This is a genomic window from Paenibacillus sp. FSL F4-0122 (assembly GCF_038002845.1).
Lineage (GTDB): Bacteria > Bacillota > Bacilli > Paenibacillales > Paenibacillaceae > Paenibacillus_AQ > Paenibacillus_AQ odorifer.
The window spans coordinates 5,651,323-5,708,993 of record NZ_JBBODI010000001.1 but is presented as its reverse complement, the minus strand read 5'-3'; the positions used below and the strand labels follow the sequence as shown (position 1 = coordinate 5,708,993).

The window sequence follows — 57,671 nt, the reverse complement described above, 5'->3', positions numbered from 1 at the left end:
CCGACTCAAGCTGGTAGTGGCAAGCGAACTGCTTTTATTCCCGATACGCGGATTTTAAGTTATATGGCCGCGAACTATGGTCTTCCCGGGTTTACTTTTCAACACCTGAAGTACGTATCCAGTCATGCATATTCGGAAGCGGAAATCTCTACGGCAAAGACTTCATACCCACTGATCCTTGGGAATCCCGGCAACGGCTCTTCTAGGTTCCTCCACACGTCGCAAGCCGAATATCTCGCGAGTCACGGATATATCGTGGCAATGATCGACCACACCTACAACACATCTGCAACCGAGTTTCCGGACGGTCGAATCACGACCAGCACAACCAACGACTTATTCTCGCCTGACCATGATTATCGGACGGAAAGCGGAAATCGCGACAAGTTAGGCAAAGTTTTAACCGACGATGTGGTGTTTGTGCTGGACCAATTCGAACTTATCCAATCGGGGCAGATTCCAAGTCATCTAAAAGGCTGGATTGATCTCGACCATGTCGGGGTGTTCGGTCATTCTATCGGTGGAGCAACGGCTTATGACGCTTCTTACGATCCGCGAATCGCGGTTGGCATAGACCTAGATGGAGGGCTTTATCGTTTGCGTGAAAGAGAGGGACTGCAAAAACCGTTTTTATTCCTCAACTCGGAAAGCTATTTTGAAAAATTAAAAATGGTGATGGATAACCGGGTCTACACGGATGCAGAAATTAACCGTATAGGCTCAACCAGAGAGTGGGAGGATCAAGTAACGGAAGATAAAAAGTTAGAGCTAGAACGGATGCGCAAAGCGGTCGACGAAGGGGGACAAGTCCTCTATATCGAAAATACGGAGCATTTGAATTTTACCGACGTACAGTTCATTTCTCCGATTTTCAAAATGCTGGGCATTACAGGAAAGATTGAGCCCGATAGAGCGGACTCCGTTACCAATACCTATATGCTGAATTTCTTCGATATGTATCTGAAAAATCAAGACGGAATCTTAATGAAAGGACCGGATAGCCGTTTTCCGGAGGTGAAGTTCGTAACCTCGCTATAAATTACGGAGCAGGTTAATATGATTGCAGTTATTTTAGACTGAAGCAACATCATTACGCTTACGGGGAATGATCGATCAATCCATACACGATAGCAGCCGTCTAGATGATCGGCTGTCTTTTTATTAAGCTAACGGCCACCCGTTAACTTTACCCTTTTAAGTACCGTAGCCGAAGTAGAATATTGTTACGCCATCCCGATCATACGATCGAGGAAGAAAGTGCTCCAATTTCAGTCATTCTGAAAGAAACCAAAAGAATGAGCAACATGGTAGACGGCCTACTTCTTCTGGCAAGAGGCGATTCACATGAGGAAGTTATCTCATGCACACCTGTTCGTATTGACGGGATCATTAAAGAGATCGCCAAAAAAATGGAGCCAATAATGGATTACAGGCAGTTGCGGGTACAGCTTCATGTCGAAGGCTCGGAATTGCTCATGAATGGAGATGAGAATCGTCTCATACAGTTGTTCATGATTTTGTTGGACAATGTCATTAAATTTACGCAGGCGGATGGGCAAATCGATCTTGAGTGAGGCAGGGGAAATCAGTTCTTGTAACCGTCAAGGATAACGGAGTGGGTATTTCGGAACATGAATTACCACTCGTATTTAATCGCTTTTATAAGGGAGATTCCTCTAGAAGTAGAGGGGATCATGGAGCAGGTCTAGGGCTATCGATCGCACGTTGGATCGTCGATCAACATCAAGGTACTGTCCACATTAGCAGCGGGGTAGGGTGTGGTACGACAGTTATGATTCGTTTTCCGGTGATTAGTTAAATAATAATAGTACTCTTCAAAAGAGACTTACAATTGTTGTCGGGACTTTTGGGGATATCTATAGAACGCAGCAAAGTTCTTTATTATCTAATCTTTTCAAAAAAGAAGAAATTAGTACATACTGTGTGCAATAAGTGAAGAAGATTATCTGGCTTCGCTACCGGTTATTAGCGCATATAAACAAAGGGTGATTATCGCTCAATGTTTAACTTGGATGTGATGCCTTGTAGGAATTTCAAAAAAACCGTTGAACCAGCTCAACGGTTTTTTTGAATGCATTTGTGTGCCGTCCTATAAGTGGTTGATGAAACTCTGAGCAATTGATATGGCCAGTCGAAATCGCAAGGCTCTAATTAATGATGTGGTTATTGCTCGGAACTCAAAAGAGGAAGTGATAAATAGATCAAATAATATAAACCCCTAGATTGTGACACAATCCATATAGATCTATGTATAATCTAAGTAGAATGCATCTTAGTGACATATGTACAAAATACGGGTTTTGTGAGGAAGTAGTATATAAATTAAAGGAACCAACCAATTTGATGCAAATTATTGCCAATTTACTGTCTATTAATGATTATCTAATCAATGTTCAAACCTGTTCAAAATAACTGCCCTTTCATAAGCAATTGATTCTTATTTAGTAATCGATTTATCTTAAACGAGTATTAAGCTTTAAAGCTCATCAAGTCTCGCATAAAACTTTAAGTGCTGATAATGTTTTTATTGTTGCATTAGATTACATAACTCTTGATTATATAAATTGACTATTACCATTATTTAACTTTTATAATCATCCTCATACATGTTCATCTTTAAAGCTTTAATTTCAAAGCAACTCTTCAGCTATCCTTAATTGTCTTTCCCGTTCTTTAGTAGCTGCCTCTGCAACTGAAGAATGATCTGATATGTAATTCACCAGTTTTACTGCATAGTCACTGCAAACCATAGCGTGTCCTCGCATATGTCCAGTTGCTATGGCTTGTGCAAAAGAACGGGCAGCATACTTACTAGCCTCGGTTGTGGACTCTTTGGCCAATTCATTGACTATGAATCCAACTTTTCTTAAATCAAAGGCTCTAATCTCACCAGTTATACGCTTTTCTAGCGTTTCTATACCTAAATCAATCCGCGGGTCATTTACAAGCTGCTGGTCCAGATGATCCAGGTGCTCAGCTGCTACTTTCAAAGCCCATTTGGCCAGAAACTTCTGCGGCAGCTCTTCAAGCGTTTCTTCAAGCCGATTTCTTAATTCATGGTTATCTATAATCTTTATCTTTGGACTAGTATAAGTAAACATGTTAGTTTCTCTTAATTGCTGTTCATGTTTATTCCATGCATATTCCTCAATATTCAACGAATCACTCCCCCATTACAATACGGCACTATTTAATTGCTTCAGATCTTCTTTTATAAAAAGAGTGTACCATACTGAAAAAATGTAAATTAGCCATATTCTACGCGAATAGTCGCCTTTATTACTCCGATGCTGGGTAAACATCTCTTCGATGATATTCATATTGAATATTTCTTCAATGCCACTATATCGTATTTGTTCGAACATTATATCTGAAATTGGAGTTTTGAGCCAATCACGAATGGGGACGGGAAATCCTAGTTTCGGGCGATTCACAATAGCTTCCGGAACGATTCCTTCCATAGCTTTACGCAAAGCAAGTTTTGTTGTTTTTTGCCCAATCCGATTGGATACAGGTATTTTACTAGCCGTTTCGAAAACCTCTTTATCTAAAAATGGGACTCTTAATTCTAATGAATGTGCCATGGATAGCTTATCTGCTTTTGATAAAATATCTCCAGGTAACCAAAAATTCATATCAATAAACTGCATTCTTGTCGTAGGGTCTAGGTGAGCTGTCTTATCATAAAAAGGCTTAACGATATCCGCGGGATGTAAAAAGCTATGCTGAGCGTGTACCGATTCGTGGAGCAAATTCATCTTACCGGTTTTGTTGAAGATGTTCGCATTACCGAAAAAACGTTCTTCTAAAGGTGTCAGACCCCGAAGCAAATAATTTTTTCCATAAAAATGATAGGGATATACGGATAATGATTTTCGTAACGAATCCTTTATAAAGTTAGGCATCCAGGTTATCGGTCTTAAAGCATTTGGCTCTCTATAGATTCTGTATCCTCCGAATAATTCGTCAGCACCTTCCCCTGATAAGACAACCGTAACATGTTCTTTGGCAAGCTGGTTTAGATGATAGAGTGCAATGGCAGAAGGATCCGCTACAGGTTCATCTAGATGCCAGACCGTTTTCGGGATACTTTCAAAAAAGTCTTTTTGCGATAAGATGTGAAAATAATGATCTGTCCCCAGTTTGGCTGCTGTTTGATTTGCAATGATTGTTTCATTGTTCAACCCTTCAAATCCAATTGAAAAGGTTTTGGTGGATTCTTCTGTTCTCATCATTGCAGCTATAGCTGTAGAGTCAATTCCACTGGACAAAAAACATCCTCTATTCACATCACTTTGTAAATGAAGGTTTACAGACTCTTTCAATTTCCACTGAATTTCTTCTGCGTAGTCTGCTAAAGATCGTACTACCGGTTGAAAATGGGGTTCCCAATATTTCTCGATCTTCATTTCACCTTCCGAGTTAACAAATACTCGCTCTGCAGGTCCTAATTTATGAATGTGTTCAAACATCGTATCAGGATGCGGGACATACTGAAAAGTTAAGTAGCTGAATAAACTTTGATACTGAAGCTTTCTGGGTACCCCTTGCACTGCAAGTATGCTTTTAATTTCCGAAGCAAATAAAAGATTATTTTCGTCTTTGTAATAATAAAAAGGCTTGATCCCGAAATGATCTCTAGCAGCAAAAAGAGATTGTTCCTTAAGATCCCAAATCGCAAAACTAAACATTCCACGTAAATGATGGACACAGTCCTTGCCGTATTCCTCAAATAAATGCACAATGACCTCTGTATCTGATTGCGTCTGAAAGTGATGTCCCTTTAGCTTAAGTTGATCTCGTAGTGTTTTATAATTATAGATTTCACCATTAAAAATAATCCAAAGAGTACGATCTTCATTCGTCATCGGTTGATTGCCATCACGTAAATCAATTACAGACAATCTGCGAAAACCAAGTCCAATGCGAGAATCGAGCCATACTCCCTCATGATTGGGACCTCGGTGATTCATAACCCCTGTCATTTGTTTTAAGGTTTCTTCATGTGGTGGCTGTCCATTATATTTTAATATTCCTGCTATTCCGCACATACTCTGGCAGTCCTTCCTATTATAAAGATTAGGATATAGAGTGCCCATAATTGCTTTGATAAATTTATCATTTTTTTCTAAAGGATTCACTTATTTGAAAATATAAAAAAAGAAAAGCCTGTATTAGCAGGCTTTTCTCATTCATTTTTACTTTATCTCTCCCAGAAAGCTTCTAAAGTTCTCGACAATGTCTTTAGATCGGGTATGGTGCAAATAATGCTCCCCATCAAGCAACATCAATTTCCCGTGTAAGGAGTCTTTAATCTGTTCTTTATGCAGGGATTCCCAGCCTGGAACATCCGTATTGTCTTTCACTAGGAAGAAAATAACAGGAAGATCTTTAGGGAAATTTAATGTTTCCGTGGCTTTGAAATTGCTTTTAAAATGCTCTGCTTCGCTGATGATATTAGGATTCATCATGTTTTTAAGTGAAATCATTCTATTTTGTTCTTTAGTTTCCTCATCATCACTTGGTGTAACGATTTGATCCGGGTTGAGTTTTACTAGCAATCGCATAAATCCTGATTTTTTAAGCAGCTTATAGGTTCCTGATGGAAATTCTTCATCGTTGCCCCCTTGTGTGGGTACGCTGCTGTCGATGCCTACGAATGCACTAACTTCGTTTTCGTATTTGTTCACATAGTCCAGTCCGTAAATTCCTGCTATAGAGTGTCCCATCAGAATATAACGATCTATCTTTAATTCTTGTAAAGCTTCATGAAGCTCACTCACTATATTGTCGACCGTTCGTTCTTTTGTGGTGACATCACTTAGTCCATAACCAAACGGCTCAACTACTACAACTTTATAGAAAGGAGTCAGTTCATCTACAAGTGGTTTGAAATCAATTACGGGTGATGCGGTTCCAAACCCTGGGAGTAACACGACCGTTTCCTTGCCTTGCCCTTGTATGGTTACATTCATCTTTTTCCCGTCGACAGGTACAAGCTGACCATAGGGTTCTATTTTTCCTTTCTCCACTTTATTGCTGATCACATTGACTGTAAAAACGATGACCAGAAAAAGTGCTAGGAGGAGGACTATAGCGACTATTACTTTAAGTAAAATTAATAATGTTTTCTTCATACTTTCATTTCCTTCCTTGATGTTTCTTTTAGTTTCTCCAACTTCTGCACCCCTTCTTGTTATCCCTTATCTTTTGTCTATTCCATTCTATCAATCCAGTCTTAGATCCTGTGTAACGCAAGTTTAATTGATTCTTAACTTTCAACAGCCCCTAATGATAACGATTTAAGCTTCTGTTAAGATTGGAATAACAAAAAAACACCTTTAGTTATCCGTCGATTAACCATAGGCTAATCTAACGTTATCTAAAGGTGTAGTTTCCACTTATTAGTTCATTGATTATTTACGCGCTGCACGAAGCTTCTCAGGGGTTACATCGTTTCCATCCGGATCTAAAATTGTCACTCCAGAAAGACTATTACGAACTTGTCCACGAATTTCACGCAGGTAGTCTTCACGCAAAGCGATCTGTTCAACCCATTCGCCTTGTGTCAGACCTACTTCACGTTCTTTCTTAGCTAATTCATTGATGCGAGTCAAACTTGTAATCATCTATGTTCCTCTTTTCTTAGTTTTAATTAGCTTACTAACGGTTATGGCGATTAGTTCCAGATTCAAGCTAAATTATCAGCCATTTGTTTCATAAGTCTTCTTAATAATAAACGTTCTTCAGGTATAATTCCGGCTAGTAATTTATTCAGCTGTTTGTTCCAGATCTGTTCCACAGGTTCGCAGAGATTACGTCCGGCTGGGGTTAGATACACTCGGCTAACTCTGCCATCTTCAGGATCTCTTTTTCGAACAACAAACCCATGATTTTCAAGAGATTTCACCATATTCGTTATGGTTGGAGGCTCACAATTCAAGCGTTCACTTAGCTGTATCTGTGTCATTCCATCTGTTCTCCATAACCGGCATAATAACTGTTCTTGACCCACATGAAGATTAAGTTCTCTAAGCAGCTCTGCATAATCTCTACGCATTTCCGCTGATATTCTATCCAGTAGTTCCCTTATCTCATCTTCTATCACAGATATTTCCTCCGTACTGCCATACAAATTACTTAGCAAGCTAATAATATCACGATTTATTAAAAATTTCAAATAAATGTCCGGTAACGTTCATCCTGTCTGCTGACCAAACCATTAAAAAAGGAGTAAAACCACAAGATCACGTAGATCTTGTTTTTTTACTCCTGCCCAGTCAACACTTGACTTCGTTCTCAATTATTTTGTGGAAGCCGCACTTCAAACATCGTCCGCACTACACTGCTTTGTGCAGAAACTGTTCCAGCATGTTGTTCCACAATGTTTTTAGTGATAAATAAGCCCAGTCCCGTACTCCCTGTGGGATGCGTTCGCGCTCGATCCCCGGTGTAGAACATATCAAAAATACGCGGCAGCTCTTCCGGATCAATACAATCTCCATAGTTAATAATCTCAATAACGACTTCGTTTTCTTCTAAATACCCATGAATATCAATAAATTGACCGTCGCTTCCGTATCGCGCTGCGTTAGTGAGAAGATTCTCAAATACACGTGCCAGCAGCTCACCGTCACCCTCTATCTTCAGAGGTTGGGTTACATCCAAGCGGGAAGTAAGACCATTTTTCTCAAAAACGGGATATAACTCTTCATTTAATTGTAAAAGAAGCTCACTAAGGTCGATCGAGGTTTTCTCAAGCGTAAGCTTACCGTAGTTCATTCTTGTAATTTCAAATAGCTCATCAATTAATTTTTCCAAACGTTGAGATTTAGTATAAGCAATCGTTGTGTAATGTCTGGTCTGTTCTGGCGTTAATTCATTGTCCTTAAGGATAAAATCCAAATAACCTATAACTGAGGTAAGTGGAGTACGCAGATCATGTGCCAGATTTAACACAAGTTGATCTTTACTGCTCTCCGCAAAGTCTCCCCGCTCAATAGCTTCCTGAAGATGATCAATAGCCAGATTGATATCATGGCCAATAAGGCCGAATTCATCTTTAGAAGGGATATCCACCCGCTCCGAGAAATCACCCGACGCCAGCTGATGGATCCCTTTCGAGATTTCCTTGAAATAATTTGCATATGGTTTAGTAAATATAAAAAAGAATAAGATGGCCAAAGGAATGAAGATAATCAAAAACGCATTAACATCACCGATATCCCGCATCAAGTAGCGAACTTTAGTCAATGGATTTTCTAATAAGACCTCTGATCGATAATATCTCTGCAGAATTTTATAGATTGAAAAGGTAATTCCACCGGATACAAGCATACTGGCCATCAGCAGCATAATCATTTTTGTACGAAAGCTATAAATCATTTTAGGCATTGGTTGTATACCCTTCCCCTACTATTTATCTTTGTAGTGACAATGGTATATGAATTCATTCAAAATCTCAAATCCTTCGAATTAAAGATCTTTCCGCACAAAAATCCGCAGAGAAATGATATATGAACAGCTAAGCAAGAATATATAAGCCAGCCCTAGGATTATAAAGGGAATGACCGTACCTTTCACTCCAAAACTTAGCCATCTGTTCACATCAGGTATCCACTGGATCAAAAAGCTAAACACGTTCGGGCCAAACATAACAATCATCATAAATACAAGATTAACCACTTGTGCCCCCTTTGCCCCTAACCAGTAATGAATCGGTAAATAAAGCATCGCAAGGAGAGGGAAAATGGATATCGTAATACCAACCTCTTGCCAAAAATGAGGGGTTACGGCTTTACCTGTCACAACAATCAGGAGATAGGTAAAGGCCGTTGCTGCCAGCCCGACAAGAGCAAACGGAAGGATCGAAAAATATTTGGCACGGACAAGCTCTTGTCTCCGTACAGGGAGATTAACGAGAAACCGTTGCGTCATCTGCTGAGTATCCATTGAACAGGAGCTTATCAATAACAGCATAGGTGGCATTACCGTAAATAAACTGAAGCTATGATAGTTTGAGTATGCTATGAAAATAAAGAAAGGGATTAGCAGCATCAGAAATTTACGCAAAAGAATGAAGTCTTTTTGAATTAAAAAAAATGATTTATACACTTTACGTCCTCCTTAGCTTATAACTCTTCCTTGCTAAACAATCGTAGTGAAATCCTATAAGAGCAGTACAATATGAATAGATAAACAATCCCTGTCAAACCAATCGGCACCAGATGATCCTGCAGCTTTAAATGGGTAATTGTTAAGAAAAAGGATGAATTTGAGAGTGAAGATCCAGTGTTTAGGGTGGTAATCGTTATTACTACATTAAAAAGGATATTGAAGTAATAGTTTTTGGAACCAAGCCAATAATGAATCGGCAGATAAATAGACGCAGTCAAAGGAATCATCAGTAATGTTAAAGATACCCCTATCCAATAAAACGGGCTAATGGAATATCCAAATGAAAAGGAAATTAGTAACAAAGCTAAAGAGCAAACCAAACCGATGAAACAATAAGGAACAAGTGATAAGTATTTAGCCAAGATAATCTCTTGCCGTCTTACTGGCAACCCTATAACAAACTTTGTGTTGTTATTCTGTGCATCCATAGAACAGGAGTATACGAGCAACAGTAAAGATTGAAATGTAGCAAACATGCTGGAGTTATCCAGTTGAACATATGCGATAAACAAGATACTCAAGAGAAATATAGGGATAAAATTCCGCAGGAGAATAAAGTCTTTTCGAATCAGCAAAAAGAGATTAAACATACAAAGTGTTTCCCTTTACCGTAAAATACATGATTTCTTCCAGAGTAGGTGTTTCGCATATGGCATGACCCCTAAAGAAGTGTTCCCCCTCAGAGCGATTGTTCAGAAGACCCTCGAAACCAACTTCCGTCTCTCTAAGCCCGATGAACCATTTTCGTACATCCCGATCAAGCAACTCTTTATTGCCTTTTACCAGCATGTATTTGTTGGCTAGAGATTCTTTCATTTCATTAAATACTAGGCGCCCTTCATTCACAAAAACAATATAGTCTGCGATCCGGTCCAAATCAGTCGTATTATGCGTTGAAAAAAGAATAGACTTCTTCTCATCCTGGATATGCTCACTAAGCAAATCAAGCAACTCTCTTCGGAATATAGGATCAAGTCCTGCAGTAGGTTCATCCATAATGAGCAGATCTGCACCATGTGATAAGGCAATAGCGAGCGAATACTTCATTTTCATTCCTTTGGAGAGCTCCTTAATCTTTTTCCGCGGGGAAAGCTTGAACATCTCTATGTATTTCCTATACGTTTCTTGATCCCAACGACTATAAAAAGGAGCAATAATCTTACTCATCTGATCGATGGTTAATTGATCGTAAAAGTAATTCTCATCGGAGACATAGCCAATCCGATCCTTATTCTCTGCTTCATGGATAGACATCTCTTGATCAAAAATCTTGACGCTGCCGTGATCAGGAAACACCATCCCCATCATCATTTTAATTAATGTTGTTTTCCCTGCCCCATTCGGTCCAATTAGCCCCGTGATATACCCTTCTTTGATTCCGAACGTAAGTTCGCATAGGCTAAAATGGCCATATTTTTTAGAAATTTGGTCCAATTGAATGACTTCTTTCATTCTGTCTCCTCCTCATAAAGCAATTTCAACATCTCACTAAACTCAGCAAAATCAATCCCCAGCATTTTACTCTCGTCGATAATCCCCTTCATTTTGTTCTCCATAATCCGTAGCCGTTGTTCCCGAATAAACTCCTGATCTGCACCAGAAACAAAGGAACCTTTCCCCACAATTGAATTGATAAGCCCTTCTCTCTCCAGTTCTTCATAGGCTCGTTTCGTTGTAATTACGCTAATCTGCAGCTCTTTGGCTAATAGCCGGATAGAAGGTAATGGGGTGCCAGACACTAACTCTCCTTGCAGAATCATCTGGCGGATCTGGCTGACAATCTGTGCATAGATGGGTTCACCGGAAGTGTTGGATATCAATATGTTCATGGAATTGTGCCCTCACTCCTAGTTTATGTGTTATCATTGTATATATGTAATATATACACTATACTCAATGTTGTCAATTACCTTTCTTGTATCGGCAAAAAAGCTGATTCCTAGGATCTAAGAACCAGCTTACATAGTTATCAGATATTTTCTTCATCACAATAATCCAGCACTTTTTAAAAAACGGCTAACAATATCTATCTGATAGCGAATCCGTAGGTCACGATCAAGGCTCCAGCAGGTTTCCACAGTAAATGCTTTAGCTCCTAATATACGGGTAACGGCTGCCCTTGAGGAGCCGGGGCGCTCCCGTAAACGGATATTAAAATGATAAGCGGTTTTGGGAATCGTTCGATTAATGCCTTTGATGACACGTTTTGCTGTACCTATTCCTCGGCTTCCCGGAGTGACGATGATCGACTGGCCAAGTCGCTTCGGATTTTTTTGTGACAACCCATTTGCTTCATGAAGGTCCAGAAACCAGGTGGGACGATATCTTAGTACTAGCTGTAGCAAAGCTGAAGCTAATGGATGTTTTGCCGCTGTTTTGCTAGAACGTGGAAAGGTGCGATTTAAATCAGGTACACCTCTGATCCGTTTGCGGTAAGCTTTTTGATTCAATAGAGGAACTACAATGATCGTGCCCCGGTGTATATACAACCTTCTCTGGTTAAAACGTTCTACAATGATCTGTGCGGCACGAATACTTCCTGTCTCATTCCCATGTATCCCCGACACCACCATAAAGACAGGACCAGGAAGCTCACCTCTAATCACATAATAAGGGGTAGCAAAAGCTGTGGACGATGCTAAGGTATAGCTTTCAACGATCATAAAGGATCACCTCCACATTTAGATAATCCATATATGTGTATTCCGATATACCCCAGTTGTCCTAGACAGATAAGCAAGAAGAAACGACGTTGTCTTTTTTTAAAGATAACAATCGTTTCTCGTAGAAATATATTCAAAAAAAGCCTGATTTCTCAGGCTTCCTTAGTCCTAACTAGTTAATTTATTTATACGCCGGGAGCCAGTCTCCATGGGCTGTGATCAGCTCGTCGCACATATTTGTAATGTCATCCATCGACAATTCAGCTGCTGTATGTGGATCAAGCATTGCGGCGTGATAGATATGCTCTTTCTTATGGGTAATGGCCGCTTCGATCGTTAACAGTTGTGTATTGATGTTTGTACGATTTAGTGCGGCGCACTGCGGAGGCAGATCTCCCACGTAGGTCGGAGTTACTCCGCTTCTATCTACTATACAAGGGACCTCTACACATGCTTCTTTTGGCAAATTGGTGATAAGACCTGTATTCATAACATTGCCACCTATTTTGAAAGGCACATTAGTTTCGATGGCTTCCATGATATAAGACGCATATTCATGCGAACGTTCATGTTTAAGTTCTTTGTTATTAACCAATTCTTCCCGCATTTGTTGCCAACGTTCAATTTGATCTACACAGCGGCGTGGATACTCGTCGAGTGGAATTTGAAACCGTTCGATAAGCTCAGGGTAATTACGTTTGATAAAATAAGGATGGTATTCTGCGTTATGTTCCGAAGATTCCGTAATGTAGTAACCAAATTTAAGCATCATTTCATAACGGACCATGTCTCCGTGATGTTCTTGTTGCTTCTCAGCGGCACGGCGTTTAATTTCCGGATACAAATCCTCGCCGTCTTTAGTAACCTCCAATAACCAAGCCATATGGTTAATCCCAGCGATCTTAGCCTGAACACCTGTCTGATCCATACCCAGATGCTCGAACAAGCCCGGAATACAATGCTGCACACTATGGCATAATCCAACCGTCTTTACACCGCCATAGGTATTCATCACATTGGTCAGAACTGCCATAGGATTAGTATAATTCATAAAGAGTGCGTCCGGACAAACCTCCCGTACATCCGCAGCAAAGTCCAGCATCACTGGAATAGTACGCAGGTTACGGAAAATCCCGCCTATGCCAACCGTATCCGCAATCGTTTGCCGCAAGCCATATTTCTTCGGAATTTCAAAATCTGTGATGGTGCAAGGATCGTAACCTCCCACTTGGATTGCATTAATGACATATTTAGCTCCACGCAAAGCTTCTTTACGATCCGTATAGGATTTCACAACACAAGTGCTGCCGCTGCTCTCTTTTATATTATTTAGCATATTCTCGGAGTCTTTAAGGCGTTGTAGATCAATATCATACAGGGCAAGTTCAAACCCTTGCAGGGCTGGCGTTCTCATACAATCTCCCAACACGTTTTTGGCAAATACGGTACTGCCCGCTCCGATAAATGTAATTTTAGACATGTGAAATATTCCTCCTTATAGGTGAGGTGAACGGTGTCGACATCGCAGTTTTATGGAGAGGAGTAAACTATAATTCCCTTATAAACACTAGGATGTCAGATCATAACCGTCTGCTCTCTTCACTAATCACTATAAATGAGAGCGGTCCCAATGAGTATGGAGAAATACAAGAGATATATGGATGTTTGTTGCATTCGTGTATTCAATCCTATAATCTAAATGTATTATAAAGGCAATCTTAGGGAGGTTCTAAGTGAATGGCTTCAGAGCATTATCATTTTACAGCAGGATTTAATCTGGCTCCCGATGATCATGACCTATCTGTATTATTCAGCGGAGAAGGCAAACCCGTTCCTGGACATAAAATGGGTCCCTCTGTTCATGATTACTATCTCATTCATACAGTAATTGATGGTGAAGGTGTTTTTCAAAGTGGTAGTAATTCGCAGGGATGTGGTAAGGGGGATACCTTTGTTATTTTTCCGGGGGCGTTATTTAGCTATCAGGCAGACATGGAACATCCGTGGACATATGTATGGGTGGCCTTACAAGGGGAAGCGGTTGAACAGCTACTACAGGAAGTTGGAATTACAAGGGACAATCCAATAGTCCACTTAGATAACTTAATAGAGATACATAAGATTTATGAACATATTCGTTTATCCTTTCAGCAATCTGCTTATCCTCGACTGGAGAGCTTAGAAGCTTCTGGTTGGCTGCGGCTGCTAGTGCACAAATTCGGCGTTGCAAACATAAGTTCGCTTCCCTCTCAATCGATAGAATTACCGGATGTTATCGACCGTCAGATCGATCAAGCGATCCGTTGGATTTCTCTGCAGTTTCATCAACAGATCAGTATCGACCATATGGCATCGTCTCTAGGCTATCATAGAGCGCACCTCTCTAAAGTCTTTAAACAAAAGATCGGCATGTCTCCCAAACAATATTTATTAAAGGTTCGTATGGATAACGCAAAAAAACTGCTAGGAGGAACGCTGACCATCGACCAGATCTCTTCCTCGGTCGGTTTCAATGACGCGTTATACTTCTCCAAGCAGTTTCGTAAGTGGAGCGGCATGTCTCCAAGTGAATTTCGAAATCATCTTCGAACGGGCAAATGATTGATCTTTCTTACGTTTCTTTCATGGCTTTAGATAAAATAGAGGTAACAAACGTTGTCTTTCCTTCACAATAAGCATCAATGTCATAACGATGTTGTTCTGCCAGGCGCTGTTTGACCTCTGCATACGCTTGACGCGCTGCTGTATTCGATCGCAGATAGTCTCTGAAAGCGATATGCTCCAAGTAGCCTTTTCCATCCTTAGGGCAAACATACAGATGATATTTCATAAACCCGTCATCCTGAAGTCTTTGAAAAGCTTCTCTGCCCTCTATTCCCAAGTTCCCTTGGTGTTTATAACCACGCTGTTGTAAACGTTCGATGATTTGTGGGAGTACATCGTAGCTTTCCATCACAAGATCTAGGTCGATGATAGGTTTAGCAGCCAGCCCTTCAATGGAAGTACTGCCCACATGCTCGATAGAAATAATAAGATCTCCGACATAAGATAAGAGCTGTTCTTTTAATCTATTGAATTCTGCCTTCCACTCTGGGTTATACGGGACAACCTCTATAACTTTCGTCTTCTCAGCGATGATCAAACACCTCCCGGGTATAATAAAAGGTAATATAATACGTTTCTAGCTAATCTCCGGTATATCCTCTTTCTCGATCACTCTATAGACTATCCATATACATAGAGCGGTTACAACAAGCGTTCCCCCCATTAAGCAGACGCCACTCCAGCCCCAATGCTGCCATGCAAAACTTCCCAGCGTGGATCCAATCGCTCCACCTGTAAAAGTGCTGACCATAAAAACAGTATTTATACGACTTCGAGCCGCTGGTTCAAGTGCGTATATCCGTGTTTGGTTACTGACCTGTGATCCCTGTACCCCAAGATCCAGAATAATAACTCCTGCAATCAAACTCCAGATTGTAAATCCGGCTAAACCAAAAAATCCGTAAGCAATCAATGTAATTAACAGTAGGATTCCTACAATCTTTTTGGGAGCAATTCTGTCTGCTAACCTCCCGATAAATGGAGCACCAGCAGCACCTGCTACACCAATAAGACCAAACAATCCTGTGATTGAGCTACTGTAGTGATAAGGTTCTCCTTCCAGAAAGAAAGCTAGAGAAGTCCAGAACACACTGAAGCCGCCAAACATGCAAGCCCCAATTAAAGATGACTCACGAAGCGTCGAATATCTGCGAATCAGTTGCCCCATTGATTTCAGCAGATCGGAGTACGAAGAATTATTGTCTGGTTTCGTTGCCGGGATTAGCCGATAAAGAATAAGGGATAGCAATAACATAACTACTGCGGCAATCCAGTACATCGCCCTCCAGCCAAACATATCCCCTATAATTCCGGATATTGTTCTTGCTAGCAGAATACCAAAAAACAATCCGCTCATTACTGTACCTATAACCTTCCCCCGCTCCTCCGGTAAAGCTAACTCAGCCGAGAGAGGAATGATGACCTGCGGCACCACCGTAGTTATGCCGATAGCAAAGCTCGCGATATACATCCAAGTGAGGTTTTGTGCGGTAGCGAAACCAATTAGGGACAGTGATACAGCAATAAGAAGTCCGGATATCAGTGTTCTGCGTTCACGAATGTCACCTAGTGGAACAAAAAATAACATTCCCAGCGCGTAGCCGATTTGAGTAAGCATCGATACATATCCCACTGCGTTAGAGGAAGCATTAAATGTGCGTCCTATCTCAGCTAGGAGCGGCTGATTATAATACATATTTGCCACGCTTAGTCCTGATGCAATGGCTAGAATTAGGATGAATTGCTTAGATAGACCTTCTCCTACACGAACAGCAGCGCCTGTGATAGATTGTGTCATGAAATTATGTGCCTCCGTTCACGTATGCTGCTTCAAACAGCGAGCTTTATTTTCCCTAATATATTATATCAGTCACTGTCAACCTTCTTTTTTCAATAGATTAATGATTAGTAAAAGCAAAAATATAAATATCTGCATAAGTACAATTTATAGTAAAATATATAAATCTGAGCTAGGAGTGGATGGGTGTGCACCAGAACGAACAAATCATAAACAAACTACAAAAGAACCCCTTAAAGAATGTAAGCTTGTTAAAAATGTTAACCTCCTTCTACGAAGTCATGGAAACACATCTAGTTGAGCATGGTGATCAGTGGGGTATTGTATTACTTCTTCCAGCCACAGCATACGCATATGATCATAGGGTATATCCTCAAGCGGATTACATCGTATTTTTGGATTACAGTTGCCCCGATATATTTCCAGCATTACTAACGCTGCTCCCCACAGAGGCGAAGCTTGTTTTTAAACTGCAGGATGTGAAGTACCAAGAGGCACTGTCTGCGCATTTTTCTTTAGAAAAAGTTCGGGGGTTTTTCTCTTACAGCACAACTGAGGGGTTAAGGTATGTTAAGGACAAAGAGGTAACAATCAATCATTCATTTGACGACAGACTACTTCCACTTTGGGCTGCTAACCATTACAATAAGGAAGAAATTGAGGAATATTTCCAAAAAGGAGCGTTTTCCGTTTCAATCTTTCAGGGCGACAATCCGGTTAGTACCTGCCTAGCGTTCCGCAATGAAGAGCAGATTTGGGAAATCGGCGCTGTACATACTTTAGAAGCATTTCAAAGATACGGATACGCGAAAATGGTAGTTCGCACAGCCATACAAGAAACGTTAGAACGAGGCTTTATTCCACGCTATCACGTCCTTGAAAGAAATCAAGCGTCCATTCGTCTAGCTGAATCTATTGGACTTGTCCCTTGTGTGCAGCTAGAGCACTGGATTAACTACATTCAATAACAATTTCTATTGGAGGTGATTTTAATGAGCTATCCACCAAACGACAATTTGAACTATTATCAGCCTCCACCCCCTCCGGCACCAACGAATGGCAAATCAATCGCTGGTTTTGTCTTGGGAATCCTCTCCATTGTTGTGCCTTATATTGGTTTTCTGTTAGGAATTATTGCGATTATTCTATCCGCCTTATCGCTGAAGGAAATCCGTAATCGTTATGAACAAGGCAAAGGCTTAGCGATTGCAGGTCTGGTATGTGGAATTGTGGGCACGCTGATGTACGCAATTATTATATTATTCGTCGTTGTGTTTGTTTTTGCAGCTTCTACTTACTAACCACGAAAAGGATCTCAATAGCCATCATCGGCTGCTGAGATCCTTTTTGAGTTAACACGTTTATCAAGTGAACCCTTCATTCAGTCGTGGAACCAAAATCGGTGATTTTAAGCTTTACATCAAAGGTTAATGGCATCCGAATAAATTCCTCGTCCCAATGATCCTTGACCTTTTTCCAAACCTGCGGTTTTTCTATGCTGAACCAATTTCCGAACCCTGCCACATCTACTTTATAGGTGGAATGCATTTTGTGAATAAGAGCATTAATTTTTTCGGTCAATCTCTCCTCGAATATCTTCTCCAATTCTTTGAAATAGGCAACTTCCGCGGAATGTTCATTATCATCCCAATGCTCAATAAGACGTCCATCAGACTCAATCGCAACATGAAAGGAAAACTTCTCATCAGCAGTCTCCTTCAGTGTAATCTTGCTCTTGACTGATTTAATCTCATAAGTAATTGCTTCGTTTGACTGATCATATGTTTTGATGCTCCCGCCTTTAACATCGCCTTTGATCCAGGCAATACTCTCCACATCCTGTTGGTTCAGATTGCCGATCCAATATCCTGTGTCTCCCTTGATAATACCGGCGCCGGAAAACTCCACCTCACCATTTGCCTCAATAACGTTCTGCAAAACAAAGCTTTGCTTCGAATACATCAATGCATCTAGATTCGACAATGTTATGCCCTTCATAACTTTACTAGTCCTGAAGTGGTTATGGACCATGTCCTCCAGACGAAAAGAAGGAACCTCCTCTGCTGTCGTGTTTAGCGTATCAGACGCACGTCCTTGGCTAAGAAAGATGAGGCAGCTAGGGCGAATATCGTTATCACGCAACAGAAAGTCCATTAGCCGTCGGATTTTCTCCTGTTGTATCAATTTCTCGGATATGACAACAACCTTGAGGTGATGGCCTATAATCGGACGGTTCTTGCGGATCGAAATCTGGCGGAATACTTCAAGCAGGGAATCTCCAGACTCTGAAATATTATGGAAATGAGTTTTGGGTGTTTCACCTTCTTTGCCGGAGTTTCCAATTACATTTTCAGGCACAATTTGTACCGTAGCCGTCAATTTATTATGCTTAAGGTAACTTCCTCCGAGTTCCTCAAATTTCTTTTCGACTGTTTGGGGTTCCCCCTTGTCAAGCGCCAATCCCGTATAAACACTCAAGTCTTCAATTTCCTTACTGCTCCAGCAGCCGGACTGCGTAAGCAGAATCATAAATACCAATAGTAAGCGAATAACCTGCTGTCTAAACATTCTGCTTGAGTCCTTTCTTCCTAATGATTAATACAATCGACAATAACAGTGGCAGCAATATAAAGATCAGCACACCCATATAGCCAATCGCATCACCAAGACTGAAGACATCATTGATGCGTTGAGGGATCATCGTACAGATGAAGATGATGGGCATTAAAGCGAACATAACCGGATGGATCTTTAGGTGAAACACCTGGGAGATTCCGAGTGACGCATTAAAGAAAAAGCTGCAAAAATTGCAGAACATCTGCATCAGCCAGATAACCAGCAACGGAAATTCAAATCGTTCAAAAAAGAACCCTGAAATTTCAAAGCTCCGCACCAAATCTATCGTCGGCCAGGTGCTGGAGATTACAGAATTAATAGATAAGCCGCCGATAACCATTACAACAGTAACCAAATATAATACAAATGGTATGCTTAAACCAACCAACATTCCCTTGACTGCTTGCTGTGGATGCTCCATAAAGGCCGTCATTGTCATCACAACCTCACAACCGGTAAAGATCAGGATGCTCGACTTCATGCCTCGGATCACCGGGATCATACCTTCACTCAGAAAAGGACGCAAATGCTGGATATCAAATATTCTGGTACTTAAGATATAACAAATTATCAGGATAAAAATACTGATCGGAAATACAATCTGAAACACGCGGGCCATGGAATTAATCCCACCATACACCAAATAAGTGCCCACCCAGATGAACGGCATCACAATCGCCCAGATCGGTGTCCCTTCCAGAAGAAAAAACAATGTTACTTCCGCCAAAACGCGGATTTCGAAACCCGCTATCACAATAAAGTACAGAATCAATATTGTACTCATTACACTGCCTGGAAGATTCCCAACAATTCTTTTAGAATACTGAAAGACAGTCTTCCCTGGAAATTGCTGGCTAAGCTTCACCATAACCAATATCACCAAAGATACGGTGATACCTCCCAGCACTACTGAAATCCAGGCATCGGGAGTCTGTACAGCCTTAACAACATTTCTGGGCAAAGTCAAAATTCCCGCACCTAGCATTGAATTGGTCAAGATTATGGAAGCCTGCGAGGTTGTGATCTTGTCATCAGTTCGTTTGAACACTGTGGTCTCCCCTCTGCTCCTGCTAAGAATACATTCTCTAGGACCTGCGCTTTTTCTTCTGGGTCTTCAGCATCTCCGGTCTTCGCTTCATGATCGATAACGGTGCACGAACGAACAAATCCTTCCAGTCACTTAACCGGAAAGGGGAAATAGGGGTGACGTAAGGAACTCCAAAGCTTGAAAGCCGAGTCAGATGACTGCAAATAAGCAGGAAGAAAAGGATGGTTCCGAACATGCCCAGGACCGCCGCAAATAACATGCCTGCGAATCGTAAGATCCGGAGAGTAATCCCCGCACTGTACATCGGTATGGAAAACGAAGAGATCGCTGTCACGGCTACAACAATTACCAGAAACGGACTCACAATACCAGCCTGTACCGCGGCATCTCCAATGATCAGACCTCCGACAATCCCCATTGCCGGACCTATGGGCTTCGGCAGCCGGATTCCAGCTTCACGCAAGATTTCAATGGAAATTTCCAGAATCAACACTTCAATTAATGCAGGAAAGGGTACACCTTGGCGTGTTTCGATAATGGAGATCGCCAGTTGTGTAGGAATCAGTCCCGGATGAAAGGAGATAAAGGAAATATACAGCGCCGGAGCCAACAGAGCCAGAAATGATGCGCAAAACCGGAGTATCCGCAAAAGTGTACCCGGAATCCAGCGCTCATAATAATCCTCAGGAGACTGCAAAAGCATACTGAACGTCACTGGAACAACGAGTGCAAACGGTGTGCCATCCAGCAAAATAGCGACTCTTCCCTCTAACAAGGAAGCAATTACCCGATCGGGTCTTTCCGTATTCTGTGTCTGCTGAAACGGGCTTAAATAATCATCCTCGATCAACTGTTCCACATAGCCGGATTCCAGAATAAAGTCCATATCAATTTTGGAGATACGTTCCTTCACTTCCTGGAGCAGATCAGGATTTACAATGGTTTTCATATAAGCGATAACCAGGTTCTTCTTGATTTCGCTGCCTACTTCAACCATTTTCATTTCCAGATTCTTATTAAGCCCTTGGCGCCGCAGCATAGAGGTATTCTCACTGAGCACCTCGGTAAAGCCAATCCGAGGCCCCCGCAGCAAAGCCTCTGAGGTCGGCTCAGTAATCGAGCGCACTGCTCCATGCGGAGAACCCACCAGCAACATCTCACACATGCCTTCGACAATCAGCGCAGTGTATCCGAATAGGACAAACTCCTGCAGCTGGTCTAAATCCTTGGCTTCACTGAGCTGAGCTAGCGGGAGCATATTCTGTTTCAAGTAGTTGTATATTCCTTCTGAAGCCTGCGTTTCGCCGGCAAACATCAAATTCTGCAGCACCTGCTGATTGATCAGTTCTTCGTGCTGCATCCCCTCTACATAGACCAATGCGGCACGTGCCTGAATACCTTTAACTGAGAATTCACGAAAATGTACATCACTGTTCTCCCCCAATGCCGTTTTTATCGCTGTCAGATCGGCATCATAGTCCTGAGTAAAAGCAGTAGACACAGGAGGCTGCGGATTTACTTCCCGATTGTCATTCTTCTTCAGTTCCGCATCCTGTGATTTGGCCTCTGTTTCCTTAGAGCGTCCGCTTCCAACATAAAAATACAAATGCCTGTAAAGATAAAAAATCCCTACGGGAAAGAGCAGCGTAATCGCCGCCTGCATAAAAATTGTCCAGTCCGGAATATAAGAGACTATTTTAGGCCACATCGCAATCATCCTCTATAGGAATCTGTTAGTACTATTCTCCTTCCACCCTATTCTTATGCAACATTTGAAACTTAAGGAAAGTTCATATATCACCATGGATCCGGACATAACAAAACGCCCGCTTATGCGGGCGTCTGCAATTTAGAGTATTTTCGGTGTTTACTGCCCAAGGTTAATTAGGTTACTGCCACTGCTTTAAAACTTCAATCAGACCCGGGACATCTAATCCATCCAAGGAAAAAGCTTTGCGCAGCAGCTCATGCGGGATGAACTCATCGTATTTTCCGAGGTAGGGTGCTTCATCTGGTGATAACAATGATAATGGATCTGTGGCAGCCATACTTTCGGCAATGATCTCTGCTTCCAGCGTTTCTGCATCAGTTTTACCCGCAACAACCATATAATAAGGTTCCATCGGAACGATAGAACGCAGTCCCAGAGGGCTCTTCAGATTGTTCTTCAGAAGGCGCTCCAGCGTGCGGAATTGCCGACTGCCCGCCCAGGGCAGAATGAACATAGAATCTCCACCCGCCGGCATAACGGATCGCACAAGCATTCCGCTTTCCTTCGCTAAACGACGAGCTCGTTCGAGCCGCGCAGCCGCACTCGGAGCTAAATACGGATACAATGAAGTGGCTCCTAAGATTTCACGGATCTTGTTCATGATGCGTGTATGTACATCCCCACCCGCACCAAGCCACAACGTATCTACTTTGCCGCGTGAGGTTTTCACATAAACGGCTTTATGGCGATTATCCACCTCTTCTACCTTCCAAAGCTTACCTGCCAGAGTAAAACAGTAGCCTGGTGGTGGAACCGTTGTGATCGATCCGATTTCCTCAGTTCCGTTATAGACCACATGCTCTTCATCATCTTTGAAGACCGCGTAGAAGCGGAAGTTATTCACGATCTTCTCTCCCGCCATCCCGATGATCAAGCTGCCTTCGTCCATCTTCTCAATTTGTCCCATGCCTAACATATAGGTCATGAAAATATCATAATCAGTAGGATCTATGGTTTTAAACGAAGGCAAACTCAGAACCGCTTCTTTTAAATCATCCGGTTCGGCCTCACCCATACTTTTCAAAATGCTCATCGTCTGATGGTATAGCAGTCCAACTGGCAGCTGACGCACGACCAGGGGTTCAACCCATTTCTCGCGCACATATAGCTCAATAACCGCTATCGCTCGAAGCAGTGTCCACGGCATCCGCGCCGGAAGCTGAGCTTCCTCGTCCTCTTCCTCGGGCGTGACAAAGATCATCTCGGATGCAGCGTCTCCACGCCTGCCCGAGCGGCCTAACCGCTGCACAAAGCTAGCACAGCTATAGGGAGCGCCAACCTGTAGCACTCGCTCCAGCTCGCCCAGATCAATACCCAGCTCCAACGTCAATGTCGCTGCGGCAACAGCCGGTCCGGTGCCTTGCCGCAGCGCGGCTTCCGTCTCTTCACGCAGCATCGCGGAGATGCTGCCATGGTGAACGTGAAACACATCCCGTTCACCACGCTTCGCGGCCGTTCTCCGCATCTCTAGGGTCGCCGTCTCCGCATCTGAGCGGCTGTTGGTGAAGATCAACGCCTTCTTCAGATGCGTATGATCATAAATAAAATCGTAATAAGACTGCTTCGCACGTTCTAAATGCTCCGCCTGCACCTCATCCCGTGCATCCGGGAAAGAGAAATGCTCCACACTTAACCTGAGCTTACGCCCGCCTTGTGGAGCGGACACTTCAACGCTCTCCCGTGTGCCTGCCGCTAGCCACTCCGTGACAGATGCGTAGTCGCTCAGCGTAGCAGATAGACCGATTCTGCGAGGATGGCATCCCGCCATTCGTGAAATTCTCGCCAGCTGGCTTAACACCTGGATCCCCCGGTCAGCTCCCATAAAGGCATGCACCTCGTCAATGACAATAAAACGCAGATCATGGAACAACGCTGGAATAGCATTCGGGCGGTTCATCAACAATCCTTCAAGCGATTCAGGGGTGATTTGCAGCACGCCTGAAGGATTCTGCACCAGTTTTGTTTTATCGGCTTGTGGTACATCTCCATGCCAGTGCCACACCGGAATGTTGCCTTCGCGAAGCAAATCATTCAAACGTGTAAATTGATCGTTGATCAAAGCTTTCAAAGGGGCGATATACAAAATGCCAACCGAACCGGAAGGACGTTCATACAGCTCAGTAAGCGCAGGGAAAAAAGCTGCCTCTGTCTTACCTGAAGCGGTACCTGAGGCAATCAGCAGATGATGCGGGGTATCAAAAAGCACACGGCAGGCATCCACCTGTGCCTCACGCAAAGTCTCCCAGCGGTTCTTATAAATAAACTCTTTAATGAAGGGTGCCAGCCTATAGAACGGATTATCACTCATAATTCAAACTCCGCTAAGAACCCATCCAGTTCATTTTGCTCGGTCTCAGCTGGCTTAGCTGTTTTTTCGCCCACTAGCTGTTCAAAAGTAATCTCCGGATGCTGGTGGAGCGTATGCAGCAGATCCATGAAATCACGAACTACCTCCCGTGGAGTCAAGAGTTCCTCAGCCCCTAATCTTCCAACCGCTTCCTCCATAAAATGAACCAATTGTTCCTGTGATAAACGCGCTTCATAACCATAATGTAGGGCGTGAATCCCTTTAAGCTTTTGCAGCAGTACCAGAATTTCCTCGTGTGATAACATGTCCAGTGCAATGATAGGTCCAGTATAATTGTTCAGACCCGCCGCCCCGTACCGGCCTGCAACCAATCTCGATCGCAGTGCCTCATAACTAAATAATCCACGCCGTCCATCTTCCACAAATTGCGGAGTTCCCCCTATAAAAATCCCAAGGTTCTCTGCCTTCCCCTGCATCGTATCATTGAACATAGTAAGCAGCTTTTCATAGTTGCTCTGGCGGGAAATACTGTTCGTAATTTTATAGAGATTGACACCTTCATCAATAAACAGCAGCAGACCTTTATAGCCAATAGCCGCGGTAAATTCCGCCCAAAGCTTCATATAGTCATACCAATTATCATCATCAATAATCACGCCAACTCCAAGCGCTTTGCGGGCTTCTGTCCGAGTTGCAAATTCTCCACGCAACCAGCGAAGCGAATCCTGTTTCTGGTCATCATCAGCCAGCTTGTGTGCATTCCAATAAGAGGCGAGTACTTTGGCAAAATCAAAACCATGTACCAAACCACGCATTTCAGAGGCTACAGCGTAAATTCGCTTCTCTACTTCTTCACCAAGCTGAGGGTGATCAGGTCCATATTCCTTCTCCTGCATCACGGACTGCTGTAGCGTAATAATCCATTTTTGCAGTATGATCTCCAACGCTCCACCATCTGGACGTGTGCGGGTCGATAAATGGCTCATTAGCTCCCGGTAAGTCGCTAGGCCTTGTCCTTTGGTTCCCACTAATCTGCGCTCAGGGGAGAGGTCAGCATCTGCTACTACAAAATCACGATCCATCGCGTAATTACGGATCATCTGAAGCAGAAAGCTTTTGCCGCTGCCGAATTTGCCTGTAATCAGCTTAAAAGCTGCCCCACCCTCTGCAATGTTCTCCATATCTCTTAATATGGCTTCAATCTCCGGCCGGCGGCCAACGGCTATATGCTCTAGTCCGATACGCGGAACAACACCAGCCGTCAACGAATTGACTAGCGCAGTTGTCATTCGTTTAGGTATTTTTAATTCACTCATCCAAAGTTCACCTCATTAAATATTGCGCAGCATAGAGATATATTCCTCAACAATGTCTTCCCCCTCAATGATCAGATCACCGAGAATATCCATTGCGATTTCATTAATCTCATCAATTAAAAGCTCTGACATCGTGCCATTGGCAGCAGCCAGCTTCAGCATAGATTGACTTCCATCCTCATCCAAAAGAGCAAGCAGTGCTTCCCGTTGTAGTGGATTTAAAGCATTGGCAAACTGTTCTGCCTCCGACCCTATGTTAACCACTTGAGCTTCTTCAATCACATCTACAGGCAACAATTCTTCCTTGCTGTCTTTTATTGGACCGATTTCATCGATAGTTACATCGATCTCGCTATCCTCGTAATCTTCCTGCTCGTCCATATTCTCAACCGTAAGCATCGTCCGTACAATTTCAGAATCACTTTGCAGGCGTTCTAGCTTCTCCGGATCTATGACGACTGCCGGTCCCTTGTCTTCCTGCGTCTCTTTAAGGTATTCACGCTTTAGAAAACGAGTGATCAAATCGTCCATATCGGCATCCACATTAACACCTTTAAGTCGTCCGCGGTAGCCCATCAGTTCCCGTAGTTTATTCTCAGTCAGACGAAATAGCCTGGTAATCAGACTGCGAAGTGGTGGAGATTTACTAATACGTACAACCGGTATAAGAACAGAATAGCCATATAATGAAATGTCATATACGGCACTTCGGAATAAATAACGCTCCCGCATCACCGCTGGTCCAGGTGGAAACATTTCAACTAGATTGGAGCCGTGTTTCCGGGTGACATAAGCATTGATTAACGCCACGACCTGCGGAATGTATTGTTCAAGAGCTTCTTTGCCTTCTCCGATGTAGAACTTGGATTTACTAATATCATAGTCCGACATTGCCGTTAATACTGCAAAGGTTAGTTGCTCAGGCGCTGCGGTCAAGCCTCTCATTAATTCAAGTTCCGCCAGATCTCCTGCAAGACCACGTGAACGAGCCACAATGATAGAAAGCGGGACATCCAAGTGATGTACAAAAGAGAAGTCCGCGATCCAGCCGCCAAGATATTGATCCAAGCGTTTATAACTTTCCCGGTAAGCTTCCCAGATCTGATTTAGCTGCCTATAGCCATCATAAGGATCAGTCCACCCCACACCATTAATAAGCTCATATACATGCAGAAAAATATAAGAAAGATCTGTTTTCAGATATCTGCCTTGTCTAACTTCATTCCGCCAATAGAAATACCATCTGCTCTGCGTGCCTGTCATATGGCCATATGTAGGCCAGTAACTCTTAAAAGGAACAAATAGCGCTGAATCCTCAGTTTTATCAACCAATTCCTTCGCTCTTGTTACGAACTGCCCTTCGGTGGTAGTCACAGGCTCCGGCGTTTCCATCTCTGTATCCCAAAGCTGCAGCTGTAATGATGGTTCAGGGGATGAATTCGTTTTGCCTTTATTCGTTGAAGATGACTTAGACAACAGCGGTTCAGGGGAATTTCGCGGCGGAATCGGTACATTTTGTTCCGTACTTTCCCAGACTAATTCTGTGAAATGCGGCTGCTTCCTATCATTACTCATGTGCGATCGCTCCGTCCTTATAAATAAGGATTAATGTAAAAAAACGGTCCTGTTCACAACTGTGAAGGAACCGTTTTGTTCTTACGTAATAGTAGTGGTTGTCCATACAGGACGACAACATCGTTTCTTCTTGATATTTTAGCACTGTTGATAGATTAACATCAAGTATGTAATGCAGAATCACACTTTAGAGAAGCTCGGTTCCCTTTGTTTCTTTGCCAAGGAACAATACCGCTAATGCACCGATAATAATCGTTACAAAAAATAACATAAAGATCGAGCCAATCGCCATAGATTTACCTACTAGAACCCCTACCAGCAAAGGTGCGATAATTCCCCCAATCCGGCCAAAGGACGTCGCTAAACCAGCACCTGTGGAACGAATAGCCGTTGGGTACAGCTCTGGCGTATAAGCGTACATGCCACCCCAAGCGCCAAGATTGAAGAAGGATAAACAAATTCCGGCAGCCATCAGCATTCCTTCAGTAGTCGCATTTCCGAACCATGCAGCGCTAACCGCAGTGAACAGCATATAGATGACTAGGACAAATTTACGTCCGAACTTTTCAATAAAGTAAGCGGCAGTAAAATACCCAGGCAGCTGAGCGAGCGTCATAATAAGCACATACTCGAAGCTTTTGACCAAGCTGAAGCCTTTAAGTACCATAACTGTAGGCAGCCATAGAAACATGCCATAATACGAGAACACCACCGTAAACCATAAAATCCACAACATAATTGTAGAACGGCGATATTCTGGCGACCATACGGTAGCGATTCGTTTCTTTAAGGAAACGGGTGCCTTTTTAATCTCAGCAAATTTCGGTGAATCATCAATCGCCCGTCTTAGATATAAAGCGTAGAGTGCAGGTACAGCCCCAATTCCGAAAGCTATACGCCAGCCATAATCAGGGATAATGAAGAACGCGATTAATGCAGATGCAATCCAACCGACTGCCCAAAAGCTCTCCAAAAGCACAACCGCACGGCCTCTCTCCTGAGCAGGCATGCTCTCTGAGACCAAGGTAGAAGCGACAGGCAGCTCTCCGCCAAGACCAAACCCAGCAATAAAACGAAGCACACAGAGGATCGCAAAGCCTGTTGCAAATGCAGATAATCCGCTTGCCGCCGAGAAAATAAGGAGTGTCCACAGCAATACCGGTTTACGACCAAAGCGGTCTGCTAATATTCCTGCCGCTGCAGCACCTACTGCCATACCGACGGAATTAATACTAGTCAATATACCGATCTGCTCCGGTCCCAGATTCCAATCCTTAGCTAAAGCTGCTACAACAAAAGAAATCATTCCGACGTCCATCGCATCGAACATCCAGCTCAAGCCAGCGCTGAAGAGTAATTTCCTTTGTTTCGGATTCCGCAGCAGTGTCATTTGATTCACTTCGAAGCCCCCTTATTTCAACCTGCTAAGTAATAAAACTTACTTTTGATTGTTTCACTTATACATTTTAAAATTGAAGTGCTCAAAAATCAAGAAATAAAGCAGCATTAAAGTATTGCCTAGCCAGCGATTGAAAATAACAGGTCTGCACAGAAATTGTGGCGATAAGCAGCATATTACGAACGGATTCTCTCTGCGCTCTCGACAAATGTGTCAGCCGGTTAATTACACGATCTATAGAGCTTTTTAACGAGGTATCTTCTTTCCAAGAGAACTCCTTGTGCAACACTTGATCTACTTTACATTGCGTCTGAATCGATGGATTGCTTTTGATCTCCTCAAAAAGCCCTGCATATGCGTAATACAGCTTGGCCGGTTCAATTAGATCATCATCATCGCGATCCGGCTTTAGGAACATTAGCTGGAACAATTGGCGAATACTTTCAAAGTTAAGGGCTGATTTGAGATCATCAATAATAAACAAAAGCGCCGCCTGATTAACCGAATATTTCTTTCCTTCTTTAGGCGAACCGAGATATTCCTTGAAGTCGCGCTTGACCCAATTTTGCATAGCTGTGACGGTCAATGTGGAATACTCTATAAGATGGCCCAATGAAGCAATTTCACCAAGTGAAAAGCCTTTTACATGGCCGCCTTTAATGATCTTTTGTAATATGGGTGGAACATTGGTTGATAAAAAAGCGGGTAACGAAGTCCCCTTTTGTAATTCTTCACGGTGAAACTTTGCCCATGCCTCTTGGAGGATATTCAGCGGTTTCCGGTCTGACAATCCGGTCAATGAGAGCAGTAGACTGGACATCTCCACACGAGTCAATGCAAATGATTCCATATCTGTTTCCCTCCACCATTTGATATTTTACTGAAAAGTTCGTAGAATAGTTCATAAGAACTCATAATAATGAGTATAACCTATTTTAGGAACGAAAGGGATGGTAAAGATTATATGGGTATAGGACTTAGTTTGACGTTGGTGGTTATTTTGATTATTTTAACCGCTTTTTTTGTAGCAACAGAATTTGCATTGGTGAGACTTAGAGGTAGCCAGATCAGTCAAATGGTGCTTGACGGAAAGAAGAATGCCTTAGCAGTACAGAAGGTATCCGCTAATCTCGATGGCTATTTATCCGCTTGTCAGCTCGGGATTACAATCACTGCGCTGGGTATTGGTGCACTGGCAGAACCTGCATTCGAACAGTTATTGCTTCCGATTTTCGACTGGGCCAATATCAGTTCTAGTGTGAGTCACCCTCTTGCGTTTTTACTCGCATTCATCATTGCAACATTCTTACACGTCGTTGTCGGAGAACTTGCTCCGAAGACGGCAGCTATAAACATTCCGGAAAAAATCGGTCAAATTACTTCACCGCTGATTATTTGGTTCTACAGAATTTTGTACCCTCTCATTTGGTTCATGAACGGTTCCGCTAATATGCTTGTTCGTCTTTTTGGGATGAAACCAGCTAGTGAGCATGGAGACGCGCATAGTGAAGATGAGATTCGTTTGATCTTGTCCGAGAGTTACGAAAGCGGGAAAATCAATAAAGCCGAATATGGCTATGTTAACCGAATCTTTACTTTTGATGAGATGCTCGCCAAAGAAATCATGGTTCCGCGAACCGATATGGTATGTCTTTTTACCAATCATTCGTTGAAAGAAAATTTCGAAATTATCCGCAAGGAGCAATATACTCGTTTCCCTGTGGCACAAGGCAGCAAGGATAATATTATCGGGATGATCAATACAAAACAGCTCTATTTGCAGTATGATAACAATCCTGATTTTGATTTCCAAAGTTTGATTCAACCCGTCCTGACAGTATCTGAGGTTACACCAGTCAAGAATCTTCTAACTCGTATGCAGTTGGAACGTGTGCATATTGCCTTGCTGCTTGATGAATATGGTGGAACATCCGGTCTCATCACGATTGAAGATATTTTGGAAGAAATCGTTGGTGAAATCCGTGACGAGTTTGACGGTGATGAACGCAGAGAAGTCGAAAAAATAAGCGATACTAACTATCTGTTCGATGGTAAAGTATCTCTGTTAGAGGTCAAGGAACTTACAGGGCTTGATTTCGAAGATGAAGAAGTGACTACAGTTGGAGGTTGGGTATATAGTCATATTACAGATCCAGCCATTGGCAAAAGTATTGTTCGTGACCATGTAACATTGACCATCCGCGAGATGAACAGATACCGTGTCCGCAAGGTTGAAGTTGTTATCGAACAATCAAGCAACACTGAATCATCATAAATTACGAAATCATAACCTTTATTCATAAAAAAAAGGATAGGGTCATCAGATTAAATCTGATCCTCTATCCTTTTTTCTTTTGGGAGAATTTTGCTCATATAATATTCGTCCACCCACTCACCATCGATAATAAGAGATTTCCGCTTCGTCCCTTCGATTTCAAACCCGTTCTTGATATATAGCGCCAAAGCAGCTTGATTATGGGTCATGACGGATAACTCAAGACGAACAATCCCATTGTTCATAGCCCAGATGTCCATCTCACGGAACAGGCCAGCTCCAATCCCATTCCCCTGATATTGTTTCTGAATCCCAATCACTATGTACGCACTATGTCTATTACGTCTAACACTTCCACCTCTAACAGACAAGTAACCTGCCAAATGATTGTCAACCTCTGCCCCTATAAGAATTGAAGTTTCTGCTACCAGAAAGCTTTCGATCATTTCTTTGACCTGACAAAGACTAGCTTGTCTTTCATCCGGTTCCAATAACATAAATTTGGACTCCTGGTCTAACTGATGCTGAAGTCGAAGCAATTCACCTGCATCCTCCGGCACCAGTTCTCTAAGTGTAACCATCATATCATCACTTCCAATCGTAAATAACTATAAATACTTCTTGAACAACTTGCTGGAGCTGCCATCATAACCTAGATGCTCGTAAAAACGATGCGCTTCTTCTCTCTTTGCAGCACTTGCTAACATAATCTTAAGGGCTCCCTTGGAGATTGCTACATTCTCGGCATGTCTCATTAGCATTGCGCCATACCCTTTTCCTCGTACTTTTTCAGCCACAATAACTCTTTCTATAACAGCAAAGGGCCTATCGTCACACAAAGCATCCATACAAAAATGAAGATGTAACGACCCGACAATTATTCCTTGTTCTTCGTACACATAAAGAAAACTATCCGGATGATCTGCTATCTGCTTCAGTCGCTCAGGGGATACATGAATAGCTGGATGCTCAGGCAGCAAAATCCGGTATAGTTCTTCAATATTGATAGCGTCTTTGGGCACAGCTTCTCTTATCATTCGTCTACTCCCTTCTATATAACGCTTAACAACGACAGACCATAATCACATTTCCATCGGGATCTTTAAAATTAAACCAATGATCATGTTCGATATCCGTCAGAATCTCTCCTCCGTTGGCCTTTACATAATCATAAGCAGCATCAATGTCCTCGGTGTTTAGATGAAACGAAGGGATGTTTAGAACAGATTCAGCGGTGTAAATCTTACTGTCCAAAACGATGTCCGGTCCCTGCATAGGGACTACATATAAATGGCCGAATAATACCTCTCCATCTAGTGGCAGTCCAAGCAATTGGCAATACCATTGTTTAGATTTCTCAATATCCTTTACCGGAATAAAAACAGCACCAATCTGATTCAGAATCGGACTTATCATCATTAAGAAAGCCTCCTCTTTAAAGTTGACGGATAGGGTGTTATTCTAGAATAATTCGATAAAATATGTCAATTACCTCCCTCCATTTAGGGAAGGGCTGGTAAGTTGTGTTATAATTCTGTGAGCATTACTCCAATATCACGTACGTCAGGAGAATTACATTGGCTAACCTGAACTTCGGTGGTTTTAAAATGACCCCGCCCAAAGTTTTATCACTAGGATTCTTAATCCTTATCACTGCCGGGACTTTTCTGCTTAGTCTCCCGGTCTCCTCAACATCCGGACAAATATCCTTTATCGATGCCTTGTTTATGGCGACTTCAGCCACATGTGTTACAGGTCTTGCAGTCATTGATACGGGAACTCAGCTAACTACCTTCGGACAAGTTGTTCTACTCATTTTATTTCAAATCGGAGGGTTAGGCTTTGTAACGATGGCTACTTTGATTACCTTGGTCCTTAATAAACGGATATCCTTGAAAGAGCGAATCCTTTTGCAAGAATCTATGAACCAAAATTCGATGCAGGGAATTGTACTCTTAATCCGTAGAGTCCTGATCTATTCTCTTGTTATTCAGCTGTCGGGTGCCGTGTTGTTTGCTGGAAGGTTTATGATGGATATGCCCTTTGGGAAAGCAGCATATTATGGGATTTTTCATAGTATATCTATCTTTAATAATGCAGGCTTTGATCTCTTCGGTGATATTCATGGACCCTTTAGCGGACTTACTCGTTTTGTAAATGATCCCATTGTTAACTTCACCTCAATGAGCCTCATATTTCTTGGAGGGATTGGTTTTATCGTTCTGTCTGATCTTATGGACTTTCCTAAACGCAGAAGACTCACTCTTCATTCAAAGGTTGTTCTTTGGACTTCTCTTATATTGATTATTATTGGTGCGGGGCTGTTTTTCTTACTGGAGTATAATTCTACGCTGAAGCCCTTGAGTGCAAGCGGAAAGTTTTGGGCGACCTTTTTACAAGCGGTAACTCCGCGATCTGGTGGTGTCACCACCATTGAAGTTCCACTTTTACGGCAATCCACACAATTTCTGATGATTCTATTGATGTTTATCGGAGCTGCACCTGGGTCGACGGGTGGAGGAATTAAGATCACTACATTCGCCGTACTGGTTACTGCGGTAGCTGCACGATTACGGGGGAAAGAAGATATTGTAATGTTTCGCCACCGGATCGCTAAAGAAAATGTATATAGAGCCCTTACCATCACATTAATGTCTCTTATGCTGCTTGTCATCGCTACGATGTTATTATCCTTGACCGAGAGCGCTGAATTTCTAACTGTACTTTTTGAAGCTGTATCTGCTTTTGGAACCTCAGGCTTATCTATGGGCCTTACTCCGGAACTGACTACGGCAGGAAAGGTTCTAGTGATTATCCTGATGTTTATGGGCCGGACTGGACCACTTACACTTGCTTATGCTTTGAAACCAAAAGGTAGTAAAGAACTGTATCGTTACCCAGAAGGTAAGATAACGATTGGATAGTCATGATATGGCCAGCGGCTACCAGATAATGCCGCTGGCGTCATATCAATAATAGTATTATTCTTCCACGATTTCTTGTTGATCAAGTGCCGCATCCAGCAACTGATTGTACACATCATCGTCATTCTCCAGCAATGCATCCGTTTCTAAGAACTGTTCCTCACTCCCAGGCTCACCCGCAAAGCTTAGACTGTAATCCCATTCCGTTCCTCTTGTACTGAAGAAAGTAATTTCATATGGAGCCTTATGATTTTCGAGAGTGAATACAGTCCTCCCTACATAACTTTTATCTTCTTTACGGCTCATTTCAGCACTTACGATCTCTAAATTCATCCACTTATCTTCCTTCCTATCATCAAATCAGCTACCCTTTCAGTATATCATTGAAATGATTGTAATTCCTTCTCTTTGCTCTGTAAATTCCACGTAATTGACTTTTTTCATCCGGCGGTTAATAATTTAGTACAATGCTTGTAAAGTACTAAACTATTAGTAAATGGAGGAAATTACAATGACTGATTTTCAGGCTAAGCTTAGTAAATATGCAGATTTAGCTGTACAAATAGGTGTTAATGTTCAACCCGGGCAAATTCTAGTGGTGAATGCACCGATTCTTGCCGCTGATTTCGTACGTCTAATTACCGCTAAGGCATATGCCATCGGAGCAAGTTTAGTTAAGGTGAACTGGAGTGATGCGAGCATTACACGCCAACAGTTTGAACACGCTGCGCCAGAGGTATTTACTCAGCCTCCTACTTGGTACGCAGGTGAAATGACTGAATTCGCCGAAAAAGGTGCGGCTATCCTTAACGTGATCGCTGAAGATCCTGATGCACTTAAAGGCATTGATCCAGTACGTATCTCCAATTTTCAAAAAGTACGTGGAGCTGCCCTCACCAAATATCGTGAAATGCAAATGTCCGACAAAGTTAGCTGGAGTATTGTAGCTGTTCCTTGTCAAGCTTGGGCGGATAAAGTGTTCCCTGAGGTTCCAGCCGAAGAACGTGAAGATAAACTCTGGGAAGCCATTTTCCACACCGTGCGTCTTGACCGTGAAGATCCAGTAGCTGCATGGCAGGAACATCTTAACACCTTGGAGCAAAAAGCGAATGTACTCAATGCAAAAAAATATAAAAAGCTGCATTACATAGCACCTGGCACTGACCTTAGCATCGAGCTTCCTGAAGGCCATATCTGGGCACAAGGAGACAGCATTAATGCAAAAGGTCATTCTTTTGTAGCCAATATGCCTACCGAAGAAGTCTTCACTGCACCATTAAAGACTGGTGTTAATGGCACTGTAAGAAGCACAAAGCCACTTAGTCATGGCGGCAACATCATCGATGGCTTCTCTATTAGCTTTGAGAACGGCCGTATTGTAAGTGTTACTGCTGAGCAAGGTCAAGAAGCGCTAGAGCACCTCATTAGTATGGATGAAGGAGCGAAATACTTAGGGGAAGTTGCCTTGGTTCCTCATAAATCCCCTATTTCTGAATCCAACATTCTTTATTACAACACATTGTTTGACGAAAATGCTTCTAATCACCTTGCTATAGGTATGGCTTATGCCTTCTGTTTAGAAGGCGGTAAAGATATGAATCCAGAGCAGTTAATTGAGCATGGCCTCAACAATAGTGTAACCCATGTGGATTTCATGATCGGGTCAGCTGAGATGAACATTTACGGGATAACTGCTGATGGAACTGAAGAACCTGTCTTCCTGAATGGAAACTGGGCGTTCTAATTTAAGCACACAAGAGATACAGGATATTGGGAGGAATAGAAACTATGTTGGATTTCAAGCAAAAGCTGGAGAATTACGCATTGCTGGCCGTGAAGATTGGCGTTAATATTCAACCGGGTCAGACACTCGTTGTGAATGCAGATATTGTATCCGCAGAGCTTGTGCGACTTGTGGTTCGTAAAGCCTATGAAGCCGGCGCGAGACTTGTAAAGGTGAATTATAGTGATGAAGTTGTATTACGTACACGATATGATCTTGCTCCATCCGATTCCTTCCTGGAGCCGCCGCAGTGGCAAGCCGATGAATTAGAGGATCTTGCTAAAAAGGGAGCCGCATTTCTAACCATTATCTCTGCTGACCCGGATCTTTTAAAAGGCGTTGAACCTGGAAGAATTGCCGATAATCAGCGTATCTCTGGGCAGACCCTAGCGCCATATCGTGAGTACTTAATGGGAAATCATGCGAGCTGGAGTGGTCTTGCCTTCCCATCAGCCTCTTGGGCTGCAAAAGTGTTCCCTGACGCTCCATCCAAGCAGCAGGTTGAACTGTTATGGGATGCCATCTTTAAAGCCACACGTGCGGATCAGGACGATCCTATTGAAGCATGGAGCCGCCATTTAGATGGACTCAAAACTCGTTGCTCTTCCTTGAATGAAAGTAAGTTTCGCAAGCTGCACTATACAGCACCTGGTACAGATTTAACTATTGAGTTGCCGGAAGGACACATCTGGTGTCAGGCAGGAGCTGTGAACGGTAAGGGCGTCCCTTTCTTAGCCAATATTCCTACGGAAGAAGTGTTTACTGCCCCTTTGAAGTCTGGTATTAATGGTAAAGTGAGCAGCACTAAGCCACTTAGCTACGGCGGCAATCTAATCAATAACTTCACGCTGACCTTTGAGAACGGTAAAGTGATTGATTTTACTGCTGAAGAAGGCGCTGAAACTTTGGCATCACTAATCGCGCTGGATGAAGGCTCTTCCTATCTTGGTGAAGTTGCTTTGGTACCTTTCCACTCTCCGATTTCTGAGAGCGGTATTCTTTATTACACTACGTTGTATGATGAGAATGCCTCCTGTCATTTGGCTTTAGGTGCAGCTTATGCCTTCACAATTCAAGAAGGAATTACGATGACTAAGGAACAGCTGTTGGAAAAAGGAATGAATCAAAGCCATACCCATGTTGACTTTATGATGGGCTCTCCTGAAATGAATATTGACGGAATTAACGATGATGGAACAACAGTACCTATCTTCCGTAATGGGGATTGGGCTTAAGGCTTAAACAACACCCGTTAGATCCTAGATAGAACCAACTTCAAACAACCCGCTTAGCTCTCTAATTAGAGAGTAAGCGGGTTGTTTTTGTTTTAACAACAACATTTCAGGTGGTAAAATGCCCAAATTTGAATAAATGTTCAGTATTTGTTCACACTATTGTTGATTTCCGTTCACAAATATGTCACAATACAATTAAGGATTGAATTTCCAAGGAGGGGATTATCATGTTGAGAGACCCAGTATCCAAAGAAGTTGACAGCATCGAAGAAGAACAGCTAGAAATTCAACCACCGGTAGATTCAAGAATTGTTGCATCTAATGCTATTAAATACACTGCCTATGTTATGCTGCTTTTTGGATTCTTGTATTTCCTGATTGCTTACTTGGCGCCTATGTTGGAACCTTAATGTGATGGATATAACTTTATTGGAAAACGCTTACGGTTAATCACTCTCTATGGAGCAGTGATTAACCGTTTTTATTAATTCCATGAGAATGCTTTGTTTGTCCAAGCTATTGCTGTAGGCGACCATACCCCGTTCATCTTCGATTGTATCCAAGCTATGGCCTCTTCTCTATCCCCTTCAAAAGCGGATAAACCGTTATCTGACATCCAGTGACTGACCGTCTCGAACGAGGTACTGCTCCAACCATTTACTTCACCTTCATCATTCAGGCGTTGCTTGATGCCTGAGATCACCATATCTAAAGATCCTTGCAGCTCAGTAACCGCGTTATCGAAGGCTGTTTTCTTTTCTTTTGCCTTCATATCAGCCTCTGCCCGAAGTTTACGTGTATCAATACCTTCATGTTCACGAACAATCTGCAGCAAGGTCACAGCTTCTTTACTAGCCAACCCATCCTTATACCGCTCTTCAATAGATTTGGTACTGCCTGCTGCTGCTACAAATGCCGGGAACCACTCCCTTGAGACCAAAATAGCCTTTTTCTTGATAAACTTTCCGTATCCTGCAAGGCCCTCACCTGGAAACTGCGCACGCCATGACCACGGATCTAAATCTGTTCCAGTATGCCAATTCTCGGGCTTAGTTAAGCCGTTTAAAGACGGGTGCCCGGGGATGAGCGCAGCAAGCGGTAAAATCCCCAATTTCGCAATAACCTCTGCTGTTTCCCCATAAGTGGTGACACTACCTTGTTCATATTCCTGACCCATTTGTTCATCATCTCCTAGATCTAATTTAATCAGATTTCATATTTCCAATTCCGGTTATAAAAGTGCTAATCAAGCGGGTTAGACTCTCGTTAGTATCGAGCGCCATACCGAATCCACCCTTTTGCTCCAATGAGGCGAATCCATGCAGGATACTCCGTAATCCCCTTACGGCATGAAGTTCTCCTTCTTCGCCTAATTGATAACTCTTCATCACCTGAATTATAAACTGCAAAATATGCTCACCAGCCGCTTCAAGCTCCGTGTTCTCCTGCTCAGGCGCTCGTAGTGTAGTCTCATACAAACCTGGTCTACTCCTAGCAAAATCCACATATGCCCGGCCCATCGCGTGTACAGCAGCATCTCCATTTAATCCTTCAGCTGCGTTCGACATGCTTGTAAATAATAACTCTAATCCGTAAATGGCGAGCCCAGTCCGCAAATCCTGCAGTCCATTTATATGATTGTATAATGACGGGGAACGAACACCTAGTTTACCTGCTAATGCAGCCAAGGTAACGGCTTCTATACCTTCATCATCGGCAATTTCTGCTGCTCTAATCACTAGTGTGTGACGATCTAATCCTGCTCTAGGTGACATTTAATTACTCCTATCCTGAATCATTTGTGCCTTACGTATGGCTTTCTCCATCTCCTGCTTTGGCGCTTTAAGTAAGTTGCCGTGACCAACAGCAAGTAAAGCTGGAGATAACTCTAGAAGCTTAATCGCACTATTCAGAGCTTGAGCTTTATTCCATGTAGCCATTGCTGGAAAAGGAAACAGGGGGATGATGGTTCCAGCCACCGCAGTTCCCCGGAAGGTCTGAAGAGCATCCCCAACGATTACAGCACCGCTGCGTGAATCAAGGAAAGACATAGAGCCGGGGGTATGTCCTGGAGTGTGAATCGCTGTTAATGATCCAATGGTATCCCCTTCGTGGAGAAGGACATCTGGCTTGGTAGCTATCTTCTTCGGCACGCCTCCCTTAATAGGGGTCTGAGGTTCTCCTTCCCGAACGATCTCCACGTAGTAATGCCGAATCTCGCTCAGAGATGTACACCTGAGCCTCTGGACGTTGCTTTTTTAGTCCATCCAGTGCCCCAATATGATCATCATGCGCATGCGTTAAGATCATACGTGTAAGCTTCTTATTTAGCTTCGCTTCAGTATCCATAATTCCTTTTAGACTAAATGGCATAGCGGCATCTATCAAAGTTAATCCATCCTTTTCCTCAATAATGTAACAATTCACTGGAAAAAAATTTGGCATCCAAGTCAACTGCAATAAATGACCTTCACGTGTTACTCTCATCCTTACCCCTCCGATAAACTAATGGTATTAGCTTAAATATAAACTAATGATATTAGTTTTGCAAGAGATTGTTATCTTTAATATTTAATCTTTAATATTTAACTCTCAATGTTTTTGTCAGCATTTTTGTTGGATTTATTAATTATGTACCACATCGCCCAAGTGATCCCTATGAAAAAAACAACCGCCCCCACGAGAGTACTCGATATATTTTTTCTAATATCCACTTCTCCCGCTTCTCTAAAATCAAGCAAAAATGTTAGCGTGGCCCAAATAAGCGTGCTGATAACACCCGATATTAAATGAATCTTCTTAAACCGTCTGAGTTCTCCTTCCTTACTCGGCAGCAGGTATATCCCATCTTTGACACAACGAACGGTAACATACAAGCAACCTAACAGCATAATCCCAAAAGTATCTACCCAATATTTGATGTCCCATTCCAGGATAAATACTTTTACCAAAAGGCTGATCATAAATCCCACTAACACAATCAATAATCCGTGCGTACTAAACTTCTGAATTTCTGTGATAATTCGTTCGTCTTTAATCTTTGGCCCTTTCACAACTAATCCTCCCAAAAAATATCGTTTAATGACGTATCCAACGCCTTGCAGATGGCTATGCACAGCTTAATCGTCGGGTTATAGTTACCAGCTTCAATCAGGCCGATCGTCTGCCGTGTAACCCCTACAACTTCCGCTAACTGTTCTTGGGAAAGATTCTTTTGGATCCTTGCCAGCTTTAACTTGATGTTTTTGTTCTCTCCCACTCCATAACCTCCCTTTAATGTTTGTGATGCATTCCATTTTCCATCATTGTAATCTTTATCGGTCATTATGTACATTATATATTACATTTGTTTATTGGGATCAACATTTCACTTTAGGATCGACGTGTCATTTTAGGATCCAGACTTCATTTTCCATTCCCTCTCCGTCAGGAATACTTTCTCCCCACCGTTGGATCAAATGGTGAAGAGTGATTGTAACTGAGTCCATACCCAGTCAGCTGCGATGCCTAACTCGCCGCCTTGGCTAGTATGTAAGCACACTTTTGCCAATAGTTCGGACACAGATGACCTTATAATGCAAATTCGAGTGTTTTCTGCGGGTTATCGGACTCAATTGCAGCTATTTACTCAAAACCACACCAATTCTGCGCCTTTACAAGGTAATAAGAGCTATGGGGTCCGATACTTCTACAAAATGACTCAAAAAGCTCAAATAGCTGCAATACAGTCCGCAACATGAGGTTCTTTAGTTAGTTTAGGTTAGTTTGGGGTTAGTTCGCTTATTCGCCGTTGCATCGGACTGAGGAGTCCTTATTTCGTATATTTGCAGCTAATTGACGTGCTATCGGACCCAGTTGCAGCTATTTACTCATAACCACACCAGTTCTGCACAGTTATATGGTTATAAGAGCTATGTGGTCCGATACTTCTGCAAAATGACTCCAAAAGCTCAAATAGTTGCAATACGGTCCGATGCGGAGATCAGTAGGAAACCCGCAGGAGGTTAGTAGGAGGTTAGTAGGAGGTCAGTAGGAGATCAGTAGGAGATCAGTAGGAGATCAGTAGGATATCACTAGGGAGCCTGTAGGAGGTCTGTATGAAGCCCGCTGGAGGTCAGCAAAGATCACTAGGAAGTAAGTAGAAGGTTGAGCCACATCAGCAGAGGAACCGGCAGCGACAAGTGATCAGCAGCCATCAGCCATCACCCTACTATCGCTAGTCAAAGTAACAAAAAAAAGCATCCCTAAGGATACTTTGAACTGTGACCGTATTTGTGGAAAGTTGAAAAAAGAAGACCTTTAAGAAGCAATTAATAGGTGACTCCTGAATTCATCGGGAGTCATCTTTTTTAATGTCCATTGATATCGCTCGGAGTTATAGTAGGCGATATAGTCATCAACCTTTGTTCGTAATTCCAAGAGAGTCATACATGTCTTGTACTCCAAATCATCCTTCAGATGGCCAAAAAAGCTCTCCATGGCGGCGTTATCCCAGCAGTTCCCTTTCCGTGACATGGACTGTGTAAACCCAGCTTCGCGTACGAGAAGGCGGAATCTAGGGTGAGTATAGTGCATTCCTTGATCCGAATGCAAAAGGGCTTCTGGATGAATATTGCCATCCAGTCGTTCAAGTAGTTTCTCCAGTGTTCGTTCTACAATTGGCATAGCCAATGAAGAAGAGAGGTAGTGAGCTAAAATTTGTCTCGTAGCCCCGTCTTTCACCACGGATAAATAAGCACATTGTCCATTACCATAATGCATATAGGTAATATCCGTCAGCAGCACTTTCTCAGGCTCTCCTTGGTCAAACTGGCGCTTGAGTAGGTTGGAACATGTTTGGTGCTCTTGTGTGGCTTTTGCCATCTTGCGATAGGGATTTGCTTGCCGGATCGTAGCAACAAGCTTATATTTTCGCATTAATCTTCGAATCTTTTTATGATTCATGATGATACCATTCTCCCGTTCCAGCCACATCTTCACGACCAATGCTCCAGCTTTACCATTCAAAGCGTCATAGTGTTTCTTGATAAGGAAAGCGTCTCGTTCGTCTGCCTTCTCTCGCAACTGTCTTGCTTCCTCAGCGACTTGCCAACGGTAATATCCGCTTAAGCTCACACAAGCTAGCTTACACAAATAACGCGTCATTCGCTGCAGACCGTGCTTACGTATCGTTTGGTTAATAATTTCGTAGCGCTCGGAGGGGGTCAACGTTTCCTCTGCATCTTCTGCTTTTCGAGCGCCTCCAGCTTTTTTAAGAAGTCGTTCTCCATCTCCAGAAGCTTGATTCGTGCTTCTGCACGTTTTAACTTTTCCTCGGTAGAAAGTTCCCCTGTCGGTCGTCTGCCCGGGGATCCTTTTCCTCGTTGTTCCTCTAGTAGTCCAGCCTCTCCCAGAGCATTATATGTATTACGCCAACGGGTTAGGCAATGCTTAGGCTTCTTGCGACCGATAATATCTAGGTTAAATCCTGCGCTAAGGAAGATCTCCATTGGGGCTTGGCCTTCCTTATAGGCCTTAACCGCAGCCAACTTAAACGTTGGTGAATAGGTAATACTCTTTTCCGTCACGTTCTCTACATTTGGATTGTTCTCTAGTTGTTTGATCTCATTTTCGTTGAATATCCTTGAGCTTCCTCTTGTTTTGTTATTCATGAAGGCTTCCTCCGTTATTTCGATATTTCGATTAAAACACAAAATGACCCGTAAGAGGGTCACTTTTTTCAAAGTTTCCATCTTACGGGTCACAGTTCACTTTTGATCTTTCGATACTTTTGATCTTTCGATGCTTTTGATCTTTCGATGCCTTTGATCTTTCGATCTTTTTGATATTTCGACGCTTTTTCGATGTTTATGATCTTTCCGCTTTTAATATACGAATGCCTTCGACTTTCCTTATTCCACTACGCCATTCTCTGGAAAGAAGTTTACGATCTTCAGCAGCTCCGAAGCGTCTGTGCGTGGACGGCTGTCAGGTACAGTCTCCGGATATCCGGCATGGATCATGGCTACAATTTTTTCACCGGGCTTCACACCAATTTTAGTGCGGAATTCAGGGTTGTTGATGTATGGATCAGTCTTCCAAATCGTTCCTACACCTTGTTCCCAAGCTGCGAGCTGGAAGTTCTGTACTAGTGCGGACGCTGCTGCAAAATCCTCGTCCCACTCTCTTTGCCGAGGATCTTCAGGCATCACTACGATTACTGTTAACGGAATATTCGAGATATATTCTTTACGTTTAGCAGCCACTTCTGGATCAGCTATAGCACGTTTTACAAAAGCAAATGCAGATTCAGCTAGGAATTTCGAACCTTCCCCTTGAAAAGCAATAAATCTCCACGGCTCACGCACACCATGATTCGGTGCCCATACCGCTACATTTAATAATTCCTCTAAAAGGCCTTGTGGAAGTGGATCTTTTTTAAAAAGCTTAATCGAGCGTCGTTCTTTTATTATTTCGGCCACACTATTCTGTTGAGTCTGTTGAGATTGCGTCATAAGATCCACTCCCTAATATAGTAATAATGATAATCATTATCACAAATGATACAGCATCTTTCTGCCTTTTGCAAATAATAGGCAACCATTCGAATCACAACTCTTGAATTCACAAAAAAACACCGTTCCCGAAAGAACGATGTTCACAGCTTCAGCCGAATCGGCCCATGATATATTCTTGCGTCATTTGATTCTCTGGATTGGTAAAGACTTTATCCGTCTTATCATATTCGACAAGGGAGCCTAGATAAAAGTATGCGGTATAATCAGAGATCCGAGCTGCCTGCTGCATATTATGTGTCACAATAACGATGCGAAGCTCTTCTTTCAACTCCTTGATTAGCTCCTCTACTTTACCTGTGGAGACCGGGTCTAGAGCTGATGCTGGTTCGTCCAAGAGCAGAATTTGCGGGTTAACCGACAACGCTCTAGCAATACAAAGGCGCTGCTGTTGTCCACCGGAAAGTGCAAGTGCTGAATCTTTTAAACGATCCTTTACCTCATCCCACAATGCTGCTTTGCGAAGACTGCTCTCAACAATCTCATCAAGAGCCTTTTTGCCTTTAATGCCGTGATACTTAGGTCCAAAAGCGATGTTATCGTAAATCGATTTATAGAACGGATTTGGCTTTTGCCATACCATCCCGATCTTCTGACGCAGCTTAATCACATCCGTACCCGGAGCATTAATATCCACTCCATCAATCCAGATGCTTCCTTTTGTTTTTGAGCCAGAAATTTCGTCATTCATCCGGTTCAAAGAACGAAGAAAGGTTGATTTACCGCAGCCGGATGGGCCGATCAGTGCAGTAACCGTATTTTCAGCAAATGGAAGGCTTATCCCCTTTACTGCCTCATATGTTCCGTAAAAAATACTCAGGTCTTCGGTTTGAAAAGATTCACGCACTGCTGTTGCCGACGTTCCCATCGATTACTCCTCCTACATCTCTACTTTAATTTGTATGATTAGTTCATTCTTTTTGAAGCTGTAAGCTTACGATAAATAAATCTTCCGAAATAACGTGCTGCCAGATTGAAGATTAACACCATAATTACAAGCACCGCCGAAGCTCCCGCGGCAATCTGTGCAGCATCTGGAGCTAGACCTTCACTGTTGACCTTCCAAATGTGGACAGCCAGCGTTTCCGCTGGACGGAAGGGATTCAGTGGTGAATTCGCACTAAGTGGATTCCAGTTAGTGAAATCTAATCTTGGACTACTCATCCCTGCTGTGAACATCAACGCAGCTGCTTCCCCAAAGACACGGCCAGCGGACAAGATAGTACCTGTAATAATTGTAGGTAATGCTACCGGAAACAACACCGAGGTAACAATTTTCCACTTGGACAATCCTAATGCAAAACCAGCCTCTTTTTGTTGTTTTGGAACACTACGAAAAGCTTGCTCCGTAATCCGCACCATCAGTGGTAGATTAAAGACCGTCAATGCCAATGCACCGGAGATTAAGGAGAAGCCTAGATTGAAATAGTTAACAATCAGCAATAGACCAAACAAGCCGACTACGATGGAAGGGAAAGATGACAATACTTCAACAATCAAGCGAATAAAGCCGGTAATCTTACCGGGACGAGCATATTCCGCCATATAAATACCGGCACCCAGTCCAAGCGGAACTGTAATAATAAGTGTCAGTACTAACAGGAATAAGGAGTTAAATAGCTGTGGTCCGATCCCTCCACCTGCACGAATCTTTTGCGGTGCGGAGAAAAGAAAATCCCAACTGATATGGCTTAAGCCTCTAAAGAGGATATATCCCAAAAGTCCAAGTAGAATGGCAACGATGAGCATCGCGAAAAATACAATAAGACTGGTGGCAATTTTATTTACGGTTCTCGGCTTCAAATTTTATTTCTCCTTTCAAGCATTCTCACAAAGAAGACAAATACGAAAGTCATCAGCATGAGAACCAGTGCCATACTCCACAGTGCATTATTGTGAGGTGAGCCCATGGTCGTGTTCCCCATACCGAGTGTGATCACACTGGTCAAGGTAGAAGCTGACTCAAAGAGTGATTTTGGTACGAATGGCGCGTTCCCGATAACCATTTGTACAGCGAGTGCTTCACCGAAAGCACGAGCCATTCCCAATACAATCCCTGTCATTATGGCAGGAAAGGTTGTTGGAATAATCACCCGCGAAATCGTCTGCCACCGGGTGGCACCAAGCGCATAGGAAGATTCTTTTAAGTTTTGCGGCAATGAAGCCAGCGCGTCTGCAGCCACGCTTGTAATCGTCGGAAGAATCATTACCGAGAGCACAAGCGCGCCTGCAGCTACCCCGATGCCTTGGCCCGGCAGGTTGTTGCGTAGAAACGGTACAATTACACTTAATCCGATGAAACCATATACTACCGAAGGAATCCCTGCCAAAAGCTCAATAACAGGTTGAAGTAATTTTTTGCCCCACCCTGGAACAATCTCAGTCATAAATAACGCAGCGCATAAGCTAAGTGGACTAGCAATCAATGCGGCAAGCAAAGTAACCAGAAAGGAACCCGAGATAAATGGAAAAGCTCCGAAGGAAGGCGTATCCGCTTCTGGCGACCACTTTGTACCGAATAGAAATTCAGAAACTGTAGCATCACCACTTGTGAAGGTTGAAATTCCTTTAGACGCTACAAAATATACCATCGATACAATGATTGTTATCAACAGTAATACACAGAAGGACATATAAGTACGTCCAACAAAATCTTCAATATGATGTTTTTCGAATCGTGAGTTCTTTAGTTTCACCCTCAATTGCTCCCTCTTTCTAAAGTGAAAAGAGAGGCAGATGTATCCGCCTCTAATCACTTGAGATTCTAATCAATAACATTGCCTAGAATTTAATTACTTAGCGGTAACAGTTCCTGCAACGTCGCGAACAACTTGCATTTTAACAGCTGGGATGTATCCAAGTTCAACAACTTCACCAGTTTGCACTTCGTCAGTTAAGAAAAAGTCGAGGAATGCTTTTACTGTCGCGTTAGGTTCACCATTTGTGTACATATGCTCGTAAGCCCACACTGGGTATTTACCAGAAACAACATTATCAACAGATGCTTCCACACCGTCAAGACTAAGTGTTTTAATGGAATCATCCAGGTAAGAAAGAGCAAGGTATCCGATTGCCCCTGGAGTTTCACCGATCATTTTCTTAACCGTACCGGAGGAATCTTCTTGAATCGAACCTGGGATATCTTCTGTTTTGGTTCCAAGTGCAAAGCTTTCAAAGGTTGCACGAGTACCGGAGCTGCCTGGACGGTTGATGATTTGGATTTTTTGATCCGCTCCGCCTACTTCAGACCAGTTAGTGATTTTACCAGTGAAAATGTCCACCAGTTGTTGTTTAGTCAAGCTATCCACACCAGCATCAGGATGAGATACTGCTGCGATCGCTACTACTGCTACTTGATGATCTACGAGTGCTGCTGCTTTTTCTGCATCTGCATCTTTTAATTTTTCTTCTGCGAATACGTCAGAGTTTCCGATATCTACTTGTTTCTCAGCAACTTGAGTAAGACCAGTACCACTGCCACCGCCTTGAACTTGAATGTCCACGCCAGTGTTTTTATCCATGAAATTCTCTGCTACCAGCTCAACCAAGGGTTGTAATGCTGTTGAACCTGAAGCCAGAATCGAACCACTTATTTCAGCGCCGCCGCTTCCTTCGTTAGTTGCTGCAGCGTTTCCTCCTGTGTTGTTTGCCCCGCCGTTACCGCAAGCCGATAGTGCCAGTACGCTTGTTAAAGCCAAAGTCATGATCCATGATTTTTTGAATTGCATTGTTTTGTCTCCTCCTAAATGGTTTGTTAGCATGGCTCCCTGATCAGTTCATACCAAACTGGCTTCGAAAGCTTTAACATGGTGTTGTGGAGCTTGGCCCCCATATGCATGGTTACTGTAAAAGCTCATCAAACGCATATGTTATATGTTGTCCGGGACTTCTTGGCCCCTCTGACTCTTCTTATTCTAGAGCTCGTTCGTTAGAGAAACTTCTTATCTTTGTAAAGTGAACGAAAAAAATACCAATATAAAGTGTATATCTGTATAGATATAATCTATAATGGAGATATAATTTGTAATCCAACTTAGCATTATGTGGAGGAAAGTCATGAATATTATGAAATTGAACATCGTAGTTCTGATTGAAAAATATAAAAAGGTAACCGATGTAGCCGCAGAATTAGGCCTTAAACAGCCTACTGTTTCTTTTCATATGAAGAATCTGGAGGCTGAGCTCGGAACTCCTCTATTTCTTTACCGCAGCGGAAGAGTGCTGCTTACGGATGCTGGGCGAGCCCTTTATCAATACGCCCTCAAAATCGTTTCCCTCACAGCAGAAGCTGAGCGTACAGTCAAACAATTTTCTTCTCCCTCAAAAGGAACATTAGAGCTGGAAGCCAGTTTTATTCCTGCAACTTATATTTTACCTAATGTGTTAATCCAATTCATGAAACTCTATCCGGGGATTAACAACTCCTTGACTGTTCAAAGCGATGCTTTGTTACGTGAACGTCTCCGTAGTCGGGATATTCAGATGGCCATTTTACATACTTCGGATTGGCAGGACGAATCTTTTGATTTTCAGCTTATTGTCCGTGATGAACCTGTCCTAATTTTTGCACCTGGTCATCCATTTGAAGACCTAAAGAAATTAACACCTGAACTAATTGCCAATGAGCCGTGGATTCAGCATGAGCAAGGATCTTGTTTACGGGGGTATGCCGATCAATGGGCACAATTCAATCAAATCCGTTTATGGAACCGATCCGAGTTGAATTCTCCAGAAGTGATTAAGCAGCTAGTTAGCGGGAGTGACTGTGTTGGCATATGTTCTAAAGCGGCTGTTAAAGCTGAGATTGAGCTAGGCAAGCTTAGCTATGCCAACCTACCAGGGATTTTGCCTGAAAGCGGCGGGTTTGTGCTCGGCTGGCGTAAAGATCATATTTTAACACCGTTGCAGCAATCCTTTGTTGACCTTGTTGAGTCTCTTACCCCTTAAACAAAGGGTAGCTCCTAAATCCACGAATGGTTTAAGGAGCTACCCTTTGTTTATTCTATAAAAGGAAACATTAATTTCTCATTTTCACTTAAATACATATTCTCCTTCGTGATGACCACGGAGCCTGTGTCTATTATCTGTTCCACTTCCTCACCCTCAACAGCTTCAATCGCCGTCTTCACAGCTAAGTACCCCATATTAAAGGGCTTCTGCATGACCGTGCCAAGCAAAATCCCTTTTTCGAGGAGCTTCACCTCATTGCTAGAATTGTCGAACCCAAACAATTTCACTTTGTCCTGAAATCCCATATCCATAATCGCCTCCCCAGCACCTAGTGTAGAAGGTTCATTAAGACCGATTATTCCCTTTAAATTTGGCTCGTCCTTTAGCAAATCAATAGTTAACTGATACGCTTTTCGCACGGAACCATCACTGTATAATGTAGGCTGCACATCATGAACTCCATTTTCTAAAAGGGCGTCACGAGCTCCTCTTTCCCTCTCTATTGCTGTCGCAGAGCCTTGTACAAAGTTAACGATGGCGACTTTATCCTCTGGATCGATATATTTTCTTAACTCCTGCCCTGCCTTACGTCCTGCTTCATAATTATCCGTAGCAATAAAACTCTCTGATACACCACCGCTCAAGCCCGAATCTACAGTAATAAGCGTAATGCCAGCTGATTTGATCTTTTCCGCGATTGGAATGAGGCGATAATAATCCGTAGCAGATAAAATAATGGCGTCAGGCTTCTCCTTAATTGCTTGCTCCAACAGTTCTATTTGTTGATCTACATCAAGCTCTGTATCCGTTCCAACCGTGCGAACCTCTGCACCGAACTCCTTAGCCGCTGTTGCCACACCTTGTTTCATCACTTCCCAGAATTCAATACTGCTATCGATAGTCTTGGGCACATAAATAATGGTCCTAACCTTTGCGTCAAGCTCATTTGCAAACATACGATAGGCTAATGAACCCAAAGTAACAATGAAGAGCAGCAACAGAGTATACAGGCCAATTTTTGACCGTAATGCGCTCATTGACTCTCCTCCTCATAAATTACAGGTATTCGTAAAGTGGCCGTCGTTCCTTCCTCCATCTCGCTTGTAAAAGACAAACCGTATTTCACACCGAAATACAGCTGGACACGATGGTTCACATTTGCGACACCTACACCGCTGCCAGTCTTGAAATCTGATTTTTGCAGCAGTACCTTACCCATCTGCTCTTCATCCATCCCAATACCGTCATCAATGATCTGTACGATAATATCGTTCTGTTCTTGTCTTGCCCGGATCAGAATGTGCCCTTGCTCAGGATTATGTTTTATGCCGTGATAGATCGCATTTTCAACCAAAGGCTGAAGTACCATTTTTAAAATGCTGCAGGTTAGGATATCTTCTTGTATCTCTATGGAATAAGTGAATTTATTACGATAACGCATGTTCTGAATCGTTAAATAGTGCCGAATATGCTCTAATTCTTTGGCCAGCGGAATCAATTCCTCACCCTCACCAATTGTTGAACGGAGCAGCTTGGATAGAGATGAAGTCATCTCCACCACTTCCTCCATCTTTCCTGTCTCTGCCATCCAAATAATCGAATCAAGTGTATTGTACAAAAAGTGAGGTTTAATCTGCGCTTGCAGCGCCTTCAGTTCACTGACACGCTTCATCTCTTGCTCCAAGACGATCTGACCCATTAACTCTTTAATCTTCATGATCATAAGATTAAACGTACGAGCAAGCTTGCCGATTTCATTCGTGCTCTCAATCTCTACGCGTATGTCGAACTCTCCACGTTCCGCTTTTTTCATATTCAGCTCCAAATTCTTCAGCGGTTTGGTCAGTGCGTACGAGAGAAATATCGATATAGCCATAGCAAAAATCAAACTAATTGCTCCCCATAAGGCGGCGGTTCCTTGCATACGTTGCTTGTTCGCGACCAAATCATCCGGATAAGTGACTCCAACTATTTTCCAGCCAAAGCTGGTAGTGTCCACAGTGTACAGTTTCTGGTCATTCCCCGTGTTAACCGTAACAGATCCATTTTTGATCCCAAGGACCGTCTCCAATTGTTCGAACTTGAGCTGGGAGTAGATCAACTGCTGTTGTGGATGATAGACAAGGCTACCTGCGGGATCGACGATAAAAACATAACCGCGTTTTCCCAGTTCGATTTGTTTACATAGATTATTAATTACACTGTAATTGAGATCTACGAGCAGTACACCTTGTTGATCCGCTTCCGTCACAGCATTCGCATTCGAGAGCTTTCGGCTTATCGACACTACCCACCGGTATTCATCTTGAAAGATGTGCTGCACATGAGAGGAAGAAACTGCAACGTCTAGTTGATTCATAGCTTTTTGATACCAATCTTGAGCTATTAGTTCAGGAAGCGGTTTCAAAACAGCATGCTGTCGATCCGAAACGGTCATGCCATCTGAGCCTGCATATAATATAGAGGAAATATCCGAGCGGGACTGAACGACTGACCGGAGATAATGACTGGCAAGCAGTTTATCCTTAAGCGCCTCTTCTTCATCTAATTTCGAGCCTTTTATATATTTCTCTAGATCACTGCTAGTTAACACCAGAGCAGCTATGCTCTCCATATTGCCAATGTAATTCTCGATATTCAGTTTTACTTGTTCTATTAATTGTGAAGTGTAGGCTACAGAATTGCCCTTGACTGCAGCTGAGGACAGGCGATAGGAAGTATAAGTCAGGACAATAGTTGTGCAGAGGATAAGAAGTGAAAAGGAGACAGCAATATTAGTATGAATACTTCGGCTGCGGAAAAAGCGCTGTGATCTCATAGAGAGAGATTCTCCTTCTGCCGGTGTCGATATTCCTTCGGTGTGCTTCCTACATTACGTTTGAAAATAACACTAAAATACTGTGGATCAGCATAACCAACTCTGGCAGCGATATCATATGTCTTCAACTGTGTGACCGTAAGGAGTTCTTTTGCTTTTTCCAAACGGAGTCGAGTCAGATATTCTATAAATGTTTCTCCAGTATGCTGTTTAAAAGTTGCACTGAAATAACTGATGCTCATAAAAATATGGCTACACAGCTCATTGAGTGAAAAGCTGTCATTACAATAATTCTCGCGAATATAAGCTTCTGCGGCTTGCATCTGAGAAGTCCGAACCGTTGTTCTCTGTGCCGATAGTTTAAGTATCAGCTCATGGCAAGTCCTCTCCAAATAATTTCTAGCTTCATCTAAAGTCTTAAGCGCAGCAACCTCTGCAAACATATTATGCGAAACAACTACTGTATTTGGGAAGCCGATGTCGACTACATAGTTCATCAAAGAAACCAGCAGCTGATAGATGCTGCTACGGCAGCCTTCTATAGAGGAGGTATTACTTTTAAGCTCCTGAAACCACTTCAATAGAATTTCCGATACAGCAGAAGCTTTACCTGTCTTTAAAGCGGATATGAATTGCTTTTCCCATGAGGTGAAATGCGCCTGATCCAATCCCTTGCCAAACTCAAGATCCTGTATGGAGATAACTTTATCTATGCCTAAAAGGTAACGATATTCTATGGAGGAGACCGCTTCTTGGAAGGATAGTGGAATTTGTTGCAAAGTATTATATTTTCTACCGATGCCTATGGTTGATGACAGCTTCAAATATTTATTTAAGCTACTCTGGACTTGCTCTGCAAGAAGCTGCGTTGCTACTTCTAACGTCTCTGAATTGCCGGATCTTATCGCAGCGATTTTTCCATCTCTCGTCTGGAATACCACTCCGTCTTGCTCTTTCTCAAGCTGCTCCTGAACAATGTTAAAGGCTCCGAAACGCAGTAGCTCTGCATCAAAAGCTAGGTCCTGGCTTCGTTTCTCAAGTTCTATATCTATAACGAGCGCAAGGTACACTTGACCCAGTAACTGAATATGAAAATAACTCAATTTATTCTCGATTTCTTCGCTTTTCATTCGAGTAGTTACCAGCTGCTCCAAAAATCGTTCCCGCAGCAATGGAAGACTCTGATTAAGTTGCATACGAAGCTTAACTAAATTCGCTTTTTGTAGATGCTCTTCATCTAAATCCTGCTTCATCTTACTTAGAAATTCAGCAAACTCACGTGCATTAATCGGTTTTAATAAGTACTCAGTCACCTTCAGTGTTATGGCCTGCTTCGCATATTCGAAGTCTTCATATCCAGTGACGATAATGACCTTCATATCCCGGTACCTATCCATCACAGCTCTGGCCAATCCCAGTCCATCCATAAAAGGCATACAAATATCAGTAATAATTACGTCAGGCCGATGCTGCTCGATTGCTTCCAGCGCATCTCGGCCATTATCGAAATCACCAACCAGCTCAAACCCATATTTACTCCATGTAATCTTCTGTTTGATCCCTTCACGAACCTCATCTTCATCATCAACCAGAATTATTTTGTACATCCAACACCTCCACAACTTTGAACTTATCAGCATAAGCATAATAGAGGCCGCCTGCGTGAGGCAACCTCTATTATTAAACTCTATTCGTATAGTAGAGGTTTGATCTCATCAGAATCCATATTGTTTTTATCATACCAGTGGAACCCCGTGTCGATGTTCTTTTCAACCGCTTCCCCTTTAATCGCTTGCACAGCTGCCTTCACAGCTTGATAGCCAATACCAATGGGGTCTTGTGTAACAGCGCCAGCCACAACACCACTGCGGATAGCATCCATCAACTGCTTGCCAGAGTCAAAGCCGACGACTACGATCTTACCATTCATTTGCAATTCATTTACTGCATTAGCCACACCTACAGCAGAACCTTCGTTAGAGCCATAGATTCCTTTCAGATCCGGATTTGCCTGCATCATCGCTTTCGCAAGGTCTGTGGACTTTAACTGATCTCCACCCCCATATTGCGGCTCTAACACTTGAATATCCGGATATTTTGCTTTCATTTGTTCCAAGAAGCCATCGCGACGCTGTTGCCCTGTGCTGCTCGTTTGGTCATGTATGACAAGGCCCACTTTACCTTTCTTGCCAATCAGTTCAGCCATTTTATCTGCGGCCAAAGCAGCTGCTGCTTTATTGTTAGTCGCTGCTGTTGCTACAGGGATATCACTGTCTACACCAGAGTCGAAGCCGATGACCGGAATCTTATTTTCCTTTGCCTTTTCTAGATAAGGAATCGCAGCCTTGCTGTCTAGTGCGGCTAGCGCAATTGCTGCTGGCTTCTTGTCGAGAGCTGTTTGCAGCATCTCAATTTGTTTATCCACCTGACTCTCATTTTCTGGACCTTCGAAGGTAATCTCAACATCAAATTCCTTAGCAGCTTTCTCTGCTCCTTGCTTCACCGCTTGCCAGAATTGATGCTGGAAACCTTTTGATATGACTGGAATGTACGGTTTGTCTGAACCGGATGCACTCTTGCTACTATCATTGTTGTTACATGCACTCAGCAATGTAGTGACTAATAACAGACAGGCAAGCATGATAAACCCTCTACGACGCAGTTTCATTTGAATCTTCCCCCTCGTCATTTGCTTTGTATATCACTCCGGATGGAGATCATACCAAGTTCATTGCTTACGGCGGCGTAGAATATCAGCGTAAACCGCAATGATGATTACAACACCGACAATGACCGTCCGCCATTCCTGAGCAACAGACATAATCTGCAAGCCATTCGTCAGCACACTCATAATCAGTGCGCCAATAATCGTGCCTAGAATAGAACCTACACCTCCACTTAAGGAAGTCCCGCCAATGACCACTGCCGCAATAGCCTCTAGTTCATAACCGGTGCCCAGTGATGGCTGTGCTGAATTCAGACGTGAGGCCATCAGGATACCTGCGATTCCGCTAAAGATCCCTGTAATGGAATAGATAATAATCTTCCATTTGACTGTGTTCACACCTGATAAGCGAGTAGCTTCTTCATTACTGCCAAGTGCGAAGTTGTAACGCCCAATAATCGTCTTAGACAAGATTATGCTTGCGATCATACCGAGTAATAAGAAGATAACGATGGTGTTGGGTATACCGGGGATCATTTTACCCATGGCGATCTTGGCGAAGATCGGATCATCGTTGAAATAAATGGGTTTGGCTCCTGTGATGACAAGCGACAAGCCTTTGGTGACCATCATAATCGCCAGAGTGGCGATGAAGGGTGGGATGTTCATCTTCGCCACCATCAAACCGCTGATGAAGCCGCACAGTGCTCCAGCCAGAATCCCACCTACAATGCCTAACGGGACGGGCAGACCCCAGAAGGTAATAATGACTCCAACCATAACAGATGAGAATGTCATTACAGTACCCAGAGCGAGGTCGATGCCACCCGTTATAATAACAAAGGTAGCTCCAAGCGCTAATACTCCGATTACAGCTGTAGAAACTAGAATTCCGACAAGATTTGAGAATTGAAAAAAGTTACTGGAGGATAAAGAGAATACGATGACCAATATGATCAGACTGGCAAATGCCAATAATTTTTGTTTGAATCCGGATTGCCCTCCCGTTTGCTTCATACCCGCTGGCTGACTAATCTCTTTATCCGCGATCTTCATAGTCCTGACACCTCCGGTTAACTCTTGAACAGTTATGAACGTTTCGTCGCATATTTCATAATCGCCTCCTGCGATGCTTCTTCTGCGGGGAGTTCTCCTGTTATACGCCCTTCACACATAATGATAATCCGATGGCTCATTCTTAGAATCTCAGGAAGATCTGAAGAAATGATAATGATCGCCTTCCCTTGACTCGCAAGCTGATCCAGCAGCTTATAAATTTCACTTTTCGCGCCTACATCAATACCTCGTGTGGGCTCATCGAAGATGAGTACATCACAGTCTCTAGTCAACCACTTGCCGATGACCACTTTCTGTTGATTACCTCCGGACAGAAACTTAACCTTTTGACCTACACTTGGAGTTTTGGTGGCTAGCGCTTCAACATGCTGCTCCGCTGAGCTTCGCATCTCCCGCTCCTTCATCCAGCCAAATGAATTACGGAATTTATAAAAGGAGGCAATCGCATTATTCATGCTGATATCCATATCCACAAGCAGTCCGAAACGTTTACGGTCTTCGGACAAATACCCAATACCATGCTGTACCGCTTGATGTGGCTGACGTATACGAACCGATTTTCCATGGAGCATAATTTCACCCTCATCGATGGGATCGGCACCAAATACGGCACGAACAACCTCGGTACGTCCAGCTCCCATTAAACCAGCGAAGCCCAAAATCTCACCTTTATACAGATGAAAGCTAATATCCTTGAACGCATGCCCTCTAGAAAGATTCCGAACTTCTAAGACAACTTGCTGAGTCTGTTTCGCAATCGTTGGTTTCGACGTTTGATATAATTCACGTCCAACCATCATGCTGATGATCTGATCAATCGTTATTGAATCGGTACGAACGGTATCAACATAACAACCATCGCGCATAACTGTAATGCGGTCTGTAATTCGCTTCAATTCATCCATGCGGTGAGAGATATAAATAATTCCCACACCTTTATCTCGTAGCTGCTCAATCATTCGAAATAACTCGTTAATTTCTGTATCTGTTAACGCGGCGGTTGGTTCATCCATGATCAATACCTCGGCTTGGAAAGACAAGGCTTTAGCGATTTCAACCATTTGCTGATTAGCAACGGTCAGGTCTGATACCAAAACTCTGGGATCCAGCTTCAGATTCATTTGATCAAACAGTACCTGAACTTTTCGGTTCATCTCCACATCATCAACGAACCATTTCAGACCTTTTCGCGGCTCTCGTCCAATGTAAATGTTCTGGGCGACCGTAAGATGAGGCATTAAATTCAATTCCTGATGGATGATACTAATTCCAAGCTCCTGTGCTTCACGGGTATTAACAATCTCCACTTCATTTCCCTTGTACCACATTTGACCAGTATCCTTGGAATAGACACCTGTCGCAATCTTCATAAGGGTAGACTTGCCAGCGCCATTTTCTCCTACTAACGCATGAACTTCCCCACGCTTCAGCTCAAATTGACATTCATTCAAAGCATGAACACCTGGGAAAAACTTGTTGATTCCCTCCATACGAAGCAACACTTCGTTCATTTTGATATCCACCTCAAATTCTTTGAGAATGCATTAACCCTTAAAGTAATCGCTTTCAATCCGGAATGTAAAATCATTGTATTCCCTATAAGTTGCCATTGTAATGGAATAATCTCCGTAAAAAAGTTTAAAATTTTATGTTTTACACAAAAAAAACTGAACCGAGAGCACCTCAGTTCAGCACAAATGTTATACCCTAAAAATCACATGTCTGCGAACCCTCCTACAGGCTTGCGCCATTTCCAGCCACCAATGTGAAGGTCTTAGGAATTCCCTTATCATACACGTCGGAAGATAGATTAGGTTCTTCTACTAATTGGCGGATCACTAGTCCGCTATTAGCTGCTGCGGTTACAATTTCTCCGAGTGTCCAGCGGCGCCAATACACAACACTATGCTCTTGTTCACCTGCTGGTTTACCTGTGGAAGGCAAATACTTGGAATAGGATACCTTTTTCTCTTCCAATGATGAGTCAAAATAATCTCCGTTTACTTTGTGTTTGCGTACCTTCGCAGTAGATCCCTTCGAGGAAATAAGCTTGGTCGTTACCGGATGAAAATCGCGGAGTACAAATACGCCTCCAGGAGAAAGCAATCGGCGAGCTGTTTCCATGAATAGTGTAAGGTTGGTAAAGTAATGAACAATTCCTAACTCCGCGAAGACGATGTCATATGAACCATCAAGGACGTCTTCTGGCAGCTTAAGAATATCTGAGACGATATAGGTTAGTGGTACCCCTGCTTCTTGGGCAAGATCAGCCGCATATCGCGCATTGGCTTCCGAGAAGTCAGCAACCGTTACTTCCGCACCTAGTAATGAGAGTGCCACGGCCTTCATTCCGTTTGAGCCCATTAAATTCATCATTTTCTTCCCCTTCACCTCTCCAAAAAAAGAAAGGAGCGGGTAAAGCTTTGCACTTGGTTCCTTTATTAATTTTGCAGCTGCTTCTGACGGTGTACCAAACCGAGTTACCCAAGCGGTATAAGTATCTTCGTTCCATAGTTCTTCGCTTGTTGGCACAGCGTTTTTTTCTGCCTGATTATTTGAATATTGATTCTGCTCTTCCATCCATTGCTACCCCTTTATGTGTAAAATATCTGTTATGAAGCATTCTGAATGGCATCAGCCATCCGGATAGTTTTCCTTCTTCCCGCGTACAAATATACTGCGAGTCCAATCATAACGAGCAGCCCACCTGCCCATTGTAAGGTTGTTAGCTGTTCACCCAAGAGTAAATACGCTAAGATACTGGCACCCACTGGTTCTCCTAAAATGTTCATTGAAACCGTAGTCGCAGATACATATTGTAGTAACCAATTAAACAAAATATGGCCAAACACCGTTGGCACCACTGCTAACAATACAAAGATTCCCCATTCCTTGGCCGGATAATTAAAAAAGGAAATCCCCATGAACAGATTGTATACGGCGAACACGCCAGCGGCTGACAAGAAGACAATCAAGCTATATAAATAAGAGGGCATGCGCACCACTAGCTTTTGACCGATCAGCATATGTACAGCTACCGCGACAGTGCCTCCGACCGATAATAGATCACCTTTAAGATTATCTGCAGAGATTC

The 57,671-nt window shown here is 42.9% G+C and carries 56 protein-coding genes and 1 pseudogene (2 of these 57 only partly in view); 12 read left to right on the top strand and 45 right to left on the bottom strand.

The genetic code is table 11. The annotated features are described in order from the left end of the window. The 3 genes from MHH49_RS25000 to MHH49_RS24990 form a co-directional block, all read left to right on the top strand. Positions 1-1,038: the 3' portion of an alpha/beta hydrolase family protein gene (locus MHH49_RS25000; protein WP_341138580.1), read on the top strand. 462 nt of this gene lie to the left of the window's left edge; the window shows 1,038 of its 1,500 coding nt (coding positions 463-1,500); the start codon falls outside the window, past its left edge; its stop codon occupies positions 1,036-1,038. A 182-nt stretch (positions 1,039-1,220) separates the two neighbouring features. Then, the gene (locus MHH49_RS24995) at positions 1,221-1,574 is read left to right on the top strand and encodes an ATP-binding protein (RefSeq protein WP_052097068.1); all 354 of its coding nucleotides are present in this window, start codon (positions 1,221-1,223) and stop codon (positions 1,572-1,574) included. Continuing rightward, positions 1,571-1,819 carry a sensor histidine kinase gene (locus tag MHH49_RS24990; protein ID WP_076143606.1) on the top strand — a complete coding sequence of 83 codons (249 nt, stop codon included), beginning with the start codon at positions 1,571-1,573 and terminating at the stop codon, positions 1,817-1,819. Before MHH49_RS24995 ends, MHH49_RS24990 begins: the two co-directional genes overlap by 4 nt. An 832-nt stretch (positions 1,820-2,651) precedes the next feature. On the opposite strand, the gene MHH49_RS24985 is transcribed toward MHH49_RS24990, so the two are convergent. From MHH49_RS24985 to MHH49_RS24930, 12 genes are all read right to left on the bottom strand, one after another. Next, complete coding sequence (locus MHH49_RS24985) at positions 2,652-3,179, bottom strand: putative immunity protein (RefSeq protein ID WP_038571367.1); 528 nt, start codon at positions 3,177-3,179, stop codon at positions 2,652-2,654. A 15-nt stretch (positions 3,180-3,194) separates the two neighbouring features. After that, entirely contained in the window at positions 3,195-5,072 is a 1,878-nt protein-coding gene (gene asnB, locus MHH49_RS24980) for an asparagine synthase (glutamine-hydrolyzing) (protein WP_076143604.1), read from the bottom strand. Between the two features lie 147 nt (positions 5,073-5,219). Next, positions 5,220-6,158 carry an alpha/beta fold hydrolase gene (locus MHH49_RS24975; RefSeq protein WP_341138579.1) on the bottom strand — a complete coding sequence of 313 codons (939 nt, stop codon included), beginning with the start codon at positions 6,156-6,158 and terminating at the stop codon, positions 5,220-5,222. Positions 6,159-6,437: 279 nt separating this feature from the next. Then, on the bottom strand, positions 6,438-6,650 hold the full coding sequence (locus MHH49_RS24970) for a DUF896 domain-containing protein (protein ID WP_036676956.1): 213 nt from the start codon (positions 6,648-6,650) through the stop codon (positions 6,438-6,440). Between the two features lie 62 nt (positions 6,651-6,712). Continuing rightward, positions 6,713-7,129, bottom strand: coding sequence for a MarR family winged helix-turn-helix transcriptional regulator (locus MHH49_RS24965; RefSeq protein WP_249267694.1), 417 nt, complete (start codon positions 7,127-7,129; stop codon positions 6,713-6,715). A 191-nt stretch (positions 7,130-7,320) separates the two neighbouring features. Then, entirely contained in the window at positions 7,321-8,415 is a 1,095-nt protein-coding gene (locus MHH49_RS24960; RefSeq protein WP_036676951.1) for a HAMP domain-containing sensor histidine kinase, read from the bottom strand. 81 nt (positions 8,416-8,496) lie between these two features. After that, the gene (locus tag MHH49_RS24955; protein WP_036676948.1) at positions 8,497-9,135 is read right to left on the bottom strand and encodes an ABC-2 transporter permease; all 639 of its coding nucleotides are present in this window, start codon (positions 9,133-9,135) and stop codon (positions 8,497-8,499) included. A 17-nt stretch (positions 9,136-9,152) separates the two neighbouring features. Further along, positions 9,153-9,788, bottom strand: a complete 636-nt coding sequence (locus tag MHH49_RS24950; RefSeq protein ID WP_076106738.1) for an ABC-2 transporter permease — start codon at positions 9,786-9,788, stop codon at positions 9,153-9,155. Continuing rightward, complete coding sequence (locus MHH49_RS24945; RefSeq protein ID WP_076141281.1) at positions 9,781-10,650, bottom strand: ABC transporter ATP-binding protein; 870 nt, start codon at positions 10,648-10,650, stop codon at positions 9,781-9,783. Before MHH49_RS24945 ends, MHH49_RS24950 begins: the two co-directional genes overlap by 8 nt. After that, entirely contained in the window at positions 10,647-11,027 is a 381-nt protein-coding gene (locus MHH49_RS24940) for a GntR family transcriptional regulator (protein ID WP_076141282.1), read from the bottom strand. The genes MHH49_RS24945 and MHH49_RS24940 overlap by 4 nt, the downstream gene beginning before the upstream one ends. Before the next feature lie 156 nt (positions 11,028-11,183). Then, on the bottom strand, positions 11,184-11,861 hold the full coding sequence (locus MHH49_RS24935) for a M99 family carboxypeptidase catalytic domain-containing protein (RefSeq protein WP_076223755.1): 678 nt from the start codon (positions 11,859-11,861) through the stop codon (positions 11,184-11,186). A 181-nt stretch (positions 11,862-12,042) separates the two neighbouring features. Next, positions 12,043-13,341 carry an alpha-glucosidase/alpha-galactosidase gene (locus MHH49_RS24930; RefSeq protein ID WP_076223757.1) on the bottom strand — a complete coding sequence of 433 codons (1,299 nt, stop codon included), beginning with the start codon at positions 13,339-13,341 and terminating at the stop codon, positions 12,043-12,045. 257 nt (positions 13,342-13,598) lie between these two features. Here MHH49_RS24930 and MHH49_RS24925 point away from each other — a divergent pair, with 257 nt between their 5' ends. Further along, a complete protein-coding gene (locus MHH49_RS24925) occupies positions 13,599-14,462 on the top strand; it encodes an AraC family transcriptional regulator (protein ID WP_076316470.1) in 864 nt (287 codons plus the stop codon). 10 nt (positions 14,463-14,472) lie between these two features. Here MHH49_RS24925 and MHH49_RS24920 read toward each other — a convergent pair whose 3' ends face one another. Both MHH49_RS24920 and MHH49_RS24915 read right to left on the bottom strand, forming a co-directional pair. Continuing rightward, positions 14,473-15,003 (bottom strand): GrpB family protein, encoded by a 531-nt coding sequence (locus MHH49_RS24920; RefSeq protein WP_339810167.1) that lies wholly within the window; start codon positions 15,001-15,003, stop codon positions 14,473-14,475. Between the two features lie 39 nt (positions 15,004-15,042). Continuing rightward, on the bottom strand, positions 15,043-16,263 hold the full coding sequence (locus tag MHH49_RS24915) for an MFS transporter (protein ID WP_340940305.1): 1,221 nt from the start codon (positions 16,261-16,263) through the stop codon (positions 15,043-15,045). A 188-nt stretch (positions 16,264-16,451) separates the two neighbouring features. Here MHH49_RS24915 and MHH49_RS24910 point away from each other — a divergent pair, with 188 nt between their 5' ends. Next, entirely contained in the window at positions 16,452-17,231 is a 780-nt protein-coding gene (locus MHH49_RS24910; protein ID WP_036676928.1) for a GNAT family N-acetyltransferase, read from the top strand. A gap of 24 nt (positions 17,232-17,255) precedes the next feature. Beyond that, on the top strand, positions 17,256-17,564 hold the full coding sequence (locus MHH49_RS24905) for a DUF4190 domain-containing protein (protein WP_036676925.1): 309 nt from the start codon (positions 17,256-17,258) through the stop codon (positions 17,562-17,564). Positions 17,565-17,640: 76 nt separating this feature from the next. On the opposite strand, the gene MHH49_RS24900 is transcribed toward MHH49_RS24905, so the two are convergent. The 8 genes from MHH49_RS24900 to MHH49_RS24865 all read right to left on the bottom strand — a co-directional run bounded on the left by MHH49_RS24900 (position 17,641) and on the right by MHH49_RS24865 (position 29,146). Then, the gene (locus MHH49_RS24900) at positions 17,641-18,831 is read right to left on the bottom strand and encodes a Ger(x)C family spore germination protein (RefSeq protein WP_076273240.1); all 1,191 of its coding nucleotides are present in this window, start codon (positions 18,829-18,831) and stop codon (positions 17,641-17,643) included. After that, positions 18,824-19,927, bottom strand: a complete 1,104-nt coding sequence (locus MHH49_RS24895; protein ID WP_076106749.1) for a GerAB/ArcD/ProY family transporter — start codon at positions 19,925-19,927, stop codon at positions 18,824-18,826. Before MHH49_RS24895 ends, MHH49_RS24900 begins: the two co-directional genes overlap by 8 nt. 37 nt (positions 19,928-19,964) lie before the next feature. After that, on the bottom strand, positions 19,965-21,635 hold the full coding sequence (locus MHH49_RS24890; protein ID WP_341138578.1) for a spore germination protein: 1,671 nt from the start codon (positions 21,633-21,635) through the stop codon (positions 19,965-19,967). A gap of 181 nt (positions 21,636-21,816) precedes the next feature. Then, complete coding sequence (locus MHH49_RS24885) at positions 21,817-24,006, bottom strand: DEAD/DEAH box helicase (RefSeq protein ID WP_036676919.1); 2,190 nt, start codon at positions 24,004-24,006, stop codon at positions 21,817-21,819. After that, entirely contained in the window at positions 24,003-25,322 is a 1,320-nt protein-coding gene (locus tag MHH49_RS24880) for an ATP-binding protein (protein WP_036676916.1), read from the bottom strand. The genes MHH49_RS24885 and MHH49_RS24880 overlap by 4 nt, the downstream gene beginning before the upstream one ends. 15 nt (positions 25,323-25,337) lie before the next feature. Next, a complete protein-coding gene (locus MHH49_RS24875) occupies positions 25,338-26,897 on the bottom strand; it encodes a TerB N-terminal domain-containing protein (RefSeq protein ID WP_339825596.1) in 1,560 nt (519 codons plus the stop codon). Between the two features lie 187 nt (positions 26,898-27,084). Beyond that, on the bottom strand, positions 27,085-28,287 hold the full coding sequence (locus tag MHH49_RS24870) for an MFS transporter (protein ID WP_036677382.1): 1,203 nt from the start codon (positions 28,285-28,287) through the stop codon (positions 27,085-27,087). Between the two features lie 91 nt (positions 28,288-28,378). Continuing rightward, positions 28,379-29,146: a DUF1836 domain-containing protein gene (locus tag MHH49_RS24865; RefSeq protein ID WP_036676915.1), complete on the bottom strand. Its 768-nt coding sequence runs from the start codon at positions 29,144-29,146 to the stop codon at positions 28,379-28,381. A gap of 114 nt (positions 29,147-29,260) precedes the next feature. Here MHH49_RS24865 and MHH49_RS24860 point away from each other — a divergent pair, with 114 nt between their 5' ends. Further along, positions 29,261-30,571 carry a hemolysin family protein gene (locus tag MHH49_RS24860; RefSeq protein ID WP_076296603.1) on the top strand — a complete coding sequence of 437 codons (1,311 nt, stop codon included), beginning with the start codon at positions 29,261-29,263 and terminating at the stop codon, positions 30,569-30,571. Positions 30,572-30,621: 50 nt separating this feature from the next. Here MHH49_RS24860 and MHH49_RS24855 read toward each other — a convergent pair whose 3' ends face one another. Genes MHH49_RS24855 through MHH49_RS24845 form a run of 3 tightly spaced genes read right to left on the bottom strand, consistent with a single transcriptional unit; the run spans position 30,622 to position 31,987 of the window. Further along, entirely contained in the window at positions 30,622-31,155 is a 534-nt protein-coding gene (locus MHH49_RS24855) for a GNAT family N-acetyltransferase (RefSeq protein ID WP_038571395.1), read from the bottom strand. 24 nt (positions 31,156-31,179) lie between these two features. Next, entirely contained in the window at positions 31,180-31,608 is a 429-nt protein-coding gene (locus MHH49_RS24850; RefSeq protein WP_038571397.1) for a GNAT family N-acetyltransferase, read from the bottom strand. A 25-nt stretch (positions 31,609-31,633) separates the two neighbouring features. Further along, positions 31,634-31,987, bottom strand: coding sequence for a VOC family protein (locus MHH49_RS24845; protein ID WP_341032401.1), 354 nt, complete (start codon positions 31,985-31,987; stop codon positions 31,634-31,636). Positions 31,988-32,178: 191 nt separating this feature from the next. Here MHH49_RS24845 and MHH49_RS24840 point away from each other — a divergent pair, with 191 nt between their 5' ends. Beyond that, on the top strand, positions 32,179-33,495 hold the full coding sequence (locus MHH49_RS24840) for a TrkH family potassium uptake protein (protein ID WP_036677378.1): 1,317 nt from the start codon (positions 32,179-32,181) through the stop codon (positions 33,493-33,495). 57 nt (positions 33,496-33,552) lie between these two features. Here MHH49_RS24840 and MHH49_RS24835 read toward each other — a convergent pair whose 3' ends face one another. Beyond that, positions 33,553-33,828, bottom strand: a complete 276-nt coding sequence (locus MHH49_RS24835) for a hypothetical protein (RefSeq protein ID WP_038571400.1) — start codon at positions 33,826-33,828, stop codon at positions 33,553-33,555. Between the two features lie 178 nt (positions 33,829-34,006). Here MHH49_RS24835 and MHH49_RS24830 point away from each other — a divergent pair, with 178 nt between their 5' ends. The 3 genes from MHH49_RS24830 (at position 34,007) to MHH49_RS24820 (ending at position 36,923) form a co-directional block, all read left to right on the top strand. Next, complete coding sequence (locus MHH49_RS24830; RefSeq protein ID WP_341031517.1) at positions 34,007-35,239, top strand: aminopeptidase; 1,233 nt, start codon at positions 34,007-34,009, stop codon at positions 35,237-35,239. Between the two features lie 44 nt (positions 35,240-35,283). Next, positions 35,284-36,513 carry an aminopeptidase gene (locus MHH49_RS24825; protein ID WP_036676898.1) on the top strand — a complete coding sequence of 410 codons (1,230 nt, stop codon included), beginning with the start codon at positions 35,284-35,286 and terminating at the stop codon, positions 36,511-36,513. 227 nt (positions 36,514-36,740) lie between these two features. After that, complete coding sequence (locus MHH49_RS24820; RefSeq protein ID WP_036676895.1) at positions 36,741-36,923, top strand: hypothetical protein; 183 nt, start codon at positions 36,741-36,743, stop codon at positions 36,921-36,923. Positions 36,924-36,997: 74 nt separating this feature from the next. Here the strand turns inward: MHH49_RS24820 and MHH49_RS24815 are convergent, their stop codons facing one another. The 11 genes and pseudogenes from MHH49_RS24815 to MHH49_RS24765 form a co-directional block, all read right to left on the bottom strand. Beyond that, positions 36,998-37,690, bottom strand: a complete 693-nt coding sequence (locus tag MHH49_RS24815; protein WP_036676892.1) for an AlkZ-related protein — start codon at positions 37,688-37,690, stop codon at positions 36,998-37,000. A gap of 25 nt (positions 37,691-37,715) precedes the next feature. Beyond that, entirely contained in the window at positions 37,716-38,288 is a 573-nt protein-coding gene (locus MHH49_RS24810; RefSeq protein WP_036676889.1) for a TetR/AcrR family transcriptional regulator, read from the bottom strand. Next, a pseudogene (locus MHH49_RS24805) lies at positions 38,289-39,000 on the bottom strand (MBL fold metallo-hydrolase). A 98-nt stretch (positions 39,001-39,098) separates the two neighbouring features. Then, positions 39,099-39,566, bottom strand: a complete 468-nt coding sequence (locus MHH49_RS24800) for a DUF6773 family protein (protein ID WP_036676884.1) — start codon at positions 39,564-39,566, stop codon at positions 39,099-39,101. A 2-nt stretch (positions 39,567-39,568) separates the two neighbouring features. Next, the gene (locus tag MHH49_RS24795; RefSeq protein WP_036676881.1) at positions 39,569-39,772 is read right to left on the bottom strand and encodes a helix-turn-helix transcriptional regulator; all 204 of its coding nucleotides are present in this window, start codon (positions 39,770-39,772) and stop codon (positions 39,569-39,571) included. A gap of 1,040 nt (positions 39,773-40,812) precedes the next feature. Beyond that, a protein-coding gene (locus MHH49_RS24790; protein ID WP_341138577.1) for an IS3 family transposase occupies positions 40,813-42,164 on the bottom strand; the annotation gives its coding sequence in 2 pieces (ribosomal slippage) (positions 40,813-41,777 and positions 41,777-42,164; 1,353 coding nt in all). A gap of 240 nt (positions 42,165-42,404) precedes the next feature. Then, positions 42,405-43,007 (bottom strand): nitroreductase family protein, encoded by a 603-nt coding sequence (locus MHH49_RS24785; RefSeq protein WP_036687515.1) that lies wholly within the window; start codon positions 43,005-43,007, stop codon positions 42,405-42,407. Positions 43,008-43,158: 151 nt separating this feature from the next. Next, positions 43,159-43,935: a phosphate ABC transporter ATP-binding protein PstB gene (gene pstB, locus MHH49_RS24780; protein ID WP_036687516.1), complete on the bottom strand. Its 777-nt coding sequence runs from the start codon at positions 43,933-43,935 to the stop codon at positions 43,159-43,161. 38 nt (positions 43,936-43,973) lie between these two features. Continuing rightward, positions 43,974-44,870 (bottom strand): phosphate ABC transporter permease PstA, encoded by an 897-nt coding sequence (gene pstA / locus MHH49_RS24775; protein ID WP_036687518.1) that lies wholly within the window; start codon positions 44,868-44,870, stop codon positions 43,974-43,976. Continuing rightward, positions 44,867-45,769, bottom strand: coding sequence for a phosphate ABC transporter permease subunit PstC (gene pstC / locus MHH49_RS24770; RefSeq protein ID WP_076316476.1), 903 nt, complete (start codon positions 45,767-45,769; stop codon positions 44,867-44,869). Before pstC ends, pstA begins: the two co-directional genes overlap by 4 nt. 90 nt (positions 45,770-45,859) lie before the next feature. Then, entirely contained in the window at positions 45,860-46,795 is a 936-nt protein-coding gene (locus MHH49_RS24765) for a phosphate ABC transporter substrate-binding protein PstS family protein (protein WP_076126671.1), read from the bottom strand. A gap of 328 nt (positions 46,796-47,123) precedes the next feature. On the opposite strand from MHH49_RS24765, the gene MHH49_RS24760 reads away from it, so the two are divergent. Beyond that, positions 47,124-48,014 (top strand): LysR family transcriptional regulator, encoded by an 891-nt coding sequence (locus MHH49_RS24760; RefSeq protein ID WP_076223783.1) that lies wholly within the window; start codon positions 47,124-47,126, stop codon positions 48,012-48,014. A 50-nt stretch (positions 48,015-48,064) separates the two neighbouring features. Here MHH49_RS24760 and MHH49_RS24755 read toward each other — a convergent pair whose 3' ends face one another. From MHH49_RS24755 to MHH49_RS24720, 8 genes are all read right to left on the bottom strand, one after another. Then, complete coding sequence (locus MHH49_RS24755; protein WP_036687526.1) at positions 48,065-49,054, bottom strand: substrate-binding domain-containing protein; 990 nt, start codon at positions 49,052-49,054, stop codon at positions 48,065-48,067. After that, entirely contained in the window at positions 49,051-50,835 is a 1,785-nt protein-coding gene (locus MHH49_RS24750) for a cache domain-containing sensor histidine kinase (protein ID WP_341138576.1), read from the bottom strand. Before MHH49_RS24750 ends, MHH49_RS24755 begins: the two co-directional genes overlap by 4 nt. Then, complete coding sequence (locus MHH49_RS24745; RefSeq protein ID WP_341138575.1) at positions 50,832-52,442, bottom strand: response regulator; 1,611 nt, start codon at positions 52,440-52,442, stop codon at positions 50,832-50,834. The genes MHH49_RS24750 and MHH49_RS24745 overlap by 4 nt, the downstream gene beginning before the upstream one ends. Before the next feature lie 80 nt (positions 52,443-52,522). After that, on the bottom strand, positions 52,523-53,503 hold the full coding sequence (locus tag MHH49_RS24740; protein ID WP_340951222.1) for an ABC transporter substrate-binding protein: 981 nt from the start codon (positions 53,501-53,503) through the stop codon (positions 52,523-52,525). Between the two features lie 60 nt (positions 53,504-53,563). Continuing rightward, positions 53,564-54,556, bottom strand: a complete 993-nt coding sequence (locus tag MHH49_RS24735) for an ABC transporter permease (RefSeq protein WP_051491519.1) — start codon at positions 54,554-54,556, stop codon at positions 53,564-53,566. 32 nt (positions 54,557-54,588) lie between these two features. Continuing rightward, positions 54,589-56,088, bottom strand: a complete 1,500-nt coding sequence (locus MHH49_RS24730) for a sugar ABC transporter ATP-binding protein (RefSeq protein ID WP_341138574.1) — start codon at positions 56,086-56,088, stop codon at positions 54,589-54,591. Between the two features lie 223 nt (positions 56,089-56,311). Then, on the bottom strand, positions 56,312-57,157 hold the full coding sequence (locus MHH49_RS24725) for a class I SAM-dependent methyltransferase (protein WP_076106768.1): 846 nt from the start codon (positions 57,155-57,157) through the stop codon (positions 56,312-56,314). Between the two features lie 32 nt (positions 57,158-57,189). Then, on the bottom strand, positions 57,190-57,671 hold the 3' portion of the coding sequence (locus MHH49_RS24720) for a DMT family transporter (RefSeq protein ID WP_176462518.1). 433 nt of this gene lie beyond the right edge of the window; only the last 482 of its 915 coding nucleotides appear in the window; its start codon lies off the right edge, out of view; its stop codon occupies positions 57,190-57,192.

What these genes read in the sequence shown, in the direction of transcription:
- asnB (WP_076143604.1), bottom strand. Translation starts at nt 5,072, where the DNA reads ATGTGCGGAATAGCAGGAATATTAAAATATAATGGACAGCCACCACAT.
- MHH49_RS24975 (WP_341138579.1), bottom strand. Translation starts at nt 6,158, where the DNA reads ATGAAGAAAACATTATTAATTTTACTTAAAGTAATAGTCGCTATAGTC.
- MHH49_RS24970 (WP_036676956.1), bottom strand. Translation starts at nt 6,650, where the DNA reads ATGATTACAAGTTTGACTCGCATCAATGAATTAGCTAAGAAAGAACGT.
- MHH49_RS24960 (WP_036676951.1), bottom strand. Translation starts at nt 8,415, where the DNA reads ATGCCTAAAATGATTTATAGCTTTCGTACAAAAATGATTATGCTGCTG.
- MHH49_RS24950 (WP_076106738.1), bottom strand. Translation starts at nt 9,788, where the DNA reads ATGTTTAATCTCTTTTTGCTGATTCGAAAAGACTTTATTCTCCTGCGG.
- MHH49_RS24945 (WP_076141281.1), bottom strand. Translation starts at nt 10,650, where the DNA reads ATGAAAGAAGTCATTCAATTGGACCAAATTTCTAAAAAATATGGCCAT.
- MHH49_RS24940 (WP_076141282.1), bottom strand. Translation starts at nt 11,027, where the DNA reads ATGAACATATTGATATCCAACACTTCCGGTGAACCCATCTATGCACAG.
- MHH49_RS24935 (WP_076223755.1), bottom strand. Translation starts at nt 11,861, where the DNA reads ATGATCGTTGAAAGCTATACCTTAGCATCGTCCACAGCTTTTGCTACC.
- MHH49_RS24930 (WP_076223757.1), bottom strand. Translation starts at nt 13,341, where the DNA reads ATGTCTAAAATTACATTTATCGGAGCGGGCAGTACCGTATTTGCCAAA.
- MHH49_RS24925 (WP_076316470.1), top strand. Translation starts at nt 13,599, where the DNA reads ATGGCTTCAGAGCATTATCATTTTACAGCAGGATTTAATCTGGCTCCC.
- MHH49_RS24915 (WP_340940305.1), bottom strand. Translation starts at nt 16,263, where the DNA reads ATGACACAATCTATCACAGGCGCTGCTGTTCGTGTAGGAGAAGGTCTA.
- MHH49_RS24905 (WP_036676925.1), top strand. Translation starts at nt 17,256, where the DNA reads ATGAGCTATCCACCAAACGACAATTTGAACTATTATCAGCCTCCACCC.
- MHH49_RS24900 (WP_076273240.1), bottom strand. Translation starts at nt 18,831, where the DNA reads ATGTTTAGACAGCAGGTTATTCGCTTACTATTGGTATTTATGATTCTG.
- MHH49_RS24890 (WP_341138578.1), bottom strand. Translation starts at nt 21,635, where the DNA reads ATGTGGCCTAAAATAGTCTCTTATATTCCGGACTGGACAATTTTTATG.
- MHH49_RS24885 (WP_036676919.1), bottom strand. Translation starts at nt 24,006, where the DNA reads ATGAGTGATAATCCGTTCTATAGGCTGGCACCCTTCATTAAAGAGTTT.
- MHH49_RS24880 (WP_036676916.1), bottom strand. Translation starts at nt 25,322, where the DNA reads ATGAGTGAATTAAAAATACCTAAACGAATGACAACTGCGCTAGTCAAT.
- MHH49_RS24875 (WP_339825596.1), bottom strand. Translation starts at nt 26,897, where the DNA reads ATGAGTAATGATAGGAAGCAGCCGCATTTCACAGAATTAGTCTGGGAA.
- MHH49_RS24870 (WP_036677382.1), bottom strand. Translation starts at nt 28,287, where the DNA reads ATGACACTGCTGCGGAATCCGAAACAAAGGAAATTACTCTTCAGCGCT.
- MHH49_RS24865 (WP_036676915.1), bottom strand. Translation starts at nt 29,146, where the DNA reads ATGGAATCATTTGCATTGACTCGTGTGGAGATGTCCAGTCTACTGCTC.
- MHH49_RS24860 (WP_076296603.1), top strand. Translation starts at nt 29,261, where the DNA reads ATGGGTATAGGACTTAGTTTGACGTTGGTGGTTATTTTGATTATTTTA.
- MHH49_RS24855 (WP_038571395.1), bottom strand. Translation starts at nt 31,155, where the DNA reads ATGATGGTTACACTTAGAGAACTGGTGCCGGAGGATGCAGGTGAATTG.
- MHH49_RS24850 (WP_038571397.1), bottom strand. Translation starts at nt 31,608, where the DNA reads ATGATAAGAGAAGCTGTGCCCAAAGACGCTATCAATATTGAAGAACTA.
- MHH49_RS24845 (WP_341032401.1), bottom strand. Translation starts at nt 31,987, where the DNA reads ATGATAAGTCCGATTCTGAATCAGATTGGTGCTGTTTTTATTCCGGTA.
- MHH49_RS24840 (WP_036677378.1), top strand. Translation starts at nt 32,179, where the DNA reads ATGACCCCGCCCAAAGTTTTATCACTAGGATTCTTAATCCTTATCACT.
- MHH49_RS24835 (WP_038571400.1), bottom strand. Translation starts at nt 33,828, where the DNA reads ATGAATTTAGAGATCGTAAGTGCTGAAATGAGCCGTAAAGAAGATAAA.
- MHH49_RS24830 (WP_341031517.1), top strand. Translation starts at nt 34,007, where the DNA reads ATGACTGATTTTCAGGCTAAGCTTAGTAAATATGCAGATTTAGCTGTA.
- MHH49_RS24825 (WP_036676898.1), top strand. Translation starts at nt 35,284, where the DNA reads ATGTTGGATTTCAAGCAAAAGCTGGAGAATTACGCATTGCTGGCCGTG.
- MHH49_RS24820 (WP_036676895.1), top strand. Translation starts at nt 36,741, where the DNA reads ATGTTGAGAGACCCAGTATCCAAAGAAGTTGACAGCATCGAAGAAGAA.
- MHH49_RS24815 (WP_036676892.1), bottom strand. Translation starts at nt 37,690, where the DNA reads ATGGGTCAGGAATATGAACAAGGTAGTGTCACCACTTATGGGGAAACA.
- MHH49_RS24810 (WP_036676889.1), bottom strand. Translation starts at nt 38,288, where the DNA reads ATGTCACCTAGAGCAGGATTAGATCGTCACACACTAGTGATTAGAGCA.
- MHH49_RS24785 (WP_036687515.1), bottom strand. Translation starts at nt 43,007, where the DNA reads ATGACGCAATCTCAACAGACTCAACAGAATAGTGTGGCCGAAATAATA.
- pstB (WP_036687516.1), bottom strand. Translation starts at nt 43,935, where the DNA reads ATGGGAACGTCGGCAACAGCAGTGCGTGAATCTTTTCAAACCGAAGAC.
- MHH49_RS24765 (WP_076126671.1), bottom strand. Translation starts at nt 46,795, where the DNA reads ATGCAATTCAAAAAATCATGGATCATGACTTTGGCTTTAACAAGCGTA.
- MHH49_RS24760 (WP_076223783.1), top strand. Translation starts at nt 47,124, where the DNA reads ATGAATATTATGAAATTGAACATCGTAGTTCTGATTGAAAAATATAAA.
- MHH49_RS24755 (WP_036687526.1), bottom strand. Translation starts at nt 49,054, where the DNA reads ATGAGCGCATTACGGTCAAAAATTGGCCTGTATACTCTGTTGCTGCTC.
- MHH49_RS24750 (WP_341138576.1), bottom strand. Translation starts at nt 50,835, where the DNA reads ATGAGATCACAGCGCTTTTTCCGCAGCCGAAGTATTCATACTAATATT.
- MHH49_RS24745 (WP_341138575.1), bottom strand. Translation starts at nt 52,442, where the DNA reads ATGTACAAAATAATTCTGGTTGATGATGAAGATGAGGTTCGTGAAGGG.
- MHH49_RS24740 (WP_340951222.1), bottom strand. Translation starts at nt 53,503, where the DNA reads ATGAAACTGCGTCGTAGAGGGTTTATCATGCTTGCCTGTCTGTTATTA.
- MHH49_RS24735 (WP_051491519.1), bottom strand. Translation starts at nt 54,556, where the DNA reads ATGAAGATCGCGGATAAAGAGATTAGTCAGCCAGCGGGTATGAAGCAA.
- MHH49_RS24730 (WP_341138574.1), bottom strand. Translation starts at nt 56,088, where the DNA reads ATGAACGAAGTGTTGCTTCGTATGGAGGGAATCAACAAGTTTTTCCCA.
- MHH49_RS24725 (WP_076106768.1), bottom strand. Translation starts at nt 57,157, where the DNA reads ATGGAAGAGCAGAATCAATATTCAAATAATCAGGCAGAAAAAAACGCT.